The sequence below is a fragment of the Novosphingobium chloroacetimidivorans genome, assembly GCF_014204535.1.
Classification (GTDB): domain Bacteria; phylum Pseudomonadota; class Alphaproteobacteria; order Sphingomonadales; family Sphingomonadaceae; genus Novosphingobium; species Novosphingobium chloroacetimidivorans.
The window spans coordinates 1-43,234 of the sequence record NZ_JACHLR010000024.1; the positions used below are offsets into that span (position 1 = coordinate 1).

Below are 43,234 nucleotides of genomic sequence, written 5' to 3' on the forward strand. Positions count from 1 at the left end.
GTGACCGCAACCGCATCGAGCGCATGTTCGGCCATCTTAAGCAGTTCCGCCGCATCGCCTCCCGATACGACAAAACCGCCCTGTCATTCGCCAGCTTCCTGAACCTGGCTGCAATCCGCAAGTGGTTGCCGAACTTTGTCAACACGGCCTAAGACGACGATGAGAACGATCTTCAAAAGCTTCCTCTCCTGCGTTCTCGCTTAGGTCCGCGAGAATGCTGGCACACTACTGGAGTAGAGAAGCATGCCCTTTGCTATCAGGAGTTCGCCAGCCTACAGCACCGCGCCCGGTTCACTGTCGAGCGAAGGGGGCGAAAAGCGCTCAAAGCCATCCCGGGCGCGACCTATGACGATCATGTTCTACCTATCGAAATCGGTTGGTAAGCCTCAACGACTTGCTTGCGCTGGTGACACCTGTCGGCCCCGAAGGGGAACTAAACATCATTGATGGTCGGGGCGTCTAATCGATGGCAGTAGGGTGGCGTAATCCCGACGCGCATCCTGCGAACTTCCGGCGGTGGATAATGGATCGCGCTTCTTTGCCTCGACTGAAGTCAGTCATTATGTAGACGATGCCTGCGCAACTCTCGCAACGCATCATCTCTCCACGATGTCTCCAACCTTCTTCGATGGAGAGAAGTTGCCACTCCCTTCCAAGTTTCACTTCAAGCTGATTCATTTCGGCCCTGCATTATAGCTCGCATTCGGAGGCCATAGCGCAAAGAGCTAAATACTCGGTTAACAACCGGGTAACCATAGATGAATGCATGGGATTGCATTCTGGGCGCTCTTCAGGCTCACCCGTGCGAGGGTCAGTCGGCTGCTATCTATGGGGCGCGTTCTCGGCCGCTCGCGGTTCAAGCGAAACTGAGTGTTTCCCCATGACGCTGGCTCGCGCGCGTTTGGAGCGCGCTCAACTTTCTCGCGACGCTTTTGGTAGTCTCGCTTCCTTGTCCGCGATACTCCGCGCTTAACTCAAGCTCACGTATTTGCCTATCTCATCGACTAGAAGTGGTTTGCTTTGGCGTGGAACTTCAACTCTTGGGCGAAAAGAGGAAGCGCGCCCGTGATTAGCGCAAGGGGAGCGACATGCTTCGCGCCAGCATCGAAAATCGAACCCATAGCGCCCGCTAAGATGCCCGCTGCTACTGACACAGGCGTGAGAGTGTGAGCGCATAGTAGTTGCGCTAGCATTCCCGCGAGCGGATTCGAGCTTATCGCTTATTTCTTGGCACAACAACCGCCGCCGTTGATCATCAATCTGCGACATCGCCGGCCCCTTCCCCGCTCGTCGCAAACTACTTACACGATGGGCTGATCTCGGCAAGCAGAAGCTGGTTCAGCACGCGAGCGAGCTGGAGGATGATTCTACCGGCATTGCAGCCATCTTGCGGACCATCGCCGCCGATGTCACTAACGATTTCAGCCAAGGTAGCAGAACTGCTAGGGTTGGCTTAGTTGGGGTAAAGTGGCGCCGGTGTTCTTATACCTACCAAGCAGCTTCATGATTGTCGGCTGCGTTCTGATGGTCATCGCGGTTTATAGCTTGCTCAAACGGCCAACGACCGGGAACGACAATGGGGCCGGCGACTGCATCAAGAATTTCGGCATGAAGTTTCAAACCTCGTCTCCTGTCGTCCGCGTTCTGATCTTCGGTGTTGGTCTGTTCGTATCTCCTGCCACTAACTATTTGGGTCGATCCAAGCAGGGGAGAGAACGCGAAAGCTTAAGCAGAGGAGAGCGTCTCATCAGCGGGGGCAGCGAACGGTGACGCCACCGACAGTTCGTCCGAAACGGTTGTCACTGATGGCATGTATGCGCCCGACCCGCTCGTGACGGGATGTCTCGCAGCCTTCCCCAACTCAGACGCCGTAGCCGAAGGCCGCTTAAGGGGACAGTTGACCGAGGGAGCCTACACGATCAAGGCTGGCAGTCCATGTCGTTGCGTGTGCCACAACTGCCACCTTCGAGAGGTCGATCCACTACTACGGCTGTAAGACGCTCCACTTCCCCCTTTTTGCAGTTAAAAAGCGCCTTAAGGCGGCTGGTAATTTCGCAAAAGCAGAATGTGATACCTTACAACAACAAATTCATAATAGATGTGGCCTCTTAGCCTCGATTAGGAATAGGTGAAGATCATAATTAGAACATTACGCTGATGCGAGGCTCATCGGTTACTGGAGTTAGCATGATAAACATCCATGTTCGTGCCCCTGCTTGCCCTATGAGCGCGTTCCTGAGTGGCAGCCCGAACCTGATTCGGTTGCCTACACGCCACCCGTAAATGACGAAACTTTGGTGGATGCACCCAACGCGCCTCTAGAGTAAGTCGATCAATCGAGCGCGTCCGGATGAGAAGGCGACAAGAGCGTATCGGCATCACAGCAATCTGCTTTGCCCTTGCGGTGCGTGACGCTCGGTTGGTGCACCCCCGTGAAATCTTTGACGATGTAGACAGGACCATGGCAGCTTGCGCACCGCTTCGGTTCGCCGCCGAACCGCCATCAATCATCGACTGACGCGTGCCGCCATACTCCGTCAATCTCAATCTCAAATAATTCCATGACTTTGCCCGACGACCCGGAAGATCGTCTGGTCCGTACGTCGGCAGTCGAGGACCGCTTCTTCCACCCGGCGATCGTCTTCTGATTGACGCCATGGCGCTTGGCCAGCGCTCTCATGCTCTCTTGAATATGCCGTGTCGCTCGACGCACTGCTTCAGTCGTTCTGGCGCTCCCGTGGAGTACCTGCCACAAGGTGCTTCCTTCCACTCGATCGTGGATATTGCATCATCACAGCTTGGGATCAAACAATCAGAAGCTGAACGTCGAACGCGCGCGCGTAGATCGCGGGGAGGTGTTCTCCTGTCGCGGAAACGCTCAGATGAGCGCGCTAATGACCCTCGTAGCATGTGCGTTGTGGTCCGGGCGTGCAGTCCACTAGCCGCGGTCCGCGCGGGATTTTGCGCCGTCGCGGGAAGTGACCGAACATACGTCCACCCGGGTACAAAGTTGAGTGCACCGTGTGACAGTTTACCGCCGGTAAACTGTCACAGATGACAAAGCGCTATGCCCGGTATCACAAACGGCGATGAAGGATTCACAAGATTCTGCCTTTGTGCTTAACTCGTACTCACTATGTACACACACCAGAACTCAGCACGCACGCAGAGCCGAAGTTGGTCGCTACCAGCTCTGCTTGATCAGATCGCCAGTGTCAGCACACGTCCCAGGTATGCGTTCATGCTCCTCAACCTCATAGCAGCGGTCGCGGACGCGAAAGGGAGCGCGGGGCCATACGTGTCACATCCTGGTGGAACCGTTCTGCTGCGAGATTGGCTATGTGATGCGCTTGTACCGATGGCACAGCGAGACTCAAAGCGGCGCGCGATGACCGTCAGAATTTGTGAGGAGCTGGGACTGCCTGAACACCCAGCGACCAGAGGGGCGGGCGCTCCAGCAGCAGTTGATGATGAGGTGCGGGCGCGCGTACGCGCAGCAGGCAAGGCAAATCTGAGCCGCGCCGTTACCGAGCTTGTCAAAGGCGGTCTGCTTGAGCGGCACTACGAAGGCTACCGTGTCGACCACAAGAACAGGGGTGCGCAGCGCCACGCGGTTTACACCCTCGCAGGTTCCGCTCGCAATCTTTTAAGTGGCCACGCCAATAACGGTCGCGGTGTCAGCCGTCAAAATGAGCTCCCGTTCCACTAGGTGCAAGCGCTTGGATGGCAAACCGTCACCGAAGCGCTCGGCGAGTGACCCATCCTCCGCCGCGTAGCTCATTGCTCGACTAGATGATCGATCAACCGCGAATAGAGGCGGCTCTAAGTTGATCGCGTATCAGAGGAGGTCGCGTACATCATGCCTTCCGCTCAAGCCCGGTCAATATTTTAGCCCTCCCGGTCCAATACAGGCGCGAACGCCCCCTTTGCGGGGAGAAATGCTCGGATGCGATCGGCATCGAAGGGCTTGTCCGCCAGCAAAATTGTTCCCGCGCCAACGTGATAGAGCAGATTGTCAGCGGCTTGACCGTCATGGCTTCGCCCGGCCGTCAGGCTCGGCTGGATCGGGAGCCCTTGTCCATCGACGACCGCGTGGATTTTGGTTGTAAGCCCGCCCCTGGAGGGATCGAGACAATGATCTTGATCCTCCCTTTTGCCGTCGCGGCCTGCTAGTGGGCACGAACTGAAGTACTGTCGATCATCTAGATGTCGCCATCGTGAGCGGAGGGTATGGCATCCACGTGCTTTACCGCACAAAAGCCGCGGGATGACAGGTCCCGAGTGGCGGCTCAGTTACACGCCAGGCCGATCGCCGCCGATCTACAAATGATCCACGGGTTGATGGTGTCGTCCGGCGAGGGCAGTCCCCCGTTTGTCATTCGCTCGCGTTCTGATCCAGGACAAATCTCTCTAGGTTTCGTCGATGTTGTTCGACGACCAGTCCTCGGATTTTGCGGGCGATGATTCCGTACTGATCCTTGATCGGCATGAAATCTCCTCCTAAGGCAGGTAGCGTCTCCCGCATAACGGCGATTAGCTGCGTGGTTAGGTCATACATCACAGTGCAATGATCTGTGAAGTAGAACTCGGCCTCACCAAGGCAGCTGACGATGAATGCAATCCGATCCGGATCCAGCCTCAGGTGATGTATCAAAAGAGCCTGTTCTTCGCCGGGTACATGACCAGACTGCAGCCGCTTTCTGACAGTCTTATGCTTTATGCCTGGAGTGTGCCTTAGTGAGATTGCCCTGATATTCTTTCGATCCATTTCCATCAGGATGATCTTGCAGATAATCAACCGGTGCGCTTCGATTTGCGCGCCTTGAGGCGATTCGAGCGGTATCTTCTCCAGGAACATGCAGCGGCCCCCCGACCATAACCATGCTAAGGCATGGCTGATCCGATCGTCTTCATCTTATGTTCACCTCGGCCCGATGGTCAAGGGGGGAAGTTCGCTCCACGCAAGGCACACGTAAGCGACCAATTCGCGCATTGTGCAGTGCCTACCTACCGCCTCGGATAGAGCCGCCCTCATGCGGTTGGGGCGATCTCCCACATCCGTAAGGCGCAGAAACAACTTGATGTCGCCGGTCAGGGACGACATTGCCTTCAGCTCTTCTATGATCGGGAGATTCAACGGGTCATCTTGCTCAAGGAAAGTCTGCACAAGGCCGTTGATGGACTCGAACCTTCGATTGAATATGGAAACCCGGGCGACAGAGCCGATCACGAGCCGAAAAAGCTCTTCGCTGATCATTAGTTGCGTTACATTTCGTTTTGTCATGTCGTTGCGCGTCCCTGGCGTCCCTGGCGTCCCTCTCCATCTCAGCTGAGCGCAGCGGATGCGGGGATCGTTATCGGATTGCCGCGCGCACGCCTCAAGCCATCGCTTCTGTCAACCCCACTGTAGAATGGGCGGACGTGGGAACTCCCGTTTTCGGGAGCATTTTTGTGTGCACTCTAGCACTAAACTCCCGAAAGCCGGAGCGCCGATCCCGACAACGGGAGTGTAGGTCGTGAAAAGGGGAGCGGCCGTCTGTAATTTAGGAGAACCGCTCCCATAAAATGGAGTAAAGTCGGTTTTTTCGGAACCTACTCACAATTGAACTTGCCAAAATAATTTCAGTTTCTTCTCATCTGGTGGACGCGGGAGCGCGTCAATCCAAACAATATTGGGAAGAACCTAATGAGCACGCTGAAACTTAAGAATACCGTCAAGGAAGCTGGCAGTTCGCTCGCTTTTGCGACGGGAATCGCCGTGGTTGCCATGGCACTCGGCGCGGATGTCGCTCTGGCCGGTACCGATGCCACGTTCGACACGGCGCTGACCAAGTTCACCGACTTTCTCGAGGGCTCCGGCGGCAAGATCATCACCGTCCTGTCCCTCGCCGGTGGCGTCGTGGGCCTCGCTTCGGGTCGTTTCTCGCTCAGCCAGGTCGCAATCCCGGTGGGCGTCGGCGTCGGCGCGGGCACCGGCATCCCGATCGTCACGTCGACCGTCACCGCCACGATCTGAGCGGGTCATTCTCTTGGAGCTGGCCGTACCAGTCCCCTCGGCCAGCTCCATTCTCTGACGGCGGTGTTACATGGACCGTTACACTATCCCGAAGCATCTCGACGATCCAGAGCTGATCGGCTTTTGGACGTTAGATGAGTTCCTAATCATGTTCGTCCCATTCCTTTGGGGCGTACTCAGCCAGCACATCGTTTTTGGTCTCCTTTTAGCTATTGGCGCCTGGTTTCTGTATCGCAAAGCAAAAGCCGGACGCTCGATGTCATGGATCCTTCATGCGGCGTACTGGCATCTTCCGGGTAGCTTCTTCGGTCTCAAGGTAGCGCCGCCGTCCCATGTTCGAGTGATGGCAGGCTAATCATGGATATCACGCACGCTCATCTGTCGTCGCAACGTGTGCTCAAGCAGCGCAACATGCTGGCGATCGTCGCGGTGGCATTGGCTGCCGTCATCCTCATCCTGTTCACGATGGCTTCGACGCGCGATCGTGAGATTGTGCTGCAGCCTATCTCGCGCTCACCGCTGACACTTAGCAGCGCGGGCGTGTCGCACGAGTACCTCGAGATGGTGACGAGAGACGTGGCGCTGCTTGCGCTTAATCGCTCGCCCGAAACGCTGAAATACTGGATGGACAATATTCTTGAGGTCACTGACCCGAGCAGCCGCGGCGCTCTGAAGCGTGATCTCCTCAAGATCGTCACTGAGCAGCGTGGATCGCAGATCACGCAGTTCTTCACGATCAACTATATCAGGTCTGACCCCGAAGCACTGACCAGCGAGGTAGTCGGTGTTCTTCATACGGTCGCCGGCTCCAAGGAAGTCACGGCGCAGCCCAAGACCTTTCGATTCACATGGACCTACACCGGCGTGTCCCTGAAGCTTCTCGGCTTCGGCATCGTCGAGAAGGTGGAGAAGACCGATGCCGATTAGCTCTTGCGGACGCCGCCTGACCACAGGCGCTCTGGTAGTGGTCGCGCTTAGCGCATCGATGTTGCCTGCGTTCGCCGCCGATCAGAACCTGATCGCCGCTGATAACGGTGAGGTGCGCTGCACGGCCTCGATGCGGGACCTCACACGCATCTCGCTCAAGGACGACGAGTTCGCGTCGGTGTCCAAGGTGTCGACGGGTATCGCGACCGAGGACTTCTCGGTCGTCAACGAGCCGGTGCGCGGCGATATCTACCTCTCGGTTCCAGATGGCTTCTCGCGCAACGCTGTCTCGTTCTTCGGCACAACCCGCAAGGGTTTTGTCTACAAGTTCGTCTGCTCCGTTGCCGGCGACGAGGCCGTGCAGGTCTTCATCGCCAATGCGGATCTTGAGAACCCTGCCAAGGCGGCCGCCGCGATCCCTGCCTCGCTTTCGGCCAAAGACGGCGCCGTGCGCCTGGTCAAGGCGATGTACGAGCAATCGATCGTCGAGGGCTTCGAGATTCGCCAGCGGGTCCTAGCCCCCGTTAATGTGGGCGCTCTGCGCGTCCAGGTCATCGGTGAGTACCGCGGACCGCAGCTGACCGGCAAGACGCTGCGGATCGAGAACAAGGGCTCCAAGCCCGCCACTCTGACCGAAGAGAGCGTGAGCTCCTGGGCGATCGCGGTGAGCATCGCCAATCCGAACCTCAAGCCTGGCGAGGCCACCACCGCCTATGTCGTGCAGGCGACCGGAGAAGACCAATGAACCTTTTCAAGCGCAAGCAGAAGAACCTCGACGCGGCAGAAGGCGCGGAAGAGGGGGGTGAGCTCGCGGTGAATGAGGCGGCGGCCAAGCGTCAGAAGCTCGCGCTCTACGGCGGCGGCGGGGTCCTCGCGGCAGTAGCGATGGCATGGATCCTCGCTCCGTCAACCGATCCCAAGGACGGTAAGCTCGCCGACGGCGGTGACAAGTCGGAGGTCAAGGTATCCGCCCCCGATCTGGTCAACCGCAACATGTCCGAAGCCGAGTGGATGGCGCGCTCGGAGGGCGAGATGGTCTCGTTCAACAACCAGATCAAAGGTCTTGAGGGGCAGAGCAAGCAGCTGGAAGGCATGCAGGCCCAGATCCAGGCGCTGCAGGCCGAGAAGTCGGCGATGGTGGACGATGGCACACGGGTCCTCGGCGCCTACGAGCAGGAGAACGAACAGCTCAAGGCCCAGCTGGCGGAAGCCAAGCGCGCCCCGGCTCCGGGTCCCACCGGGTTGTACGGGAAGGGCGCGCCCGCGACGTATAACGCCAGCGGTGTGGCACCGGGCTCGCCGCTGGCAAACGGAGGCGCGGCGTTGCCGCTCACGCGCAGCAACGAGATCAAGCTTGTTTCGTTTGAAGGCGGCACAGGTGGCGGCACCGGCAACCGGATCGCGCCCTCCAAGGCGACCAGCTACACCGACAGCCCCAACTACCTGCCGCCTAACTCCATCGCACACGCGACGGTCGTTGTTGGCGTCGACGCCGCCGCCAACGTGAAGAGCCAGGCCGATCCGCTTCCGGTGGTCCTGCGCATCACAGGCCCTGCGCGTTCGGTCTACTCGGACGGCAAGCTGCTGCGCACCCGGGTCGACGGCTGCATGGTCAACGGTGCGGCCCAAGGCGATCTCAGCTCCGAGAAGGTTTACGTCAAGCTGCAGCGGATGACCTGCCCGCAGCCTGGTGGCCGGTTCGCGGTTAGCGAGGTCAAGGGCTTCGTCGCGTTCGGCGGCAAGACCGGCGTGCGTGGACGTGTGGTCAGCCGGGAGGGTGCGCTTGCGATGCAGGCCTTCCTTGCAGGTCTGGTCGGCGGCGCCGGCATGGCACTCAACACCGCTTTCCAGCAGCCGCTCGCCACCCTCGACGCCGACGGGGACGGTGGCATCAACCGCACGCCCAGCATCGGCAACGTCGGCCTGCGCGCCCTCGGCGGCGGTGCTCAGACGTCGGGCAAGAACGTCCAGGAATATCTCATTGAGCGGGCCGAGCAATATCAGCCGGTTATCGAGATGCCGACCGGGATCGGGGTCGAGGTCGTCTTCCTCGAAGGCGTCTTCATCCGCAACTGACGGGAGTAACGAGAGATGAAGCTTCTTCACAAGATCGCCGTGGGCACGGGGATCGCCGCCCTCGCAGGAGGCGTCGGTGCTTATGCGCAGGCGCCAGCAAGCGATACCGAGGTACTCGGACTGCTCAAGGCGCGGCTTCCCAAGACGCAGGTCGGCAAGATCGATTGCGCGCGCATCGGCTCGCTCTGTGAGGTCCAGGCCGGCTCGCAGTTGTTCTACACCGATCGGTCGGCCCGCTATCTCATCATCGGTCGTGTCTACGACATGGAAACGCGCCAGGATCTGACTGCCGCGCGGCTCCTCGAGATCAACCCGGACATGTTGCTGGGCGGCGCCGCCGCTGCAGGCAAGGCCGAGAGCGCCAACGCCGCGCCCGAAACCACCGATCCGGTGCAGGCGGGCCGCGGCCTCAAGAGGGCGGTCGCGCAGAAGGTTTCCCTTGCAGGGCTCCCCAAGAGCGGGGCGATCGAGTGGGGCAGCGGCGGCCCGACGGTCACCGTCTTCAGCGATTTTCGCTGCGGCTACTGCAAGGCGCTCCACGAACAGTTCCGCACCATGAACGTGCGGGTGATCGAGCGCCCGATCTCAGTGCTGGGCACGCGGATGATCTCCAACGCGGTCGTTTGCGCCCCCGATCGTCGCAAGGCTCTTGCCGACGCCTACGAGGGTCGCGACCTCGCCGCTTCGCGCAAGTGCGACACCACCGGCCTCGACGCCAATGAGAAGTTCGCGCGCGAGCATGGCTTCGATGGCACGCCGGTTGTCGTTCGCTCGGACGGCGCCGTCCTCCAGGGCTTCAGGCCCAAGGCGTTCCTCGAGACTTGGCTCAAGGGAGCGAGCTCGTGATCGCCGGATCGCCGCGCGCGAAACGCGCGCTCGCCATGACGGCCCTGCTGGGTGCTGCGGCCGTAGCCGGCTGCACCACGCTCGGGTCCAACATCAAGGGTGACTTCACCTGCGCTGCGCCCAATGGCTCGTGCGCGCCGTCCAGCACGATCGACGATCAGGCGATCGCGTCCATCCAGGACCGATCATCCGAAGAAGCCATGGTGCCTGCAGGTCCTTACGAGGTCGATGACGGCAATGTTCCGGGAATGCGGGTCGCGTCTGTCGAGGCGCCTCGTGAGCGCGGCCGCAGCGTACCGCGCACCAACGGGCGCGTGTTGCGTGTCGTCTTCCCTGCCTATGTCGACCGATATGGGCAGCTTCACGAGAAAAGCGCCGTACAGGCGGAGGTGGACGTCGGGCAGGTGCCGCAACTGGCCGCGCGTGCCTCGTCCGAGCGGATTGCTAGGGCCGCCGATGCCGGCTTGTTCGGTGCTGCGGAGAATGCTCCGGCATTGCTTGCGTTCGTGCCGCCTGCATCCGCGAATGTAGCGCCAGACAACGGCACACCGGCCTCGCCCCGGATCGCGGTGCAACTGCCTTCTTTCACGGCTGAGCCTGCTCCGGCACCTGGGAAGCCGGCGCCGGGACCGACGCCGATCGCTGCAATCAAGGAAGAGGTCGCCAGGAAGCTCGCGCAGAACGCGAAGCTCAAAGCTGCCGACTTCCCTGCCACGGTGGAGTGACCAGGCATGGCCGATATCATCCGACGCATGGTGGAGCTCGTCACCGGCGATACCAGCAAGCCTGAAGCGCATTCCAAGGCGCCCGAAGTGCCGATGCTGGCCCATTATCTCGGCTATCGCGCGTTCGATCCCAAGCGCGATCTTTTCTACCTGACCCGTTCCAAAGGCTTCATCCTGGAGCTCGCGCCGCTGATCGGCGCCGACGAGCGCATCGGCGACATCCTCAACACCGTGTTCTCGGACATCCTGACGTCCGGCACGCACTATACCGTGACTAGCTGGCCCTCGCCGCGTGTCTCCGAAAAGCTCGAGGGCTGGGTGCTGCCGCGGGTGCGCGCCGGAGGCGTTTTCGAGAAACTCGCACGCTATCGCCTCGATCTGCTGCGCAACGGCGCCTGGGCGACCCTTGCGACCGATGGCCCGTTCCACCTGCGCAACTTCCGCGTGATCTTCAGCGTGGGTGTTCCCGACTCCTCGGGCGCGTCGCTCGACGACCTCACGACGATGCGCCAGAGCCTGATCGCCGCGTTGGACTCGATCAACGTCCCGGCGCGGGTGCTGCAACCGGTCGATCTCATCCGGCTGATCGATGACGTGCTGTGTCCCACGACCGGCGCCGGAGACGACGCGCCCGAGTACAGCGCGCTCGATCCCATCAACGAGCAATGCGTGCGCCGCGACCTTGTGACGCTGGTGCAGAAGGACCGCATCCTGCTGCATGCGCAGGCGCTGCGCCCGAGCGGCGAGGACGTCGACGGCGTTCCCGAGATGCTCGAGTTCCGGCCCGAGCAGTTTGACGTGCGCTCGATGTCGGTGCGCTACTTCCCCGATCGCTGGGCGCCCTGGGACACCCAGAAGATCATCGGTGACATCTTCAACGCCAAGCTCAACCTCCCGTGCCCGACCCTGCAGACGATCTCGGGCATCGTGCCCGATACCGAGACCTCCTCGACCAAGGCCGGGTTCAAGTTCGCGCGCACGCAGGCGTTGTCGGAAGGGAAGGGCGCCAAGCTGCGCCCGGAGCTGCGTACTCAGGCCGCCGAGTGGGAGCGGGTGCAGCAGGAGGTCAGGACCGGGCAGAAACTGCACCAGGTCTACTACTCTGTGACGATGGTCTCGCCCAAGGGCCTTGGCGATATCAACGAGCGCACCATCAAGGCGATGTACAAGGCGGCCGGTTGGGATCTCATCGACGAGACCTACCTGCACCTGCCGTCATTTCTCGCGTCGATGCCGTTGCTCCTGGCGGACGGGCTCGCCCCCGACCTCAAGCGCATGAAGCGCTTCCGCACGGTACTTTCGTCCAACGTCGCCTCGATGGCGCCGATGCAGGGCGAGTATGTGGGTGGCCATATACCGCACCTGATGTTCGTCGGCCGGCGCGGTCAGCCTCAGTTCTGGAGCCCGTTCCAAAACGCTGCCGGCAACCACAACGTCGCGATCGTCGGCAAGTCGGGCTCGGGCAAGTCGGTGCTTCTGCAAGACCTCACCGCAAGCTTTGCCGGCGTCAACGCCAAGACGATCGTGATCGACGATGGCCGCTCGTTCGAGCACATGGCCAAGGCGCTGGGCGGTCGTTTCACCGAGTTCCGGCTCTCGTCCGGCATCTCGATCAACCCCTTTCGCATGATCGATCCCGACATGTCGGAGAGCGACGAGGACTACCTCGTCGACTGCATGGCGATGCTCAAGGCCATCATCGCGCAGATGGCCCGTTTCGAGGATCGTCTGAACGACACCGAGCGCGGCCTGATCGACCAGGCCGTGAACACGGTGTGGGACCGGCATGGCCGCGACGGCACGATCGATGCAATCATCGAGACGCTGCAATCGACCGGTCACCCGTTCGGTCAGGACCTCGGCACGGCGCTGCTGCCGTTCGCCAGCACGGGCACGTTCGGTCGGTTCTTCCTGGGCGACAACAACCTCGACCTCTCGGCCGACCTTACCGTTTTCGAGCTGTCCGATCTCGCGACCCGGCCTGAGCTGCGCGGCGTGGTGCTGACCTCGATCATGTTCGTCGCCTCGCACACCATGCGCAAGATCGATCGCTCGATCCCCAAGGCACTGCTGATCGACGAGGCCTGGCAGATGCTCAAGGGCGGCGCCATGGCCGAGTTCGTCGAGACCTACTCGCGCACATGCCGCAAGTACGGCGCCTCGCTCATCACCGCGACGCAGTCGATCAACGACTACTACCGCTCGGAAGGCTCCCGCGCGGCATTGGAAAACTCCGACTGGTTTGTCCTCCTCCAGCAGAAAGCCGAGACGATCTCGGACTTCCGCAAGTCCGATCGGTTCGAGATGGACAACTTCACCGACGCGCTGGTCCGCTCGCTCAAGCGCAACGGCACGGAGTATTCCGACCTCCTCATTCGCGGTCCAGACACGCAGGCGGTATGCCGGCTCGTGCTCGATCGCTTCTCGGGCACGCTCTACTCCTCCAGCCCCAACGTCTTCGCACGGATCGAGGACCTCGTGCACGCCGGCTACTCGGTCGCCGATGCGATCGAACTCGTCGCCTTCCCCGACCGGATACCCGCGAACGACCAGCTGATGGAGGCGGCGGAATGACGACGCTACCCGCCATGCATGGTCACCCGCGGTGGCAAGGCTTCCTGTTAGTTGGCTTGCGCCTTGCTGGGTGGCTGGCCGTCAACGTGCTGTGCGCGCTGGGATGCCTGACGATCGTGTTCCTCGCGATCGGCAGCTTCACGGTGAGTGGCACCATGCTGCAGCTCGCCAATCTGAGCACTCGCTACGTCGCGGCCGATCTCGGCCGCCAGTCCGAGTTCAACACGATCCTGCTGGTGGGCGGCACCCTGTTCTTCTGCGCCACCGCATTCTTCCGCCGCGCCACCCTTGCGCGTGCGCTCCAGGAGCAAAACGGATGACCGACATGCCGCACATCGACGTTGACGATGCACAGGCGCCTGCCGCTTGCTCGCCGGAGCCCGGAGTAGGCGCCAAAGCGCCGCAGGCGCCGAGCAAGAAAAAGAGCGGGGTCTCGCCGGCTCAGGTACTCATGGTCGCGGCCGGGGTCGCCACTCTGGCCTGGGGTGCATGGATGACCCGCTCCGTCATGGACCTCCAGGCGACCGGCGAGCCGCAGTTCGTCAAAGTGCAGCTGCAGGGCCTGGTGGGCGAGTACATCAAGGCACAGGCGCGCTCGGCGACCGCTCCCGACAAGGTCTCGGCTGAGACCGGCGCGTTCATGGCCGAGCTGGATAAGGCGGTGAAGGGCCTATCTGCCGAAGGCAAGATCGTCCTCATCAACGAGGCGATCGTCGCCGGCGACGTGCCCGATGTGACCGAGGCCGTGCGCCGCCAGGTCTACGCGAAGGTCCCTGTGCCCAAGCAAGCCGCTGCTCAGGATGTCGAGAGCGCCATGCGCAACTACCTGCTGGGTGCCGGCGCGCCGGGGAACGCGGCCGCAAGCCTCGCTGCCAATGGAGCGGTCCATGGCCTTGGCAATTGAGACCGCAGCGGCGGCGCCGCGCCGGCGCCTCGGGTTTCGAGGAAAGATGGGCGGGATCGCGATCCTGCTTGCTCTCGGGCTCGGCTATCAGGCGCTGCGCCAATGGCACGACACGCACGCGGTGTTCATCAACGCTTCGGAGTCGCTGCCCAACTGGGCATTTCTCGTCGAGAGCGGTGAGTTCCCGGCGCGCGGCGACTACGTCTCCTTTACGCCTGGCAGCGATGCGCTGACCATCAAGCACTTCGGCTCGCCGCCCGAGCCGTTCATCAAGCAGGCCTATGGCGTTCCGGGCGATGTCGTGACGCATCAGGGCGCCGACGTGCTGGTCAACGGCAAGGTCGTTGCCCGAATGAAGCCATTCACCCGGCAGGGCGAGCCGTTGTTGCCTGGCCCGGTCGGCACCGTTCCGCGCGACTGCATCTTCGCCGCGACTTCGCACAAAGATGGCTACGACAGCCGCTATGCGCCGATCGGCTTCGTCTGCAATCGCCAGATCCTCGGCGTCGGGACACCGATCCTGTGAAGCTGCGCCTCGCCTTTGGCGCGCTCACCGCGCTCGCGATCGGGCCGGCGCTGCCCTCGCTCTCGCCGGCCGCGGCCAGTGACCTCGGCACATTGGGGCAGACCTGGCCGATCGCCGAGCCGGATCTCCTCGAGACCATGCATGCACGGCTCCTGCGCGCGCAGCAAACGGGTGAGCTCGACCGGATGAACCAGGAGTTTTCCGCCCGGGCGCAGCGCAAGGTCATGCGTCCTGATCCGGTTCCCGGGCTGAGCCATGCGCAGGAGCCGCGCGAGTGGGAGTACGATCCGGCGATAACCGTCGCCAACGACATTCGCGACGCAAAGGGCAACCTGATCGCGGCCCGCGGCGCAAGGATCAACCCCCTCAACCTAGTGGCGCTGCCGCGCAACCTCGCCTTCATCGACGGCGACAGTCCCGAGGAGCTGGCTTGGGCGGCGCGCCAGGGCAACGATGCCAAGGCCATGATCATCATGGTCAAGGGCTCACCCTTCGAGCAGATGAAGGCGCAGCAGCGCCGCTTCTACTTCGACCAGGGCGGCGCGCTCACCACCAAGTTCGGGATCCGGCACACGCCGGCGCTGGTGCGCCAGCGTGGCGACGTGCTCGTCGTCGGCGAAGTCGTGCTCAAGCGGGAGGCCGGCGTATGATCGCGCGTCTCAATGCGTTGCTACCCGCGCCTATGGCGGCTCCGGAGAGCCCCGGGCTGCGGACCGCAAGGATCCGCATCATCGTAGGGCTCGTCCTCATCGCGGGTTTGGTGGCGGCATGGGGGCCGCTCTACTCCGTGGTGGGCTTCCCTCTGGTAGCATTGTTGGCCGGCGCTGCCGGGATGCTGGCGGTCCAGGTGCCGATCTATCTCGCGGTGAAATCGAGCGCTGACGATGCCTGGCTAACGGAGTGCATCGAAGCCAATCGCGCCCGCGAGGCCGCGAACGATGCGTAAGCTGCTCCTGGTCCTCTTCGCGATGGCGTCATTCTGGCTGACCGCGAGCGCGGCCTCGGCGCAAGTGCCGGCGCGCTGCACGGGCAAGTTCGTGAACCCGATCACGGACGTGTGCTGGGGGTGTCTGTTTCCTCTCTCGATCGGGGCGCTGAAGATCTGGCCCTCGGACCGAGCGGATACCGACAACCCGAACTTGCCAATCTGCTTTTGCGGTTCGCCGATACCTCGCGTGGGTGTCGCTGCGGGGTTCTGGGAGCCGGTCCGCCTGATCGATGTCACGACCAAGCCGTTCTGCTTCCCCAACCTTGGCGGCGTGAAGCTGTCGCCAGGCTTCCAGGTCGGCAACGGCTATGTGTCGTCCTCTTCTCAGATCGGGGGCAGGGCGCAGAACACCGCCAAGTACCACGTCCACTACTACGTCTACCCGCTGCTCTACTGGATGGAGATCCTCGCGGATTTCCTGTGCTTTGAGCAGGCCTCGTTCGACATCGCCTACATGACCGAGATCGACCCGCTCTGGCAGGAAGATGCGCTCACCACTATCATCAACCCCGAGGCGGTGATCTTCTCCCACCCGCTCGCGCAGGCGGCCTGCGCGGCCGATTGCGTCGCCTCGACCGCCAAGCTGCCGCTTGACGCCCTGTTCTGGTGCTCGGGCTGCAACGGCTCGATGTACCCGATGAACGGCAACGTCGGCGCCAATGTCGGCATGGAGCAGTCCACCCGGCTCGCGGCCGAGCGGATGATCTACAAGATGCATCGACAGGGCCTGGCCTGGGGTACGATGGGCAGCAAGGGCCTGTGCAACAAGTACGTGATGCCCATCCTCAAGAAGCAGCAGTACCGGCTGCAGATGGTCAATCCCTCGCCGATGGTGAGCGGCCGTGAAGCCTGCGCACCGATCGGCACCAGCACGATCCTGCCTCAGACTGGGCGTGTGTATCCGGTGATCGGCGAGGACGTCGGCTACCTCCTTTGGCGCAAGCGCAACTGCTGCGTCCTCTAACTGGCTGGAGATACCTTATGACTTCAAAGACCACTTCAAGCCGTCTTTTCGCCGCCGGCATAGCGGTCGGTGCCGTCCTTGGTTGTATAATTCTGGCGTCGATCGCATTGCCCGTGATCTCGGCACTGGTTCGTTGATCATGCCGGGCATCGGCACCACTCGCTTGACCGAGACGATCTCCCTGGCGTTCCAGGCAGCAGGGATCTTGTTGGCGGTGCTCGGCATGCTCCTGAGCATGGCGGCCTTTCTGGTACGAGTCTTCGGCTTGTTGCCGGCCGGAGAGGCTTGATGGTGCGCAAGCATCTCTTGGCGATCGGCGGCGCGCTCGGGCTTGGTCTGGTGAGCGCGGGTCTGGCGCAGACCATCGAGGGTCTCGACCTAGGCGCCATTCAGAGCCGCGCGGTCGAGCAGGCGCGGGACGCTGAAGCGTTCCTCAGTGCCGTGTCCGATCGCGGCAAGGATGCACGCGACGAGGCTCGTCAGACGGTCGACGAGAGCCTGGCAGCGGTAAAGGCGATCGATCCGACCAAGCTTCCCAAGGTGGGGGAGGCCGGTGCGATCGACCTCGACGAGATGGTGAGCGGAGCACAAGGCTCGCTGGATAACCCGCGCTCCGCGCCACTGTTCATCGCTTTTGCCAGCCTCTCGATGCCGGAGGACTCGCTCAAGCAGATGATTGCGGATGTCCACAAGGCTGGGGGCGTGGTCGTTTTCCGAGGTCTGCCTGGCAACAACGGACGGATGTTTGCGGCCGCGATGCGCCGTGTCGTCTCGCAGGATGCGTCCGGCAACGTTGCGATCGATCCACGCCTCTTCCGTGCTTTCGATATCAAGGCTGTTCCGACTTACGTTGCGGTATCGACGGGCTTTACGCCGTGCGACGATTTCGCCTGCAAGTCACGGGTCCCGCCGTTCGATCGCGTGACCGGCAACGTCACTGTGCAGTATGCGCTCGAGAGTCTTGCGCAGGCGAAAGGGCCGGGTGCTCCGGTCGCCGGCGCCGCGCTCGCAAACCTAGTTCGGCATGATTGATGATGGCCGGCCGTCTATCCTTGTCGGGCGTCATGGTCGCTCTTGCGTCGATGGCGCTTGGTTGCGCCACTCCTGCCGCCGCGCAGGACCGTGCCGCGGCTGAAGCGCAAGCCCGTGATCTTGCCAAGGACATTCAGGCGATCGGCAAGGGGATCGTCACCAGCAATGGCTCGCCAAACACCGTGCCGGGATACCAGGGCACGAATGTGTCCGGGAGCGAGCTCCTGGACGATCCCGATCACCTGAGCTCACAAGGGGCGACTGCCGCAGCCGGTAGCGACGCCTATGCGACGATCGTCGATCCAGGCCGGCCGGAGTTTGACCCCACGACAATCGACATGTCGGCAGGGCAAGCCATCGAGACGAATCCTGATGCGTTTCTAGGCACGGGAACCCAGATTGGCGGGTCGCAGGGAAGCTGTGAGCCTCTTCCCCGGAGCGGGACCGAGGACTCGATCTATTACGAGACCTGCAACAAAGGCGACCAGATCATCAAGGTTCCGAAGGTCTGCACGTCGACGCTGACGGTCAGTTTCGATCGCGTTACGTCCTGGATCTACTACTCTGCTACGCAGGGCCCCTATGCATCGCGGGCGGTGCTTGAGCCTGCGATCGCGGACGGCACCTGCAAGAGCAAGGGCGCGTTCAACTACTGCACCGAGGTGAGCCAATACGGATATAGGCCCACGAGCGGCTGCAATCCCAACAACTTCTCGCCCGAAATATTCGAATGCACGCGCGAGATCGGCGGCATGACCGCGGCCGATCCAAGCACCTTCAACGGTGTCGTCAAGGCAACCGGCCAGTTCTGGGCGTCGAAGTCCGAGACCGTCAGCCCGCCAATCATCACGCGCAACGACGCGGCGTGTCCCTTTGCAACCAGCGAGGCGTGTGTGTCCGATGATCCAGAGGTTTGCACTAGCAGTGATCCCGAAACACGCATTATCGACGGCGTATCGGTGACACAGCCTTGTTGGGCCTGGAGCCGTCCGTTCACCTGCCAGGAACGTCGACCGGGGCCCCCAAACGACTGCGCGGCTGTCCAGGCCAAGCCGGAATGCACGTTCGATCACGACGAATGCTTGAGCGCGGATCCCGATGGAACCTGCAGCGTGACCGACAAGGTCTATCGCTGCACGATACCTGGCGAGGAGGGTGAGCCCGATGGCGCCGCAATCTGCTCGGGCGATCTCTACTGCATCAATGGCGAGTGCACCCAGATAGAGCGACAAGCCTCGACCGAATTCAAGGACGCGATGGTCGCGGTTCAGACGCTGGGCCAGGTGCGGGACGACTTCAACCCGGACGATCTCACGCTTTTCGGCGGGGAGAAGGCAGGTTGCCATAAGCCAGTGTTCGGCCTGGTCAACTGCTGCGCTGGGAAGACCTCGGGGCTGCTTACGACGGCAACCGGTGCCGCGGCGCTTGCGAGTGGTCCCGCGGCCATTGCAGCGCTCGCGACGCCTTTCCTGACGATGTTCCTGTGCTCGAGCGAGGAGAAGCTGCTCGACGTGAAGGATCGCATGGGTCTGTGCCACTACGTCGGGACGTACTGCTCGGACAAGATCCTTGGGGTCTGCACCTCCAAGCGCAAGAACTTCTGCTGCTACCAGAGCAAGCTCGCGCGCATCCTGCAGGAGCAGGGTCGCACCCAGATCGGCAAGTCCTGGGGTACCGCCAAGAACCCCATCTGCAAGGGATTCTCGATCGTGGAGTTCCAGAAGCTCGATCTCTCTCAAATGGATTTCACCGAAGTCTACGATGATTTCATGGATGCCGCTAAAGTACCCGATGAGGTCCAGGCGAGCATCGATATCCAGAACAAGATCCAACAATACTACGAATTACATCAGGGGCCATGACGATATGAGAGGGCAGGGTAGTGGTGTGTCGAAGTTTCCTAACGGCAGGGCAGTATCGGACATGAGCGTCTTCGACCTCGCATTGGTGACTGCGATCACGCGTAGTCCCCCGCATCTGGGCGACGAGGGATTGGCGGCGTGCCTTGCCGACTGGTTCTTGCAGCCCGTCACCGTCCCCGAGATCCGCCTTGCCATGGATGGCCTTGTCGCCAGGGGCTGGCTCACTCCGAGCCCCAACCGCACCGTTCATGAGTGCATCCCGACGATGGAGTGCGTCGATCATGCCACCACGCTCTACGGCGGCTGCATCCGCATGCTCGATCGCGGGATGGGACTCTTGAACGTGAGACTGCTGAGCAACCTTTTCGATCGATATCTCAAAGGAGACTCGTGATGAAGAACGGCAAGTGGAAGCCCGTCGTCGCCGGGCTTGTCGTGATCTCCCAGCTGCTAGGTGTGAGTCTGCCTGCCGGCGCAGCGTCTGCGCAGGACGGTGTAGCCATGCCGCCGCCCGACGCGTTCTACTGCAAGGAGCGCAAGCTTGGCACCTGGTTCTACTGCGATGCGCCCAGGCCCGTTGTGGAGAAGGAGAACGCCGCAGCTGCCAGCGTGCCGGCGACGACGCGCCTGGCTGCAATCACCAAGCAGCTCGACGAGCTCAAGGCCAAGGCGATCCTGGAACCGACGCCCGACAATGTCGTCGCTTACGTGCGCTATCAGCGCGAACAGCTTGATCGTGCTTCCACATTCGCGGATGTCTGGGGCCGGTCGGTCTGGCAGAACCCGGAACTCGACTATACGCTCCAGCGCCCGGTCAACACGCTTGGTAAGCGTGCCTGGATGGACCAGCGCAAGTCTGATCGCAACGCGGTCATGGAAGGGCTCTCGCAGCGCTACGGGCTGTTTTACTTCTTCTCGTCGAGCTGCGGGGCCTGCGAGGTGTTTTCACCGATCCTGAAGAGCCTGGCGGACCAATACTCGATGTCGGTCCTGCCGGTCTCCATGGATGGTGGCCCGAACTCGGCGTTTCCGAGCTTCGTCACCAACACTGGTCAGTATGAGCGCATGGGGCTGAACGGCGGCCAGGTGCCCGCGCTCGTGCTCTTCGACAGCGTCACCAAGCAGCCGATCCCGATCGGCTACGGCGTCATGTCGGCCGACGAGGTCATGCAGCGCATCTTCGTCCTGACCAAGGTCGAACCCGGGAGTGACTACTGATGAGCAGAGATCGGCCCTGGACCCGGCTGCGGGTCTGGATCCGTGCTGCGATGCTCTCGCTTGCCGCGGGCAGCCTCGTCGTCTCGCCGATCGCCTCGGCAAGCGTCGGGTCCGAGATGCAGGACTTCTTCAGCGACGTCGGCGTTGCCGGCAACGTCACCGGTCCGGCGGCGTTCGAGGGACAGTCGGCCGGCTACTACACCGGGGGCTCGATCTACACCCGTGTGCCGCAAAAGAGCGTCAATCCGGTCAACCTGCAATTGCCGAGCGCGCGTGCGGGTTGTGGTGGCATCGACCTGTTCGCCGGCAGCTTCTCATTCATCAACACCGACGAGTTCGTCGCGATGCTGAAGGCGACTGCGAGCAATGCGCTCGGCTTCGCCTTCCAGCTTGCGATCTCGTCGATCTCGCCGGTGATCGCCACCAAGATCGCGGAGATGAGCCAGGCGGTCCAGCAGATGAACCAATGGCAGATGAACTCCTGCCAGATGGCGCAGCAGATGGTGGGTGGCCTGTGGCCCAAGAGCGACGCCACCGCTTCCTTCATCTGCCGCACGATCGGCAACGCACAGGGCAAATTCGCCGACATGGCACGCTCTAAGCAGGAGTGTGACAACGGCGGCAAGCGCAATCAGACGCTCGCTGGCAACAGCGATGACAAGGTCAAGGAAGCCAGCCCCAACAACTACACCTGGACGCTGCTCAAGCAGAGCTACCCCAGCATGGACGTGGAGATGCGCGAGTTCCTGATGACGCTGGTGGGGACAGTCATCTACAACCCAGCCACCAGCGGCGATGCTGGTCCTCAGTACACGTTCAAGGGCATCGCCGACGAGGGCGTCTTTTCCGCGATGCTCGACGGCACGGCCGCCCGCCCCGCCAAGATGCTCAAGTGCTCGGGCGATACCGACAAGTGCCTGAACGTAACGGAGGCGAGCCTCTCGATCTCCACCGCGCAGGCGCTGAAGCCGCAGGTGGAAACCATGATCCTCTCCATGATGGACAAGGTGAGGACTAACACCGCGCTCTCCAACAACGAGATCGGCCTGCTGGGTGCGACCTCGCTACCGATCTACAAGATGGTGACGGTGAGCGCGGCCTCGCAGTTTGGCGGCCTGTCTCCCGGTGAGGTCAGCGATCTTTCCGAGTACGTGGCTGTCGACATGCTTCAGGTGATGCTCGCCAAGTTCCATTCCGAGATCCTGCAGGGCGGCGCTTCGTTTCAGGGTCCGGACGTCGAGAGCATGAAGTCGTGGCGGGAGCAGATCGAGTTCGCCTCCACCATGGTCGAGCGTCACCGCCTGCGCGTCTCCGATCGCGTCAAGACGAACCAGGCGATCCTTGAGAAAACGATCTTCCTGGAGAAGACGCTGCGCAACAGCCTGTCACCCCAGATGACGGGCGCTCTCAACTTCTCGCGCGCGACCAGCGCCCATGGCCTGAGGTAAGCTCATGCTCGAAGTCTTCACGATCGGCGGCGGCGAGTACATCGTCAATGTCCTCAACGCGGTCGCGGCCTGGTGCGGGGGAGGGGGCTTTCGCTCCATGCTCCAGGTCGTGTTCGTGATGGGCTTGGCCTATGCGCTGCTGGTCGTGGCGTTCACGCTCGACTGGCGAGTGTGGTTCAAGTGGTTCATCTCCGCAAACATCATGTACATGTGCATGCTTGTGCCGACTACCAGCGTGAAGGTGACGGACCGGATCAACCCCGGCCTTGCTCCGGCCGTGGTAGACAACGTGCCGATCGGCCTCGCAGCCGTCGCCTCCTTCTCCAGCCAGGCAGGCGACTGGATGACACGAACGGCCGAGACCGTCTTCGTCATGCCGGCAGACCTCCAGCTGAGCACCAACGGGTTCATCTATGGATCGCGCCTCTACGATAAGACGCGGGAGTTTGGGTTTCGGGATCCGCGCCTCAGGACGAACCTCGAGGAGTACAACAAGCAGTGCGTGTTCTATGACATCCTGCTCGGCTTCAAGAGCCTCGACACCCTGGCGAATTCGACCGACATCCTGACCGATATGGGGCCAGGCTCGCCGGCTCGAGGCATGCGGTATGTCGAGCCGGATCTCTCGAGCCACATCCTGACTTGCCAGCAAGCCTATACCGAGTTGCGCAACGATGACATCCCGGCTGCCGTCAACTCCGACCTCACCAAGCTCGCCCCAGGCTTGTTCCCCGACCTCGCGCCGGCGGCGGCTCGAGCGAAGCTTGAAGCCGACATACCGGCTATCACCGCTGCCTTCCACGGCACAGGGCAAACGGCCGCCAACGTGTTCCAGCAGCGCTCGCTGGTGGATGCTTTCATGTCAGCGCGCGCCAACATGACCGAGGATGATGGCGACAGCTTCGCCGCGCTGCGGGCTGACCAGCAGGCGCGTAACACCTACGCCGGGATCGCCCAGCAGGCGATGACCTGGGTGCCGCTGCTCAACATCGTCTTGACCGTCGTTTTCTACGCGATGTTCCCGGTACTCTTTCCGCTGTTCCTCCTGCCCCAGACCGGCCCTGGGACGCTCAAGGGCTATTTCACGGGGTTCTTCTACCTATCCGCGTGGGGTCCACTCTACGTGGTGCTGCACATGTTTATTATGGGTCGCACGATGAGCTCGATGTCCGCCGTTGCGCCCGGTGGTCTTACCATGGGCACGATGGAGGGGATTGATGCCGTCAACGGTGACACCGCGACGATCGCCGGCTTCATGCTCATGTCGGTGCCGTTCATCGCGGCCGGTATGGCGCGCGGTGCGATGGCTGTCGCTAGCAACGCGACCTCGATGCTGGCGCCAGCGCAAGGCGCTGCTGAGGCGGCCGCGGTCGAGCAGACGACTGGCAACTACGCGTACGGGAATCTCAGCTACCAGAACATGACCGCTAACACCCGGCAATCGGATCAATGGACAACGGCGCCGAACCTTAACTACGGCGCCGGCGGTTTCCATCACCGCAACAATGAGGGCTCGATCGAGAACCAGTACGGCGACGCCTTTGGAAGCCACACGGTTTATGACACGACTGGTGCGATTTCCAAGCTGCCATGGTCCTATGAGGTCGGGCAGAGCGGTACGCGTGAGCTTCGCCAATCCGCTGCACAGCACTGGGAGGAGGCACGGGAGATCGGGCGTCGGCTTGAAGGCAGCACGTCCCATTCTGAGCGGCGATTCTCGGGTACCGAAAACTCGCACGTCACTGCGCGTGGGAGTGACGCTCGAGCGGGTGACACAACAACGATCTCGAACCAAAGGTATAAGGGAACTCAGGGCTCCCACGCAGAAGTAGGAGAGACCTCTCAGTCTGTCACGGATCAGAAGAGGGTTGGCTCTGGCTCCGGCTCCACCGACACTAACACGTATGCGAGCCAATACGGCACTCATATGGGCTTAGGAACAGGTCGAACTGAACGGGGCGCCGATGGTGGCAATGCTATTAAAGACGGCGCTTCATCAGATCCAGCTTCTTCCCCGTCCAAGGGTGGAAAGGGAGGCAAATCCCTGATTGGACAGGCAGCCGGTTTGCTGGGTGTAGAAGCGGGAGGGAATGTTTCGTTCACCACTGGTCGACAGAGGGCATTTAATACCAACACCTTCAACGACGAAAGCACGACATCTGACGATGCTGTTCGATCTTCGCAGCGAAACAGCCAAGAGCAGAACAATGGGACGAGAGATCAGCGTGATGATAGCCGTTCCAACAGCACCGGCACGTTCGCATCTGACACCCGCAGTGATAGTTCGAGATCTGGACATGAGCTATCGCAAGAAGAGCGAGAGTCGCTAAGTCAATCCAAGGCGGAGCATGAGCGCCGCGCGCGCATGCTTGATGAGCTTGCCAGCTATTCTGAGAGCAACGGTTGGCGCTTGAATGAAAACGCAATACCACTCATCCAACCAATGTACGAGGAGATGGCTGCGAAGTCAGCTGTCAAGTTGCCGCACATTGCTAAGGTAAATCTTACACCTAGTGAGCGCGATAACAGAGATCATGCGATCACCGAGATCATCCAGCGGATCGAAGGCGATACCACGCGCGACTTCCGTCAGGACCGTGGCGTTGGACAGCCGTTACCTGATGCGACTGCATCCATTCCAAATAAGATAGGAGGAGGTCTGGGTTCCCCCCAGAGTACCTTTCCCGAGGTAGGCAATACTGAAGGTTCCGCACGCGATGTTGCACGACAGCACGGTGTTACCGTCAAAAGCGACACCAATCTGAGTAACCTGAAGCGTGAAATGGTGGACGCAATCCCCGTCGTAGCTGCCGTCGGCCGCGTACTGGGCGTTCCTAACGTGGTCGTAACGTCTGGAAACGATCGCCGCCATACGCACGGAAGTCAGCACTACAAAGATGCTGCGCTTGACTTCCGCGGGAACGAAATCTCTAGAGAGGTCGGCGAGAGGTGGGAGCGTGACGTACAAGCACGCTTGGGCCCGTCATATTGGGTGGACTATGAGTACGATCCGAAAGAGCCGGCGAATCGGCACTTGCATGTGCAACGGCGGAGGTAGGTCTCGATGAGCTTGGTCGCGGCGGCATTCATTTTCGGTAGCGCTATAAGCCCGCGTTCCTTTGAGATCCGAGACATAACTCAGGTGGAAGTGCCGCGTGGCGAGTGTCGTGTCACCGCAATCGCTGACGATGGGCCATTGATCGCACAGGTGACTTGGGCGCCATGTCGAGAAATAGATGTTCGGGTGATGAGCGCGGCACAGCTAGAAGAGGCCGGCCAACTCGAAAACCTTGGGTGGTTACGGGACTCACTTCTGCGCGAACCCAAACAGGTCGTCTTAACCGCCTGGGGCGCTCATGCTGCGACTGCATATGCACGCGGACACAAATCGCGAGAAACTACCATCGAAATACCCTTAGCCGACTAGAAGGCCCCAAGGAATTTCGAGTTTCGATAGAACACACCCCAGCGCAAATACAACAAGAGGTAGTAGCAGGTTCCCTTCGATGGGCACTCCATACCCATCCTCGTGGATGACCGTGTCGGGCAAGCGTTCGAGCCATACCGTCGGCCCGAACGGCATCGCCGGGTTGCTTGGGTACGGCGCAAAAAGGTAGGGGCCTGGAACGGTGATCATGGTAGACACCTAACAGAACATGAGCGGAACATCAAGAATGCTCATTGTTGCATCTTCGTTCCTAGAGCGATCCACTGCTTGATAATCTCCTGATCTAGTCAGGTGACGCTCCCACGCGCTACCGCAATCCCTCGCTGCCGGCAGGGCAAGTGGTCGAGGCGGGGAGAAGGTTGCGATGGGACAGGCTCAGGTCGACCGAGAGCACATCTACAACACCTTGCGTCGCGAGATTGTGGACGGCACCATCGCTTCCGACCAGCTCGTCACGTCTGTCGAGGTTGAAGATCGCTTCTCAACGGCAGCGAAGGTTGCTCCTCAAATTATCAGCGCCCTGGCGGTCGATGGCTATCTCAGAAAGACAAAGGGCGGGTACGTCCCCGAGCATTGGTCCCACGATGAGGTCGAGGAGATCCTCACCCAGCTGCAGATGCTGCACGAGATTTGTGCGTTGCATTGGAGGGGGCACGAGGGCCGGAAAGCTGCCGAACTCGAAGCATCCAGACTGGGGTACGAGGCAGGCGGCACCAGCGACGCGCGCTTCTTGGCAATCCTCGAATGGCTACGCGCTGGCATGGCACTGGCGAACAGCACGATTGTGGTGGATTTGGCGGTACTGGTTGCCCGACCAGCGATCTTCCGGATCATCTGGGCAATGATCGAGAGCGCTCCTGAACTGCGGCACGCTATGGTGGAGGTCGAGATAGCTTTAACCGTTTCGGATTACCTAGCGCCCCGCGACGCCGTGACCAGGTTCTGGTCGATAGTGTTAGCGCGCCATGCCGGGTCGGCCGATAGAACCCTTGAGCCCTGCGGCCTTGGCGGGGAGTTTGAGATTATAGAGCCGACCCTTGCCGGGAAGATCCCAGCCTTCGGCCGCTCCGAATATCGGAGTGAGGCCCTGCTGCCTCGCTTCAAAGACAGTCACGCTTCTGCACAGCCGTTACCGGTGTTATCTACCCGTAGTGCCCGGCCCTGATCTCCGTCGCCAAGCGGGCTGCAGGTACGACCTCGCGGGACAGATAGCATTCGTAGAGCGCTTGAACCTTTGTTGCGAATGCGAGGAGGTCCTGCTCCTCGAGATGAGTTGCCCATGCGTAGCAGTCTGCCACGCGGAGGGACGCAAGATATGCCTTCATGTGCCGCTCGCTTGCGATCGCGGCGACCATCGTCAGCATCAGGCGTTGAAAACCGAAGACCATCCCGATCTTACTGGCGTTCTTGGCAGCAAGCGAGAACTCTTCGTTTCGAGCTGTGAGCGCTCGCTTCGCGCGGTTCAGCTTCACGATCCGGCTGCGTATGACAGCAAGTGTCTCGTAGGCGCTCAGTGCCGCTTGTTGTGTCGCCATCTCGTCAGCGCTGAAGGTCCTGAACGCGATTCGATCAATATCCAAGTAGATGAAGCCCTCGCGAAAGAGCGCCGTGTAGGCGGTCTCACGAGTACCCTGCGGCGTCATCACCATGGTTTCCAGGACGTCCGGGCATTCTGGCGTCCTACGTTGAGGATCGGCCGCCGACAGGGTCCATCGCAGGGATTCCAGGCGCTCGTCGATGCTTGTCGCCAATGCCTGTAGGGCTTTGGCGTAAAGTGGTACAATCAAGAGCGACTGAGCCATGCAATCTCATAGCAGGCGAGCGGCTGTTGCCAACCGGGCCAAAGTGCTGGTCTATCGGTGCCGTGTTCTAAGAAGAGACGCTCTGATCCGAGGCTGTCGCTCTCCGCGGACGGCGCGTCTTCTTGGGTGCGGGCGCATCGGCGCCTACGTCCGGCGTGCCATTGGCCGGCTTAGCGATGGTTTCCACGGCCTTTTTGCGCCCGAGACCGATCTTCTTCGCGAGGTCTCTGCGCTTTGAAGCATAGCTGGGGGCAACCATCGGGTAGTCGGGCTTGAGGTTGAATGCTTCGCGGTAAGTCTGAGGTGTGTAGCCGTGGAGGCCGATGTGGCGGGCAAGCATCTTGTACGGCTTGCCGTCTATCATGCTGATGATGACGTCCGGATCGGCGAGGCTCTTTCGAACCGACACTGCAGCCTCACGCTGCGGTTCTTCTTCGGTGATTGGGGCCTGACCCAAGTCTGCGAGGGCTGTGTAGACCGAGCCGATCAGGCCAGGAAGCTCCTCAGCGCCTAGCTTGTTGTTGCTCAGCATCGAGGTGACGATGTCCGCTGTCATCTCCAGATAGGCTTTGGGTTCAGGCAAGTCAGTCGTCTCCTTCAGAGGCTTGCCGGGTATAGCGATCATCACCCGGCGGCAACCCTATCGCTCGTTACGCCTGGTGGGGAAAACCGGGCCGCGCACGGTCATTTTGGCCGGATCAAATGGCTTTTGGAGCGCGACCACCTCATCGTAGGACCCCTTCATCCATGTCTCGACATCGTCGGGCGCGAGGATCGTTATCATCGCCTTGGCGTGGATCGGCGCGACAAGGCAGTTGGGGTCGCAAGTGACCATCGTGAAGCCGTTGCCCTCCCTGGTAGGCTGCCAGAAGCCCGCCACGGCGAACACCGGTTGATCGACCACCTGGAACCACATCTCGCCTTTCAGCGGCGGCTTACCGTCGCCAAGATCGTGCTTCTCTGGCGTGAACTCACAAAATTCGGTCAGCGGCACCAAGCAGCGGTTTTCTAGCCTCTCGGCCAGCCTTCGCCACTGGGGCAGGCCAAGCTGGCGCACGTTCGTCATCTTCCACTTGGCTTGGCCGCCGAGAACGTCCCACGTCATCACGTCCCAGGCGCGCTCGCCGTCCTGCTCCCGGATGACGTAGTTGCGGCTACCAGGGCGCAACTCGCTAGGATCGAAGCGATTGTCGCGTGGCCGCTCGGAGAAGAGGGTAGCCGAAGCTCCGAAGATCGTTTCTGGCTCGCCAGCCATCCTCGCGCGATTGCACATTCATTGATCAGTCGTTGAGAGCGCGGGCGCGGATGTCGCGCGCGATATCCGCCAGCAGGTCAAGAACGCGCTCGTCGCCTTCTGCCTCGGCGTATGCTTCAACGATGCGAGCGGCTTGCTCAAAGCCATCATCCGTTTCATCCATCGCAGGACTATGCCTGACGGCACGCAGCGGTTCAACGCGGGCGTTCGGCGGTGGACATTGTCCACAAGATCAGTGTGGGTTAGCGGCCGATCGTTAGGGGCAGTGATGAGGCGACACTAGGTGAACCGCTCGTGGCAGGCGTACCGGGAGTCGCCCTGGGGAGTGCCGCCGAACATGGCCCCGATCAGGGTTCCGCTGGTTCTCTGGCTGCTGTTTGCCGCGGGAGGATGGACCGCAGCTTTGCACTTCCACCTTCCCGATCACGCCGTCACGACACTGCCAGCAATCCTCGAGCCTGGTGACCCGCGCGATGCTACTCGCTAGGCGGGTGAGCTCTCTTCATCAGCCATAAGGAACTGCGAACGTGAACAACAGCGATCTAGCCGATACCATCGCCAGCTCGTCCGACGTCTCCAAGGCGGACGCCCGTAAGATCGTCGACGCCGTCTTCAACGCGATCGCCGACGCGGCCGCAAAGGGCGAAGAGGTCTCGCTTAACGGCTTTGGCAAGTTCAAGGTCAAGGACAGCCCGGAACGCGAGGGCCGCAATCCCGCCACCGGAGAGGCGATGACCATCAAGGCTTCCAAAAAGCTGACCTTCACACCGGCCAAAGCCGTGAAGGATAAGCTGAACGGTTGATCCTATGTGCTGGCGGCTCTGCAGCCAGGGCCGCCAGCAGCAAAGCTCTACTCAGCGTCCTTGCCGCGCATACCCATGACCTTCTCGGCCGCAGCGTCCAGCTTTGCGCGATCGTTGCCTACGGTTTGAATCAGCGTTCGGGTCTGGTGCTCGCTCAGGCCATGCTTCTGAGCGAAGTATTCCACCTCGTAGGGTTCATTTCCCGCAACCCGGCTGCGGTCCCGGCCGTCCGTCTTGTTCTTGTCGTCTGACATGCAATCCTCGGTTTTCGATGACTGCGATGCTCAACGCTGAGAGGCGAGGAAAGGCTGCGAATAGCGGCACTTACAAAGGCGAGACCTCTTCGTAGCAGCCCGCGCGCCTGAGCTGGCGCACAATTCCGTTGAAGGCGGCAGTCACCCCCTGGGCTCGCCCTATCTCATTTTCCTGGCGAGCCGCGTCCCAGTAGAGATCGAGAGGCCATCGCTCGGGACAGTGCGGCACGAGGCAACGTAGCGCCAGGCGGACCTCCACGCCGTCCACCCGGCTCTCGGACGATCTGGACACACCGGAACGCAAGATATGCACTGAGAGCGCGATCACGACGCGCTGGTGCTTGTGCAGCCTGGCCACGGATCAATGGAAGTCGTGCGACTTGAACCGCACAACCTCCTCCGGGTCCATGCCGTTGGCGTGCGGAGGCCAGTAGCAGTTGCGCGACTCCGGGCTCCAGCCCCCTTGCTTGTATCCGGCGTCTCCACGATCGGGCGAGCCGGCGTGGCGGGCTCCGTCGCCACGGCCCGTGCGGTGCGGGAACGACATCTCGCCGACGCGATGAAGGAGCGGACCGTAGTCGATGATCTTGCTGCAGATGACGTGAATCACCTCGCCTTCCTTCTGCACCTGACCCTTCATGCCGATCATCGATGCTGACATCACGGTGCGCCGCTGGGCCTCGAAGCGATCGGGCCAGAGGATGCCGTTGGCGATGCCAGTTTCGTCCTCGATGGTGATGAACAGTACACCCTTAGCGCTGCCGGGCTTCTGCCGGACCAGGATGATGCCCGCGACTTCGACATGGCGGCCGTCACGGATGGTCAGCAGGTCCGCGCAGCGCGTGACACCGCGCCGGGTGAGTTCTTCGCGCAAGAAGGTGAGCGGATGCGCGCGCAGCGAGAGCTGCAGCGAGCGGTAGTCCTCAATCACCTCACGGCCGTCGGTCAGCGGCCGCAGCGACACGGCAGGCTCGTTGCCCTCGGCGCTGACGGATTCGGCCGCGCGATCGGCGGCAGCAAACAGCGGCAGTGGTGCCTCGCCAAGCCCGCGCACCTTCCACAGACCTTGCCGGCGATCGGCGCCGAAGGCGTGGAAGGCATCGGCATCGGCAAGCTTCTCGATCGCTGCACGCTGGACGCCTGACCGCCGCCATACGTCCTCCACGGACTCGAAGAGGGTAGTGCTACGTGCGCCAACGATCTTCGCGCCATCGGCGTTCGACAGCCCGCGGACCAGGCGCATCCCAAGTCGAACCGCGAGGTAGCGCTTGCCGCTGGGTTCAAGCGTGCAGTCCCAGCGGCTCGCGTTGATGCAGGGCGGGCGAACCTCGACGCCATGCTCGCGCGCGTCGCGGACGATCTGCGCGGGCGCATAGAAGCCCATCGGTTGCGCGTTCATCAGGGCGGCGCAGAACACGTCGGGATGATGGTGCTTCATCCAGGCTGATGCGTAAGCGATCTTGGCAAAGCTGGCCGCATGGCTCTCAGGAAAGCCATAGGAGCCAAAGCCCTCGAGCTGGCGGAAGGTGCGCTCGGCGAACTCTCGCGGATAGCCGCGGGTCACCATGCCCTCGACCAGTTTCTCCGAAAAGTGCGAGACGCCGCCTGTAAACTTGAACGTCGCCATGGCCCGCCGCAGCTGATCGGCTTCGGCCGGCGTGAAGCCGGCGCCGACAATTGCCACCTTCATTGCCTGCTCCTGGAAGAGCGGCACGCCCAGCGTCTTCTCCAATACGGCGCGCAGCTCAGGACGCGGGTACTCGGGTTTCTCCAACCCCTCGCGCCGGCGCAGGTAGGGGTGCACCATGTCGCCCTGGATCGGACCTGGCCGCACGATGGCAACCTGGATGACAAGGTCGTAGAAGCGCTGCGGCTTCATGCGCGGGAGCATCGACATCTGTGCGCGGCTCTCGATCTGGAAGGTGCCGAGCGTGTCTGCCTTCTGAATCATGGCGAAGACGTCAGGATCGTCGTCCTGCAGGTCGGCGAGGCCTTTGCGGATGCCCTTGGCTTCCTCAAGCAGGTTGAAGGCGCGGTTCATGCAACCGAGCATGCCGAGGCCGAGGACGTCCACCTTCATGAACTTGAGGGCGTCGATGTCATCCTTGTCCCACTCGATGATCTGGCGGTCTTCCATGGCCGCTGGCTCGATGGGCACCAGGTCGTCGAGCCGATCGTGGGTGAGGACGAAGCCGCCCGGATGCTGGCTCATGTGGCGGGGCACACCGATCAACTGGCGGGCAAGATCGAGCGTCAGGCGCAGCCGCCGATCGCCGATATCAAGGTTGAGCTCCTCGACCTGCTTCTCGCTCACGCCCTCGGCCGACCAGCCCCAGACCATGCCGGCGAGCGAGGAGGTAAGATCTTCAGGAAGGCCGAGCGCCTTGCCGACGTCGCGCACCGCGCCGCGCGCTCGGTAGCGGGTCACGACAGCGGTTAGTGCCGAGCGGTCGCGGCCGTAGGTCTCGTAGATCCACTGGATGATCTCTTCGCGCCGCTCATGCTCGAAATCGACATCGATGTCGGGCGGCTCGCGGCGTTCACCCGAGACGAAGCGCTCGAACAGCAGCTCGTGCTTGATGGGGTCGATCGAGGTGATCCCGAGCACGAAGCAGACGCAGGAATTGGCGGCCGAGCCACGTCCCTGGCACAAGATCCCACGCCGCCGCGCCTCGCGCACGATCGCGTGGACCGTCAGGAAGTAGGGCGCGTACCCAAGCTCCGCGATGAGGCGCAGCTCATGGCTGATCTGGTCACGGTAGGCTTGCGGCACGTCCCCGGCGAACATCTGCTCGGCCGCATCATTCGCCATCTGCTCTAGGGCTTCCTGCGCGCTTAACCCCTCGATCACCCGTTCATGCGGGTACTGGTAGGCCAGCTCACCCAGGTCGAAGGTGCATGCGTTGGCGATATCGACGCTGGCCCGTAGCGCGTCGGGGTAGGCGGCGAAGCGCCGGACCATCTCCGCGGGCGGCTTCAGCGCGCGATCGGCGTTCACCTCGCGCCGGTAGCCAAGCTCGTCGACGGTACACTTCTCGCGTATCGCGGTGACCACATCCTGCAGCAGCCGCGCCTCGGGTGCATGGTAGAGCACATCGCCGGTGACGACGGCACGAACGCCCGCAGCACTGGCTTGGCGCGCTAGGGCATCGATGCGCACCGCGTCGTCCGGCCGCCTGCGCTGGAACAGCGCCATATAGCCCCTGCGGCCATAGAGAGCCTTGAGATCAGCAAGCGCCGCTTCGTTGTCGCCGTCCGCCTCATGCGGAAGAAGGATGGCGATCATGCCCTCTGACCAGGGTGCAAGATCGTGCCAGTGCAGCTCGCACTTGCCCTTTCCCGCTCGTCGCTTGCCGACGGTCAGCAGCCGCGTCAGCCGCGACCATGCGGGACGATCGGTCGGATATAGGATTAACCGGCGGCCGCAAACGAGGTCCACGCGAGCGCCGGCGATCGAGCGCACGCCTGTTGCCTTTTGCGCTTCCCACGCGCGCACCACACCTGCGACGGTGCCGATGTCGCCGATCCCGATCGCCGGATAGCCCTGCAGGGCTGCGACCGCGAACAGCTCCTCAGGGCTCGACGCGCCGCGCAGCAGCGAGAAGTGGGTGAGCACCTGGAGTTCGACGTAGTCGGTCATGCGAAGACTCCATGGATCCACCACGAGAGATCGCCCGTCGAATTGTCGATGCCATCGCCGCGACGGAACACCCAGTAGCGGCCGCCCTGTTCGTCCTCGACGCGGAAGTAGTCGCGAACCGCCCAGACTTCCTTGTCGCGGCGCCACCATTCGCCGTGAATCCGTTCGGGACCATCGGCGGCAACCACCTTGTAAGCGGAGCCACGCCACTCGAACCGTCGGGGCGGTTGGTCGGGCAGCAGTGCCAAGACGCCCCCCAGCGGCTCTGGCCGCGCGAACAGACGGACCGGCCGCTGCCACTTGGGCCAGCGCTCGGGAACCGCGATCGGGCTCACTCGCTCGGCCGCGCGCTCGGGCACATGGCTGGCGACTGGCGCCATCCTGAACACGGCCTCTGGTCCCACTCTGCCGGCGACGACGTCGACGAGACGAGCGGGATCACGCACCTGGACGTCGCCGGCAAGGATCTTGCCAAGTTCGACGGCATCGAGCGGCTCGGTATGCGGCGCCGTGAGCCGGAACTGTTCGAGACCCATCCCTGGATCGATCCGCTCGATCTTGAGCTTGAGAAGCCACAGAAGGTGGGAAGCTTCGCGCGTCGGGCGTGACGTCCCAACGGCGATGACCTCCTCGCCACCATCGATGCGGAGCGCAGACAGTCGCAGTAGACGCGCGCCAAGACCCCGCGCCTGCAGGACCTCGGCCATATCGGTAAGCAGGTCAGCCATGACCTGGGCGATCGCCTCTGCCGTGCCGATGGGCTCCAGCAGCCGGCGTTCCACGGCCGGGATCTCCAGGTCCTCACGCGGCGTGATCGGCTCTGCGATTGAGCCAATCGCCTGATCGAGCCGGTTGATGGCGGCAAGGCCGAGCCTGCGCGCGAGAGGGCCGCGAGCCACAGGCAGCAAGTCGGCTATGGTCTCGACCCCGAACTTGCGTGCTGCAGCCAGTGCAGAGTTCTCCAGGCGCAGCGCTGCGATCGGCAGCGGTGATATCGCGCGCACCCCCCCCCCTGGCGCGACAATGGTGAGATCACCCGGGCTGAACCGCGCAAGCGCATGCGCAGCGCCGGGTGTGTCGGCGATCGCAACGCGGGCGGTGAAGCCTGCGCGGCGGCAGAAGGCCAGCAGGCGCTCGCAGAAGCGTTTCTCGCCGCCGTGAAGATGGTCGCAGCCGGTCAGGTCGAGCCACAGCCCATCTGCCGGCGCTACGGCCGCGATGGGCGACCAGCGACGGACAGCCAGCAACGCCAATCGGTCTAGCAGACGTGCATCGGCGTCCGGATTCGCAGGCCGGAAGTCGAGGTCGGACACCAACGCGCGCGCATGCGTCGCCGCCATCCCGATGTGGATGCCAAGCTCGGTCGCGGCCGGGCAAGCCCCCACAATCTCCTCACGGCGGCCGACCTTGCTGACCAGCGCGAGCGGCGCATGCTCGGTACTCGCAATCGCAACGGCGCCAGCGCCCTCGGTCGGTTGCATCTTGCCCTTGAAAGGATGGCTTGCAGCCTCCGATCGGCGTCCGAGCTTACGCATAGCTGGCTGCGCATGCTTGGGCAGCGCGTAGATCTGCTGCTGCACATCGACCCTATCCGCCTGAGCCCAGCGAGCGCCCGGCCGCCATCCACCTCCGCGCGGAACGGAGCAGGCACCCGGATCGTCGTCGACAGGAAGCTGAAGAGGCGCCCGCTCAGGCAGCGGCCTGGCGGACCGTTCCAACCGTCTCAGCCGCTCGATGGCCAAGTTCGGCAAGAACAGCGAGACGACCCGTCTCATCGCAGCCCTCCAGGATCAGGGAGAAAGGCTCTCCGCCACGTTGACGCGCGAGTTCGACCGACCAGCGCGGCCGCCCTACGCCAGCCACGGCGAGGCGCTCTGACGGTGCGCTGGCTATCCGCCACCGGGTCCAAGCCGTGGACGTCTCCTCAAGCGGGTCCCGGTCGCTCTTGCGGCGGTGCCGTATCATCAGGACTGGCAAGTCCGCTTCAGCGGTTACGAGCTGCAGGCGCCTGCTCGCGACCATCGGCATCTTGCGTGCTTCGGCGATGACGGCGCAAGGCGTTCCATCTCGCACTGCGTCCTCGATCACCGCCAGCAACATCTTCTCGTCGCGCGGCTCGACGTGGATAACCTGATTTGCTGCGAGGCCTGCCTGCTCGATCCCAGGAGCATAAAGGTCATTACGGCAGCTCACCCACAGGACCGGAGCCCCGGTGACATGGGCTTCGCGAGCCGCGATCCCAGCGGTGAAGAGGGTGGCCGCTGCGTCGTCGGCCAGCGAGCAGCTTCGGGCTGAAATTTCATGCAGGGCTCCGGCACGAAGGCCGGCGCCAGAAAGGCGCCGATCGAGCGGTTCGATGCCGAACGGCAAGCTTCGATGCGTCACCAAAGGTGAGGCAAGAGACCGCAATTCCGCAAGGATCGGCTGTGTTTTCTCTTTGGCGACGGGCATGGAAAGCTGACTCGTGTGTTCTTCTTATGTTCCTCTAATGCCGCTTGCGGGTCAAGAGTTCTTGACCACAAGGGCACCTCCACAATGCGAACAGCGGTGGAACACTCCGGGGATAAAGCGGGTACAAAAAAGCTCCAAAGCAAGCGCGAATGATTCAGAGCGGGCTATGCCGATCCGCTCTGAGAACCGCTGGTTTTACCCGATCGACTGGCCCCAGCTGTCGAAGGCAATCCGCTTCGGCCGCGCCAATTCTCGGTGTGAACACTGCAAGCGGCCTCACATGCGCAAGGTCTTGCACCTGGGCGATGGCCGGTGGTGGGACGCCGATGCTCAGCGCTGGAGAACTGGCAGCGGGAAGGTGATTACGGTGCGTGGCGCGGATCTGCTGAGCGCCCGAAGCACCTATGTCGTGCTTGCCTGCGCTCACCTCGATCATGATCCTGGCAACAACGACCCCGTCAATCTGGCTGCTCTATGCCAGCGCTGCCACATGCTGCACGATGCTGCCGAGCATCGCTGGCAGCGTTGGTGGAACGTGTTCCGGCTACTCGCGGTTCAAGATCTGTTTGAGGATCCTCGTAGCACTCGCGGGCGTATCGTTCAGTAAGCTTCGTGTGCCTCGGCGGCGGAGCTGTCGTGCGGTTAATGGCGGGGATGTTGCGAACGGTGGTTATCTGGCATGGGCAGTCAGACAGCTTTCTCAATGACAAGATCGCGTGCCGTGAGCATATAGCAGTCGACGTTTGCAACGGAGTAGCCGCTAAGGATCATGCCGAAGGTCAATCCTCAGATCCTGTCTTGGGCGCGCGAGAGCGCGGGCCTGACGCTTGAGGATGCTGCCAGGGGGATTGGCCTCGGCGGTGAAAGCGCGGTCGCACGTCTCTCCGAGATGGAGTCTGGTGAGCGCGAGCCGAGCCGGCCGCAGCTTCTTAAGATGGCGGATCGTTACCGGCGCCCATTGCTGACCTTCTACCTTCCGGAACCGCCGGCGCCAGCGCCCCGAACTCATGATTTTCGGACATTGCCCAAGCGGGAGAGCGGTGCCGAAGCAACGATCGATGCGCTCGTCCGGGATGTCCGCACGCGCCAAGCGCTTGTGAGGGGAGCGCTTGAAGACGCCGAAGAGGCAGAACCAAGGGCATTCGTCGGATCCGTCGATCCCCGGTCCGGGGCAGAAGGCCTCGCCCGTGCAATCGCAGAGCTACTAGGACTGGACCGGGCTGCCTATCGACAGGCACGAACGATCGAGCAAGCATTCAGGAGCCTTCGTGATGCGGTCGAGGAGGCAGGCGTTTATGTGCTTCTGATCGGCAACCTCGGCCACTGGAAGACCAACCTTAGCCCAGGAGTGTTCCGTGGCATGGCACTCGCCGACCCGGTCGCACCGTTCATTATCATCAATGAGACCGATTCCAAGACGGCATGGCCGTTCACTCTGTTGCACGAGCTCGGACACATCCTGCTCGGACAGAGCGGAATTAGTGGCTATGACGGGGAGCAAGCAATCGAGCGGCTTTGCGACGACGCTGCTGCGAAGTTTCTGCTTGGCCGTGAGGAACTGCAAGAGCTCGCGGGCATCCCGGATCTCGACGATTTAGTCGAGCGAATTGGCGCGTTTGCCAATGCGCGCAAAGTCAGTCGCAAGATGGTTGCCTACAATATGCTTAGAGAGCGCCTGATTGATGCTGCCTTATATCGTCGGCTTGCAGCCCGCTTTGATGAGGATCGTGCTGAGTTTCCGCGCAAGGCAGCCAGCGGCGCGCCCGATTATTATGTCGTGCGTCGCCACCGCATCGGCCAGGGGCTGCTCAGCCTCGTCGACCGCATGGTTGCGGGCGGTGCGCTTACCAGCACTAAGGCAAGTAAGGTTCTTGGTGTGAAGCCAACTGCGATCGGCCGCATGACTGAAGCAGTGGCGTAGAGGGGCTCGATTGCTTTACCTTCTTGACGCCGACACGCTCATAACCGGAGATCGTAGAGCCTACCCGCTTCGACGCTTTCCCGTCTTTTGGGATTGGCTGCGTCACCAGGGCTTGCTCGGGAACGTCAAGGTACCGCTCGAGCAGTACGAGGAAGTTGTATCCGGCCGAGGGGACATCGTCGATTGGCTCTGTACAGAGGAGAGCCGAGCCGCGCTTCTTCTTAGTGAGGATCTTGATGCTGCTCTGGTCGCTAATACGACACTCAGCGGGTATGGACCGCTCGACGAGAACGGCATCGAGTTGGTCGGGCGTGATCCATTCCTAATTTCCTATGCTCGAGTGGAGCTGGGAGATCGGACCGTTGTTAGCTTTGAGGTTTCAAAGCCGAGCAAGCAGGGTGCGAACCGAAAGGTGCCTGATGTTTGTCGAGACTTCGGCGTGCCCTGCTGCTCCCTGTTCGACATGATAGAGGCACTGGACTTTACCACAGATTGGAGAGGGTGACGATTAGTCCGACCGGAGTTGCGCCGGCTCTACATCAGATCGAGGGAACCAGCGGGGGGCAGGTCACCAGCCATTCTCGAGACCGGTCCGTCGATGGCGTAAACGTATAACTGTGCCCGTTCCATGTGACACCCCCATCTTGATGGACCCGCTCCATCCCAGCGCCTCGAACATAGCTCCGCTATGCACTCGACCCTTCAAATTCGCCAAATGCCTTCACCGCCCCCCGATGCTCGACCGGTATGCTGCCAGCTGACGATTAGGTCAGCTCACTCAGCTCTCGCCGCCCTCGCGCCGCCTATCCTTGACTGCAGGTCCGTGGCACGGAATGTGAGTTGCTTCTCGATCAGCGTGCGTCGGAACATGCCGATAATTGCGCGTCCGGTCGATCATCATTGCGGACCCCAAACCTCATGCGCGACCGGATCCACTCCTTCTACATGATTGAGGACTAAGGGAGCGGCTATGCGGCCTCGGAAGCCTCCAGCGCCAACAGCGACTCCGCGCTGGCGATGATCGCCTCCTCGGCAGATCGCGGCTTCCATCTGAGAAGGGTCTTCGCCTTCTCCGACGTGGTCTCCCGGACGATACCAAGCTGGGGAACGATCGCCGCCATGGCCGGCGCGTCGGCCGCACGGCGGATAACCTCCTCATCCGCCATCTCGGCGGTGGGCACCTTGGCAGCGCGCTCACCGAGGTGATCGTGCAGAATGGAGGCGACGTCCTTCAGCCAGAGCGCCGGTCCGGCGACGGCGATGAAACGTTCGCCGCTCGCCTCGGGCGCTGTCATCGCTCGCACATGTAGGTCGGCGACGTCGCGCACGTCCACAGCACCGAACGCGATGCGCGGCACGGCCGGAAGAGCGCCCATCAGCAGCCCCTGCACCAGCCCGATCGAGGTGGAGAAGTCGTGACCGAGAACCGGACCGAAGATGCCGGTGGGGTTCACCATCGCCAGCTCTAATCCGTTGCCCCCGCGCTGGATGAAGTCCCAGGCGGCACGCTCGGCATGGAACTTGGACTGCATGTAGGCCTGCACCGACGGCTCGTTCGGATTGGTCCAGTCGTTCTCGTCGAAGGGCGTGGCGCGATCGGGGATGCCGTATCCAACCGCCGCGAACGACGAGGTCATCACCACGCGGGATACGCCGGCGGCCCGCGCCGCCCGCAGGACGCGCAGCGCGCCATCTCGCGCCGGAACGATCAGTTCCTGCGGGTCCTTCGGCTCGTCCGCCGGGAACGGCGAGGCGACATGGAGAACGAACTCGACGCCATCCAGCGCCTTCGTCCAGCCGTCGTCGTTCAGCAGATCGGCCTGCATCACCGCCACGCCGTCCGCATTGCGACCATGCGCCGCGACGACGCTCCTGATGTCTCGAGCGCGCTCGAGCTTACGCACGGTCGTCCTCACCTCGTGCCCGGCATCGAGCAGTTGCAGGATGCAGTGGCCACCGACGAACCCGGTTCCTCCGGTAACAAGCACCTTCGCCATCTGGAATAGATCTCCTTTCCGTGTTTGAATGGCCCTCGCCATTGCCCAGCGCACGTTGCGATTGTAGAGCGTCTTCGGGGGCCCGTAGGCCGCCGGCGCATCCTTCCATCGGCAGGCCGAGTTAAGCACATGCACGATGCCGCTGATCACGCGGCGGTCGTGCACCCCGGGGCACACCTCGCGGCTTGTTCGGCAGCAGCGGCTTCAGTCGAACCCAGTGCTCGTCGCTCAACCAGAACTAGCCTGCCATCCAGCCCTCCGCGTCAACGCAGAGGCTGAATGACATTCTAGCCGCCGTGGGAACCCGGCTTATGGGTCCCAGGCCTCGGACACTCGATCAAGACCTGTTTGCGACTATGTCCAGCATCTGTTTGGCTGACTGACTTATTTTGCATTCTGGAAGAACACGCGGATCAGGTTGCTTCCGCCGCGCATGAAGTTGTTTCGAACCCTCAGGCCTTGGTGAGTCCCAACCATGCGAGGTAGGCGTCGACGATCTTCGAAAGGATGTTCTTCAAAGGCTCGTCAGTCACGACGTCGTCGAAACCGAACTTATCCTCCGTTACCCTGCCGAGGTAGGCCTCCGGCTGCTGAAGCATAGGCATGTCGAGGAATGCGCAGAGCTGCCGCACCTGATGGTTGGCGCCGAAGCCGCCGATCGGATAGGGCGAGACGCTGATGACCGCCGTCGGCTTCTTGGCCCAGACGATCTCGCTAGGAGGGCGCGAGCCCACGTCGATGGCATTCTTCAACGCTCCGGGCACCCCGCGATTGTATTCGGGGGTGCAGAAGATGACGCCGTCCATCCCGGCGATCTGCTCGCGGAAGCGGACCCATTCTGCTGGAGGGTTGGGATCGAGGTCCTCGTTGTAGAGCGGCAGGTCGGCGATCTTCGCGATCTCGATGTCCAGGCGGTCGCCGGCGAGTGCCGCCATGCTCTTCGCGACCTTCAGGTTGATGCTTCCGGCGCGCAGGCTTCCTACAAGTACGGCTACGCGCATTCTCTTCGAGCTTTCGGCCATGGGTGAGTTCCTTGCGATCCGGGGCGTTACCCGGCATTCGCAATTAAAAAGGGATGGCCGCAATCATCCGATGGTCGAGGCGCTTCGAAACGCTCCTCCACTTCACATCCTTTGAGGCAGGGGGGCGGCGTCCCTTTACCCGTTCGGGGATTGCCTCGTTGCTTAGGTGAAATAAATTGCGGGCGTTGCGCCGTTCGGGGCCGCGCCTCGATCCAACGAGGGTCGGAATCGTCAGCGGCCTGGCTTCGGATGGGCTGCCTTAATGGGATCGCATGGAGCGAGACCGATCAGGCGATGCTTGGCGCCCGCCATCGCCTGCGGATCGGGAGTGATGGGGATGAACAGTATGTTGCCGGAGGCGGAAGCGACGATCCTCGCGCTGGCCGAGGTGTTCGAGCCCGATCTGGACGACACCGGCATGAACCTCACCTTCTCTCGCCTTCTGAGGCACATGCCGATCGCGTTGTGGGTCGTAGACTCGCGCAGCGCCTGGGACGCATTCGAGCAGCTAAGGGCGGAGGGCGTCGTGGACATCGAGGCTCATCTCGCGGAGAACCCTGACTTGATTGAGTTCGCCTGCGACACGGTGATGGTCTCGCAGGCCAACGACGCGGCCATGAAGCTGATCGGCCAGACTGACGAATCCTACTACCCGCGCTCGGTGCGGCACATGTTCGAGGCGACGCCGCAGGCCGTTGCGCGCGTTATGAGCGCCCATTTCAACGGTCTCCGCACACATGTGGAGGAGTTGAGGATCAACGCCTCCGGCGGGCGGGTGGTCGACGTGCTCTTCCTGGTCACATACCCGCGGCCTCCCGAGCGGATGGATGTCACCTTTATCATCATGGTGGAGATCACCGAAAGGCGCGCGGCTGAAGCTCAGTTGCGGCAGCTCCAGGCTGATCTCGCGCACGCGTCCAGGGTGTCGACACTCGGTGAGATGGCCAGTTCGATCGCGCACGAGGTCAGGCAGCCGCTCGGTGCCATTATCCTCAACGGCAACACCGGCATCCGCTGGCTCGACAAGGCAGAGCCCAACCTCGGCAAGGTCCGGCATCTGCTCAAACGGATGGTGGCGAATGCCAGCGAGGCGACGGAGATCATCGACCGCATCCAGGAGATGGCCTCGAAGCGGGTGCCCGTTCCGGCCCGCTTCTCCCTGAGCGAGATCGTCGATGTCGCGCTGCGTTTCGTCCACCACGAGAGCATACAGCGGCGGATCGCCATCCGCCCCCTTCTGCGAAGCCATCTTCCACTGGTCCTCGGCGACCGGATCCAGCTGCAGCAGGTGGTCGTCAACCTCCTCGTGAATGCGATGCACGCCATCGACCAGCGGGAGGGGGAGGGACCTCGCCATATCGCGGTGTCGACCGACGTGGAGGCAAACGGACGGATCGTCCTGAAGGTCGCTGACACCGGGCCCGGCATCGCGGAGGAGCATCTGGACAATCTCTTCGACGGCTTCTTCTCGACGAAGGATGACGGGATGGGGATGGGGTTGACTATCTGCGCCAGCATCATGCGCGCGCATGACGGTGACATCGCAGCTGAGAACGGAACGGACGGGGGCGCTGTGTTCAGCTGCCGCCTCCCGCCGGCGCCGGAGGCTAGACCAGCTTGATGTCTGCGCCCGCCATGCCTGGTGAGTCATCGTAGAGGATCCGTGCACCGATGCCGAGCGCGAGATGCACCGCATCCGTCAGCTCGGCTGCGCTGACTGGCTTTCGCAGCACACTGATGGCACCAGCGTCCAAGGCTCGGAGGCGCGTCCGCTCGCGATCGTAAGATGAGACGAAGACGATGGGAATGCGCGATCCGGCAAGGTTGAGCCTGCGCTGCAACCCGACGCCGTCGATGCCGGGCATCCTCAATATGGAAATGATGCAATCGCAGGGATCTAGCGGCTCTATGGCGAGGAACGAGGCTGCGCTGGCGAAACCCCTGCCGGCATAGCCATCCAGCTCGAGTATTTCGACGATCGCGTCTCTCATTCCCTTGTCGTCGTCGATCACGGCGATGATGAGGGCGGGTTTCACTGCGGCACTTGTGTCCATGCTGACTTTGACACGTCATATTACCCAGCGAGCGTCGCCCGCGTCGGTCGCCTGCAATGCGATCGCAATAGCGTGATCCCGGCGGCTTGCCCGCCGAAAGGGAGCTCGCGTCTTGATCCGTTCGATGCATGCCGTGCTGCGGCGGAGAGCATGATCTCACGTCGACCTGCGTATAAGGGGACCGGTGAGAGGATGGTCGAAAACGTACGCTAAGCCCCAAAGCCGTCAGACCTGGCCTGGAATGACGCAAAGTGAGTGGCTTTCTGTCCCTCAGGTTTGCCGGTCGGGAACGTCGCAACGTGGTGGAGAGCTGCCGGTCCGCTTTCGGAATGGCCGGCGGCGATAGCCGACATAGGGCGGAGCTGCTGCTTTCCCAAAAAGGATGGCAGACCGTGCGGAAACTCTGCGGCACGTTGCCGACCTGACGTTCTTTTCGACGAGGTGGGTTGGGGGAGACGCTTGATCCGGGTTTTTGGCTGTG

At 62.0% G+C, this 43,234-nt stretch carries 43 protein-coding genes and 4 pseudogenes; 28 read left to right on the top strand and 19 right to left on the bottom strand.

What is annotated here, in order from left to right; all coding sequences use genetic code 11:
* Window positions 1-152 (top strand): transposase (locus HNO88_RS18925; protein WP_184249446.1); only part of this gene is annotated, 152 nt, incomplete at its 5' end.
* 307 nt (window positions 153-459) lie between these two features.
* On the opposite strand, the gene HNO88_RS23245 is transcribed toward HNO88_RS18925, so the two are convergent.
* The 7 genes and pseudogenes from HNO88_RS23245 to HNO88_RS18945 form a co-directional block, all read right to left on the bottom strand.
* On the bottom strand, window positions 460-678 hold the full coding sequence (locus HNO88_RS23245) for a hypothetical protein (RefSeq protein WP_512698573.1): 219 nt from the start codon (window positions 676-678) through the stop codon (window positions 460-462).
* A 1,654-nt stretch (window positions 679-2,332) separates the two neighbouring features.
* Window positions 2,333-2,476 (bottom strand): annotated as a pseudogene (locus HNO88_RS23250) (hypothetical protein); the annotation flags it as partial.
* 117 nt (window positions 2,477-2,593) lie between these two features.
* A pseudogene (locus tag HNO88_RS22415) lies at window positions 2,594-2,755 on the bottom strand (IS481 family transposase); the annotation flags it as partial.
* A 618-nt stretch (window positions 2,756-3,373) separates the two neighbouring features.
* Window positions 3,374-3,610, bottom strand: a complete 237-nt coding sequence (locus tag HNO88_RS22895; RefSeq protein ID WP_184249449.1) for a hypothetical protein — start codon at window positions 3,608-3,610, stop codon at window positions 3,374-3,376.
* A gap of 296 nt (window positions 3,611-3,906) precedes the next feature.
* Window positions 3,907-4,241, bottom strand: a pseudogene (locus tag HNO88_RS18935) (transposase); the annotation flags it as partial.
* Window positions 4,242-4,375: 134 nt separating this feature from the next.
* A complete protein-coding gene (locus HNO88_RS18940; protein WP_184249452.1) occupies window positions 4,376-4,858 on the bottom strand; it encodes a hypothetical protein in 483 nt (160 codons plus the stop codon).
* Window positions 4,859-4,921: 63 nt separating this feature from the next.
* Entirely contained in the window at window positions 4,922-5,257 is a 336-nt protein-coding gene (locus HNO88_RS18945) for a hypothetical protein (protein WP_184249455.1), read from the bottom strand.
* 510 nt (window positions 5,258-5,767) lie between these two features.
* On the opposite strand from HNO88_RS18945, the gene HNO88_RS18950 reads away from it, so the two are divergent.
* The 22 genes from HNO88_RS18950 (at window position 5,768) to HNO88_RS19055 (ending at window position 26,719) form a co-directional block, all read left to right on the top strand.
* Complete coding sequence (locus tag HNO88_RS18950) at window positions 5,768-6,016, top strand: hypothetical protein (protein WP_246382078.1); 249 nt, start codon at window positions 5,768-5,770, stop codon at window positions 6,014-6,016.
* Between the two features lie 70 nt (window positions 6,017-6,086).
* Window positions 6,087-6,371 carry a type IV conjugative transfer system protein TraL gene (traL, locus tag HNO88_RS18955; RefSeq protein ID WP_184249462.1) on the top strand — a complete coding sequence of 95 codons (285 nt, stop codon included), beginning with the start codon at window positions 6,087-6,089 and terminating at the stop codon, window positions 6,369-6,371.
* A gap of 2 nt (window positions 6,372-6,373) precedes the next feature.
* Window positions 6,374-6,943: a type IV conjugative transfer system protein TraE gene (locus HNO88_RS18960; protein ID WP_184249465.1), complete on the top strand. Its 570-nt coding sequence runs from the start codon at window positions 6,374-6,376 to the stop codon at window positions 6,941-6,943.
* Window positions 6,933-7,688, top strand: coding sequence for a type-F conjugative transfer system secretin TraK (locus tag HNO88_RS18965; RefSeq protein ID WP_184249468.1), 756 nt, complete (start codon window positions 6,933-6,935; stop codon window positions 7,686-7,688). The genes HNO88_RS18960 and HNO88_RS18965 overlap by 11 nt, the downstream gene beginning before the upstream one ends.
* On the top strand, window positions 7,685-9,019 hold the full coding sequence (locus HNO88_RS18970; RefSeq protein ID WP_184249471.1) for a TraB/VirB10 family protein: 1,335 nt from the start codon (window positions 7,685-7,687) through the stop codon (window positions 9,017-9,019). Before HNO88_RS18965 ends, HNO88_RS18970 begins: the two co-directional genes overlap by 4 nt.
* 15 nt (window positions 9,020-9,034) lie before the next feature.
* The gene (locus tag HNO88_RS18975) at window positions 9,035-9,865 is read left to right on the top strand and encodes a DsbC family protein (protein WP_184249474.1); all 831 of its coding nucleotides are present in this window, start codon (window positions 9,035-9,037) and stop codon (window positions 9,863-9,865) included.
* Complete coding sequence (locus HNO88_RS18980) at window positions 9,862-10,590, top strand: hypothetical protein (RefSeq protein ID WP_184249477.1); 729 nt, start codon at window positions 9,862-9,864, stop codon at window positions 10,588-10,590. The genes HNO88_RS18975 and HNO88_RS18980 overlap by 4 nt, the downstream gene beginning before the upstream one ends.
* Before the next feature lie 6 nt (window positions 10,591-10,596).
* Window positions 10,597-13,164, top strand: coding sequence for a type IV secretion system protein TraC (gene traC, locus HNO88_RS18985; RefSeq protein WP_184249481.1), 2,568 nt, complete (start codon window positions 10,597-10,599; stop codon window positions 13,162-13,164).
* Window positions 13,161-13,484, top strand: a complete 324-nt coding sequence (locus HNO88_RS18990) for a hypothetical protein (protein WP_184249483.1) — start codon at window positions 13,161-13,163, stop codon at window positions 13,482-13,484. Before traC ends, HNO88_RS18990 begins: the two co-directional genes overlap by 4 nt.
* On the top strand, window positions 13,481-14,068 hold the full coding sequence (locus HNO88_RS18995; protein ID WP_184249486.1) for a TrbI F-type domain-containing protein: 588 nt from the start codon (window positions 13,481-13,483) through the stop codon (window positions 14,066-14,068). The genes HNO88_RS18990 and HNO88_RS18995 overlap by 4 nt, the downstream gene beginning before the upstream one ends.
* Window positions 14,052-14,594: a S26 family signal peptidase gene (locus HNO88_RS19000; RefSeq protein WP_184249489.1), complete on the top strand. Its 543-nt coding sequence runs from the start codon at window positions 14,052-14,054 to the stop codon at window positions 14,592-14,594. The genes HNO88_RS18995 and HNO88_RS19000 overlap by 17 nt, the downstream gene beginning before the upstream one ends.
* Entirely contained in the window at window positions 14,591-15,244 is a 654-nt protein-coding gene (gene traW / locus HNO88_RS19005) for a type-F conjugative transfer system protein TraW (RefSeq protein ID WP_184249492.1), read from the top strand. The genes HNO88_RS19000 and traW overlap by 4 nt, the downstream gene beginning before the upstream one ends.
* Window positions 15,241-15,540, top strand: a complete 300-nt coding sequence (locus HNO88_RS19010; protein WP_184249494.1) for a hypothetical protein — start codon at window positions 15,241-15,243, stop codon at window positions 15,538-15,540. The genes traW and HNO88_RS19010 overlap by 4 nt, the downstream gene beginning before the upstream one ends.
* The gene (traU, locus tag HNO88_RS19015; protein WP_184249497.1) at window positions 15,533-16,546 is read left to right on the top strand and encodes a conjugal transfer pilus assembly protein TraU; all 1,014 of its coding nucleotides are present in this window, start codon (window positions 15,533-15,535) and stop codon (window positions 16,544-16,546) included. Before HNO88_RS19010 ends, traU begins: the two co-directional genes overlap by 8 nt.
* 139 nt (window positions 16,547-16,685) lie before the next feature.
* Window positions 16,686-16,835 carry a hypothetical protein gene (locus HNO88_RS19020; RefSeq protein ID WP_184249500.1) on the top strand — a complete coding sequence of 50 codons (150 nt, stop codon included), beginning with the start codon at window positions 16,686-16,688 and terminating at the stop codon, window positions 16,833-16,835.
* Complete coding sequence (trbC, locus tag HNO88_RS19025) at window positions 16,835-17,578, top strand: type-F conjugative transfer system pilin assembly protein TrbC (RefSeq protein ID WP_184249503.1); 744 nt, start codon at window positions 16,835-16,837, stop codon at window positions 17,576-17,578. Before HNO88_RS19020 ends, trbC begins: the two co-directional genes overlap by 1 nt.
* Window positions 17,578-19,440, top strand: a complete 1,863-nt coding sequence (locus HNO88_RS19030) for a conjugal transfer protein TraN (protein WP_246382079.1) — start codon at window positions 17,578-17,580, stop codon at window positions 19,438-19,440. Before trbC ends, HNO88_RS19030 begins: the two co-directional genes overlap by 1 nt.
* A 61-nt stretch (window positions 19,441-19,501) precedes the next feature.
* The gene (locus tag HNO88_RS19035) at window positions 19,502-19,834 is read left to right on the top strand and encodes a hypothetical protein (RefSeq protein WP_184249506.1); all 333 of its coding nucleotides are present in this window, start codon (window positions 19,502-19,504) and stop codon (window positions 19,832-19,834) included.
* On the top strand, window positions 19,834-20,658 hold the full coding sequence (gene traF / locus HNO88_RS19040; protein ID WP_184249509.1) for a conjugal transfer protein TraF: 825 nt from the start codon (window positions 19,834-19,836) through the stop codon (window positions 20,656-20,658). The genes HNO88_RS19035 and traF overlap by 1 nt, the downstream gene beginning before the upstream one ends.
* Complete coding sequence (locus tag HNO88_RS19045; RefSeq protein ID WP_246382072.1) at window positions 20,658-22,106, top strand: conjugal transfer protein TraH; 1,449 nt, start codon at window positions 20,658-20,660, stop codon at window positions 22,104-22,106. Before traF ends, HNO88_RS19045 begins: the two co-directional genes overlap by 1 nt.
* A 4-nt stretch (window positions 22,107-22,110) precedes the next feature.
* Window positions 22,111-25,164 carry a conjugal transfer protein TraG N-terminal domain-containing protein gene (locus HNO88_RS19050; RefSeq protein ID WP_184249511.1) on the top strand — a complete coding sequence of 1,018 codons (3,054 nt, stop codon included), beginning with the start codon at window positions 22,111-22,113 and terminating at the stop codon, window positions 25,162-25,164.
* Window positions 25,165-25,918: 754 nt separating this feature from the next.
* Window positions 25,919-26,719, top strand: coding sequence for a hypothetical protein (locus tag HNO88_RS19055; protein ID WP_184249514.1), 801 nt, complete (start codon window positions 25,919-25,921; stop codon window positions 26,717-26,719).
* Here the strand turns inward: HNO88_RS19055 and HNO88_RS19060 are convergent.
* The 4 genes from HNO88_RS19060 to HNO88_RS19075 form a co-directional block, all read right to left on the bottom strand.
* A complete protein-coding gene (locus tag HNO88_RS19060) occupies window positions 26,697-27,356 on the bottom strand; it encodes a hypothetical protein (RefSeq protein WP_184249517.1) in 660 nt (219 codons plus the stop codon). The genes HNO88_RS19055 and HNO88_RS19060 overlap by 23 nt on opposite strands.
* A gap of 67 nt (window positions 27,357-27,423) precedes the next feature.
* Window positions 27,424-27,939 (bottom strand): Ros/MucR family transcriptional regulator, encoded by a 516-nt coding sequence (locus HNO88_RS19065; protein ID WP_246382074.1) that lies wholly within the window; start codon window positions 27,937-27,939, stop codon window positions 27,424-27,426.
* Between the two features lie 57 nt (window positions 27,940-27,996).
* Window positions 27,997-28,629, bottom strand: a complete 633-nt coding sequence (locus tag HNO88_RS19070; protein ID WP_184249523.1) for an SOS response-associated peptidase family protein — start codon at window positions 28,627-28,629, stop codon at window positions 27,997-27,999.
* 7 nt (window positions 28,630-28,636) lie between these two features.
* Window positions 28,637-28,774, bottom strand: a complete 138-nt coding sequence (locus HNO88_RS19075; protein ID WP_184249526.1) for a hypothetical protein — start codon at window positions 28,772-28,774, stop codon at window positions 28,637-28,639.
* Window positions 28,775-29,138: 364 nt separating this feature from the next.
* Here HNO88_RS19075 and HNO88_RS19080 point away from each other — a divergent pair, with 364 nt between their 5' ends.
* Window positions 29,139-29,414 (top strand): HU family DNA-binding protein, encoded by a 276-nt coding sequence (locus tag HNO88_RS19080; RefSeq protein WP_184249562.1) that lies wholly within the window; start codon window positions 29,139-29,141, stop codon window positions 29,412-29,414.
* A 47-nt stretch (window positions 29,415-29,461) separates the two neighbouring features.
* Here HNO88_RS19080 and HNO88_RS19085 read toward each other — a convergent pair whose 3' ends face one another.
* The 4 genes from HNO88_RS19085 to HNO88_RS19100 form a co-directional block, all read right to left on the bottom strand.
* Entirely contained in the window at window positions 29,462-29,668 is a 207-nt protein-coding gene (locus tag HNO88_RS19085; RefSeq protein WP_184249565.1) for a DUF3606 domain-containing protein, read from the bottom strand.
* 361 nt (window positions 29,669-30,029) lie between these two features.
* Window positions 30,030-33,308, bottom strand: coding sequence for an error-prone DNA polymerase (locus HNO88_RS19090; RefSeq protein WP_184249567.1), 3,279 nt, complete (start codon window positions 33,306-33,308; stop codon window positions 30,030-30,032).
* Window positions 33,305-34,789: a Y-family DNA polymerase gene (locus HNO88_RS19095; RefSeq protein WP_246382082.1), complete on the bottom strand. Its 1,485-nt coding sequence runs from the start codon at window positions 34,787-34,789 to the stop codon at window positions 33,305-33,307. Before HNO88_RS19095 ends, HNO88_RS19090 begins: the two co-directional genes overlap by 4 nt.
* A gap of 208 nt (window positions 34,790-34,997) precedes the next feature.
* Window positions 34,998-35,759 (bottom strand): ImuA family protein, encoded by a 762-nt coding sequence (locus HNO88_RS19100; RefSeq protein ID WP_246382075.1) that lies wholly within the window; start codon window positions 35,757-35,759, stop codon window positions 34,998-35,000.
* 166 nt (window positions 35,760-35,925) lie between these two features.
* On the opposite strand from HNO88_RS19100, the gene HNO88_RS19105 reads away from it, so the two are divergent.
* The 3 genes from HNO88_RS19105 to HNO88_RS19115 all read left to right on the top strand — a co-directional run bounded on the left by HNO88_RS19105 (window position 35,926) and on the right by HNO88_RS19115 (window position 38,185).
* Entirely contained in the window at window positions 35,926-36,366 is a 441-nt protein-coding gene (locus HNO88_RS19105; protein ID WP_184249576.1) for a hypothetical protein, read from the top strand.
* A gap of 162 nt (window positions 36,367-36,528) precedes the next feature.
* The gene (locus HNO88_RS19110) at window positions 36,529-37,680 is read left to right on the top strand and encodes an ImmA/IrrE family metallo-endopeptidase (protein WP_184249593.1); all 1,152 of its coding nucleotides are present in this window, start codon (window positions 36,529-36,531) and stop codon (window positions 37,678-37,680) included.
* 10 nt (window positions 37,681-37,690) lie between these two features.
* Window positions 37,691-38,185 (top strand): DUF4411 family protein, encoded by a 495-nt coding sequence (locus HNO88_RS19115; protein ID WP_184249596.1) that lies wholly within the window; start codon window positions 37,691-37,693, stop codon window positions 38,183-38,185.
* A 463-nt stretch (window positions 38,186-38,648) separates the two neighbouring features.
* On the opposite strand, the gene HNO88_RS19120 is transcribed toward HNO88_RS19115, so the two are convergent.
* The 3 genes and pseudogenes from HNO88_RS19120 to HNO88_RS19130 all read right to left on the bottom strand — a co-directional run bounded on the left by HNO88_RS19120 (window position 38,649) and on the right by HNO88_RS19130 (window position 40,699).
* The gene (locus HNO88_RS19120) at window positions 38,649-39,677 is read right to left on the bottom strand and encodes an NAD-dependent epimerase/dehydratase family protein (protein ID WP_184249611.1); all 1,029 of its coding nucleotides are present in this window, start codon (window positions 39,675-39,677) and stop codon (window positions 38,649-38,651) included.
* A gap of 42 nt (window positions 39,678-39,719) precedes the next feature.
* A pseudogene (locus HNO88_RS19125) lies at window positions 39,720-39,909 on the bottom strand (transposase); the annotation flags it as partial.
* Window positions 39,910-40,129: 220 nt separating this feature from the next.
* Window positions 40,130-40,699 carry an NADPH-dependent FMN reductase gene (locus HNO88_RS19130; protein ID WP_281384053.1) on the bottom strand — a complete coding sequence of 190 codons (570 nt, stop codon included), beginning with the start codon at window positions 40,697-40,699 and terminating at the stop codon, window positions 40,130-40,132.
* A gap of 337 nt (window positions 40,700-41,036) precedes the next feature.
* On the opposite strand from HNO88_RS19130, the gene HNO88_RS19135 reads away from it, so the two are divergent.
* Window positions 41,037-42,320: a sensor histidine kinase gene (locus tag HNO88_RS19135; RefSeq protein WP_221420111.1), complete on the top strand. Its 1,284-nt coding sequence runs from the start codon at window positions 41,037-41,039 to the stop codon at window positions 42,318-42,320.
* On the opposite strand, the gene HNO88_RS19140 is transcribed toward HNO88_RS19135, so the two are convergent.
* Entirely contained in the window at window positions 42,307-42,753 is a 447-nt protein-coding gene (locus HNO88_RS19140; protein WP_184249602.1) for a response regulator transcription factor, read from the bottom strand. The two genes, HNO88_RS19135 and HNO88_RS19140, sit on opposite strands and share 14 nt — an antisense overlap.
* Between the last annotated feature and the right edge of the window lie 481 nt (window positions 42,754-43,234).

What these genes read in the sequence shown, in the direction of transcription:
- HNO88_RS23245 (WP_512698573.1), bottom strand. Translation starts at nt 678, where the DNA reads ATGAATCAGCTTGAAGTGAAACTTGGAAGGGAGTGGCAACTTCTCTCC.
- HNO88_RS18940 (WP_184249452.1), bottom strand. Translation starts at nt 4,858, where the DNA reads ATGTTCCTGGAGAAGATACCGCTCGAATCGCCTCAAGGCGCGCAAATC.
- HNO88_RS18945 (WP_184249455.1), bottom strand. Translation starts at nt 5,257, where the DNA reads ATGATCAGCGAAGAGCTTTTTCGGCTCGTGATCGGCTCTGTCGCCCGG.
- HNO88_RS18950 (WP_246382078.1), top strand. Translation starts at nt 5,768, where the DNA reads ATGGCACTCGGCGCGGATGTCGCTCTGGCCGGTACCGATGCCACGTTC.
- traL (WP_184249462.1), top strand. Translation starts at nt 6,087, where the DNA reads ATGGACCGTTACACTATCCCGAAGCATCTCGACGATCCAGAGCTGATC.
- HNO88_RS18960 (WP_184249465.1), top strand. Translation starts at nt 6,374, where the DNA reads ATGGATATCACGCACGCTCATCTGTCGTCGCAACGTGTGCTCAAGCAG.
- HNO88_RS18965 (WP_184249468.1), top strand. Translation starts at nt 6,933, where the DNA reads ATGCCGATTAGCTCTTGCGGACGCCGCCTGACCACAGGCGCTCTGGTA.
- HNO88_RS18970 (WP_184249471.1), top strand. Translation starts at nt 7,685, where the DNA reads ATGAACCTTTTCAAGCGCAAGCAGAAGAACCTCGACGCGGCAGAAGGC.
- HNO88_RS18975 (WP_184249474.1), top strand. Translation starts at nt 9,035, where the DNA reads ATGAAGCTTCTTCACAAGATCGCCGTGGGCACGGGGATCGCCGCCCTC.
- traC (WP_184249481.1), top strand. Translation starts at nt 10,597, where the DNA reads ATGGCCGATATCATCCGACGCATGGTGGAGCTCGTCACCGGCGATACC.
- HNO88_RS18990 (WP_184249483.1), top strand. Translation starts at nt 13,161, where the DNA reads ATGACGACGCTACCCGCCATGCATGGTCACCCGCGGTGGCAAGGCTTC.
- HNO88_RS18995 (WP_184249486.1), top strand. Translation starts at nt 13,481, where the DNA reads ATGACCGACATGCCGCACATCGACGTTGACGATGCACAGGCGCCTGCC.
- HNO88_RS19000 (WP_184249489.1), top strand. Translation starts at nt 14,052, where the DNA reads ATGGCCTTGGCAATTGAGACCGCAGCGGCGGCGCCGCGCCGGCGCCTC.
- HNO88_RS19010 (WP_184249494.1), top strand. Translation starts at nt 15,241, where the DNA reads ATGATCGCGCGTCTCAATGCGTTGCTACCCGCGCCTATGGCGGCTCCG.
- traU (WP_184249497.1), top strand. Translation starts at nt 15,533, where the DNA reads ATGCGTAAGCTGCTCCTGGTCCTCTTCGCGATGGCGTCATTCTGGCTG.
- HNO88_RS19020 (WP_184249500.1), top strand. Translation starts at nt 16,686, where the DNA reads ATGCCGGGCATCGGCACCACTCGCTTGACCGAGACGATCTCCCTGGCG.
- trbC (WP_184249503.1), top strand. Translation starts at nt 16,835, where the DNA reads ATGGTGCGCAAGCATCTCTTGGCGATCGGCGGCGCGCTCGGGCTTGGT.
- HNO88_RS19030 (WP_246382079.1), top strand. Translation starts at nt 17,578, where the DNA reads ATGATGGCCGGCCGTCTATCCTTGTCGGGCGTCATGGTCGCTCTTGCG.
- HNO88_RS19035 (WP_184249506.1), top strand. Translation starts at nt 19,502, where the DNA reads ATGAGCGTCTTCGACCTCGCATTGGTGACTGCGATCACGCGTAGTCCC.
- traF (WP_184249509.1), top strand. Translation starts at nt 19,834, where the DNA reads ATGAAGAACGGCAAGTGGAAGCCCGTCGTCGCCGGGCTTGTCGTGATC.
- HNO88_RS19045 (WP_246382072.1), top strand. Translation starts at nt 20,658, where the DNA reads ATGAGCAGAGATCGGCCCTGGACCCGGCTGCGGGTCTGGATCCGTGCT.
- HNO88_RS19050 (WP_184249511.1), top strand. Translation starts at nt 22,111, where the DNA reads ATGCTCGAAGTCTTCACGATCGGCGGCGGCGAGTACATCGTCAATGTC.
- HNO88_RS19055 (WP_184249514.1), top strand. Translation starts at nt 25,919, where the DNA reads ATGGGACAGGCTCAGGTCGACCGAGAGCACATCTACAACACCTTGCGT.
- HNO88_RS19060 (WP_184249517.1), bottom strand. Translation starts at nt 27,356, where the DNA reads ATGGCTCAGTCGCTCTTGATTGTACCACTTTACGCCAAAGCCCTACAG.
- HNO88_RS19070 (WP_184249523.1), bottom strand. Translation starts at nt 28,629, where the DNA reads ATGTGCAATCGCGCGAGGATGGCTGGCGAGCCAGAAACGATCTTCGGA.
- HNO88_RS19075 (WP_184249526.1), bottom strand. Translation starts at nt 28,774, where the DNA reads ATGGATGAAACGGATGATGGCTTTGAGCAAGCCGCTCGCATCGTTGAA.
- HNO88_RS19085 (WP_184249565.1), bottom strand. Translation starts at nt 29,668, where the DNA reads ATGTCAGACGACAAGAACAAGACGGACGGCCGGGACCGCAGCCGGGTT.
- HNO88_RS19090 (WP_184249567.1), bottom strand. Translation starts at nt 33,308, where the DNA reads ATGACCGACTACGTCGAACTCCAGGTGCTCACCCACTTCTCGCTGCTG.
- HNO88_RS19095 (WP_246382082.1), bottom strand. Translation starts at nt 34,789, where the DNA reads ATGCAACCGACCGAGGGCGCTGGCGCCGTTGCGATTGCGAGTACCGAG.
- HNO88_RS19100 (WP_246382075.1), bottom strand. Translation starts at nt 35,759, where the DNA reads ATGCCCGTCGCCAAAGAGAAAACACAGCCGATCCTTGCGGAATTGCGG.
- HNO88_RS19105 (WP_184249576.1), top strand. Translation starts at nt 35,926, where the DNA reads ATGCCGATCCGCTCTGAGAACCGCTGGTTTTACCCGATCGACTGGCCC.
- HNO88_RS19110 (WP_184249593.1), top strand. Translation starts at nt 36,529, where the DNA reads ATGCCGAAGGTCAATCCTCAGATCCTGTCTTGGGCGCGCGAGAGCGCG.
- HNO88_RS19120 (WP_184249611.1), bottom strand. Translation starts at nt 39,677, where the DNA reads ATGGCGAAGGTGCTTGTTACCGGAGGAACCGGGTTCGTCGGTGGCCAC.
- HNO88_RS19130 (WP_281384053.1), bottom strand. Translation starts at nt 40,699, where the DNA reads ATGGCCGAAAGCTCGAAGAGAATGCGCGTAGCCGTACTTGTAGGAAGC.
- HNO88_RS19135 (WP_221420111.1), top strand. Translation starts at nt 41,037, where the DNA reads ATGAACAGTATGTTGCCGGAGGCGGAAGCGACGATCCTCGCGCTGGCC.
- HNO88_RS19140 (WP_184249602.1), bottom strand. Translation starts at nt 42,753, where the DNA reads ATGGACACAAGTGCCGCAGTGAAACCCGCCCTCATCATCGCCGTGATC.